Annotated in this window: 43 protein-coding genes (2 of these 43 cut by a window edge); 8 read left to right on the top strand and 35 right to left on the bottom strand. The window is 48.6% G+C overall.

All coding sequences use genetic code 11. The annotated features are described in order from the left end of the window. The 8 genes from BMW71_RS08985 to BMW71_RS08950 form a co-directional block, all read right to left on the bottom strand. Window positions 1-557, bottom strand: the 5' end (the start) of a protein-coding gene (locus BMW71_RS08985) for an MFS transporter (protein ID WP_092172369.1). The gene continues 670 nt to the left of window position 1, outside the view; 557 of the gene's 1,227 nt are visible here — the first part of the coding sequence; the start codon lies at window positions 555-557; its stop codon lies beyond the left edge, outside the window. Window positions 558-563: 6 nt separating this feature from the next. Continuing rightward, window positions 564-2,345 carry a tetratricopeptide repeat protein gene (locus BMW71_RS08980; RefSeq protein ID WP_092172366.1) on the bottom strand — a complete coding sequence of 594 codons (1,782 nt, stop codon included), beginning with the start codon at window positions 2,343-2,345 and terminating at the stop codon, window positions 564-566. 268 nt (window positions 2,346-2,613) lie between these two features. Continuing rightward, on the bottom strand, window positions 2,614-4,314 hold the full coding sequence (locus BMW71_RS08975; RefSeq protein ID WP_317041135.1) for a RagB/SusD family nutrient uptake outer membrane protein: 1,701 nt from the start codon (window positions 4,312-4,314) through the stop codon (window positions 2,614-2,616). 89 nt (window positions 4,315-4,403) lie between these two features. Then, entirely contained in the window at window positions 4,404-7,484 is a 3,081-nt protein-coding gene (locus tag BMW71_RS08970; RefSeq protein WP_092172360.1) for a SusC/RagA family TonB-linked outer membrane protein, read from the bottom strand. 492 nt (window positions 7,485-7,976) lie between these two features. Beyond that, window positions 7,977-9,581, bottom strand: coding sequence for a purple acid phosphatase family protein (locus BMW71_RS08965; RefSeq protein WP_177179595.1), 1,605 nt, complete (start codon window positions 9,579-9,581; stop codon window positions 7,977-7,979). A 322-nt stretch (window positions 9,582-9,903) separates the two neighbouring features. Continuing rightward, window positions 9,904-12,672 (bottom strand): TonB-dependent receptor, encoded by a 2,769-nt coding sequence (locus BMW71_RS08960; protein ID WP_092172354.1) that lies wholly within the window; start codon window positions 12,670-12,672, stop codon window positions 9,904-9,906. Window positions 12,673-12,678: 6 nt separating this feature from the next. Then, window positions 12,679-13,767, bottom strand: coding sequence for a phytase (locus BMW71_RS08955; protein ID WP_092172351.1), 1,089 nt, complete (start codon window positions 13,765-13,767; stop codon window positions 12,679-12,681). Window positions 13,768-13,959: 192 nt separating this feature from the next. Then, entirely contained in the window at window positions 13,960-15,606 is a 1,647-nt protein-coding gene (locus tag BMW71_RS08950) for a tetratricopeptide repeat protein (RefSeq protein ID WP_092172349.1), read from the bottom strand. Window positions 15,607-15,847: 241 nt separating this feature from the next. On the opposite strand from BMW71_RS08950, the gene BMW71_RS08945 reads away from it, so the two are divergent. Then, a complete protein-coding gene (locus BMW71_RS08945) occupies window positions 15,848-18,142 on the top strand; it encodes an alpha-L-fucosidase (RefSeq protein ID WP_177179594.1) in 2,295 nt (764 codons plus the stop codon). A gap of 21 nt (window positions 18,143-18,163) precedes the next feature. On the opposite strand, the gene BMW71_RS08940 is transcribed toward BMW71_RS08945, so the two are convergent. Together BMW71_RS08940 and pdhA are read right to left on the bottom strand one after the other, a co-directional pair. Beyond that, the gene (locus BMW71_RS08940) at window positions 18,164-18,553 is read right to left on the bottom strand and encodes a globin domain-containing protein (protein ID WP_092172343.1); all 390 of its coding nucleotides are present in this window, start codon (window positions 18,551-18,553) and stop codon (window positions 18,164-18,166) included. A gap of 136 nt (window positions 18,554-18,689) precedes the next feature. Continuing rightward, a complete protein-coding gene (gene pdhA / locus BMW71_RS08935; RefSeq protein WP_092172824.1) occupies window positions 18,690-19,712 on the bottom strand; it encodes a pyruvate dehydrogenase (acetyl-transferring) E1 component subunit alpha in 1,023 nt (340 codons plus the stop codon). Between the two features lie 104 nt (window positions 19,713-19,816). Between pdhA and recF the strand changes: the two genes are divergently transcribed. Next, window positions 19,817-20,929 (top strand): DNA replication/repair protein RecF, encoded by a 1,113-nt coding sequence (gene recF, locus BMW71_RS08930; RefSeq protein WP_092172340.1) that lies wholly within the window; start codon window positions 19,817-19,819, stop codon window positions 20,927-20,929. Here the strand turns inward: recF and BMW71_RS08925 are convergent. Together BMW71_RS08925 and BMW71_RS08920 are read right to left on the bottom strand one after the other, a co-directional pair. Next, complete coding sequence (locus BMW71_RS08925; protein WP_092172337.1) at window positions 20,926-21,342, bottom strand: DoxX family protein; 417 nt, start codon at window positions 21,340-21,342, stop codon at window positions 20,926-20,928. The two genes, recF and BMW71_RS08925, sit on opposite strands and share 4 nt — an antisense overlap. 297 nt (window positions 21,343-21,639) lie before the next feature. Next, on the bottom strand, window positions 21,640-22,539 hold the full coding sequence (locus tag BMW71_RS08920) for a nucleotidyltransferase family protein (protein ID WP_092172334.1): 900 nt from the start codon (window positions 22,537-22,539) through the stop codon (window positions 21,640-21,642). Window positions 22,540-22,919: 380 nt separating this feature from the next. Between BMW71_RS08920 and BMW71_RS08915 the strand changes: the two genes are divergently transcribed. Then, a complete protein-coding gene (locus BMW71_RS08915) occupies window positions 22,920-23,258 on the top strand; it encodes a P-II family nitrogen regulator (RefSeq protein WP_092172331.1) in 339 nt (112 codons plus the stop codon). Between the two features lie 58 nt (window positions 23,259-23,316). Further along, complete coding sequence (locus BMW71_RS08910) at window positions 23,317-24,549, top strand: ammonium transporter (protein WP_092172328.1); 1,233 nt, start codon at window positions 23,317-23,319, stop codon at window positions 24,547-24,549. Between the two features lie 421 nt (window positions 24,550-24,970). Here BMW71_RS08910 and BMW71_RS08905 read toward each other — a convergent pair whose 3' ends face one another. Both BMW71_RS08905 and BMW71_RS08900 read right to left on the bottom strand, forming a co-directional pair. Beyond that, window positions 24,971-27,292 (bottom strand): M1 family metallopeptidase, encoded by a 2,322-nt coding sequence (locus BMW71_RS08905; protein ID WP_092172326.1) that lies wholly within the window; start codon window positions 27,290-27,292, stop codon window positions 24,971-24,973. Window positions 27,293-27,407: 115 nt separating this feature from the next. Continuing rightward, window positions 27,408-27,989, bottom strand: coding sequence for a HupE/UreJ family protein (locus BMW71_RS08900; RefSeq protein WP_092172323.1), 582 nt, complete (start codon window positions 27,987-27,989; stop codon window positions 27,408-27,410). Window positions 27,990-28,077: 88 nt separating this feature from the next. Between BMW71_RS08900 and BMW71_RS08895 the strand changes: the two genes are divergently transcribed. Then, on the top strand, window positions 28,078-28,572 hold the full coding sequence (locus tag BMW71_RS08895) for a DUF6702 family protein (RefSeq protein WP_092172320.1): 495 nt from the start codon (window positions 28,078-28,080) through the stop codon (window positions 28,570-28,572). A 78-nt stretch (window positions 28,573-28,650) separates the two neighbouring features. On the opposite strand, the gene BMW71_RS08890 is transcribed toward BMW71_RS08895, so the two are convergent. The 3 genes from BMW71_RS08890 to BMW71_RS08880 form a co-directional block, all read right to left on the bottom strand. Continuing rightward, window positions 28,651-30,069, bottom strand: coding sequence for a RagB/SusD family nutrient uptake outer membrane protein (locus BMW71_RS08890; protein WP_092172317.1), 1,419 nt, complete (start codon window positions 30,067-30,069; stop codon window positions 28,651-28,653). Between the two features lie 13 nt (window positions 30,070-30,082). Next, complete coding sequence (locus tag BMW71_RS08885) at window positions 30,083-33,058, bottom strand: SusC/RagA family TonB-linked outer membrane protein (protein WP_244891123.1); 2,976 nt, start codon at window positions 33,056-33,058, stop codon at window positions 30,083-30,085. A gap of 523 nt (window positions 33,059-33,581) precedes the next feature. Continuing rightward, window positions 33,582-34,133, bottom strand: coding sequence for a 2'-5' RNA ligase family protein (locus BMW71_RS08880; protein ID WP_092172312.1), 552 nt, complete (start codon window positions 34,131-34,133; stop codon window positions 33,582-33,584). Window positions 34,134-34,298: 165 nt separating this feature from the next. On the opposite strand from BMW71_RS08880, the gene BMW71_RS08875 reads away from it, so the two are divergent. Then, on the top strand, window positions 34,299-35,210 hold the full coding sequence (locus BMW71_RS08875; protein WP_092172309.1) for a universal stress protein: 912 nt from the start codon (window positions 34,299-34,301) through the stop codon (window positions 35,208-35,210). Window positions 35,211-35,222: 12 nt separating this feature from the next. Here BMW71_RS08875 and BMW71_RS08870 read toward each other — a convergent pair whose 3' ends face one another. Together BMW71_RS08870 and BMW71_RS08865 are read right to left on the bottom strand one after the other, a co-directional pair. Then, window positions 35,223-36,146 (bottom strand): class I SAM-dependent methyltransferase, encoded by a 924-nt coding sequence (locus tag BMW71_RS08870; RefSeq protein ID WP_092172306.1) that lies wholly within the window; start codon window positions 36,144-36,146, stop codon window positions 35,223-35,225. Next, window positions 36,146-37,516, bottom strand: coding sequence for an exopolysaccharide biosynthesis polyprenyl glycosylphosphotransferase (locus BMW71_RS08865; RefSeq protein WP_092172304.1), 1,371 nt, complete (start codon window positions 37,514-37,516; stop codon window positions 36,146-36,148). Before BMW71_RS08865 ends, BMW71_RS08870 begins: the two co-directional genes overlap by 1 nt. A 266-nt stretch (window positions 37,517-37,782) precedes the next feature. On the opposite strand from BMW71_RS08865, the gene BMW71_RS08860 reads away from it, so the two are divergent. Next, on the top strand, window positions 37,783-38,496 hold the full coding sequence (locus BMW71_RS08860; protein WP_092172301.1) for a methyltransferase domain-containing protein: 714 nt from the start codon (window positions 37,783-37,785) through the stop codon (window positions 38,494-38,496). Here BMW71_RS08860 and BMW71_RS08855 read toward each other — a convergent pair. The 11 genes from BMW71_RS08855 to BMW71_RS08805 all read right to left on the bottom strand — a co-directional run bounded on the left by BMW71_RS08855 (window position 38,486) and on the right by BMW71_RS08805 (window position 52,374). Beyond that, complete coding sequence (locus tag BMW71_RS08855; protein WP_092172298.1) at window positions 38,486-39,643, bottom strand: DUF1972 domain-containing protein; 1,158 nt, start codon at window positions 39,641-39,643, stop codon at window positions 38,486-38,488. The genes BMW71_RS08860 and BMW71_RS08855 overlap by 11 nt on opposite strands. A gap of 20 nt (window positions 39,644-39,663) precedes the next feature. Then, a complete protein-coding gene (locus tag BMW71_RS08850; protein ID WP_092172295.1) occupies window positions 39,664-40,809 on the bottom strand; it encodes a glycosyltransferase family 4 protein in 1,146 nt (381 codons plus the stop codon). Between the two features lie 10 nt (window positions 40,810-40,819). After that, entirely contained in the window at window positions 40,820-41,584 is a 765-nt protein-coding gene (locus BMW71_RS08845) for a class I SAM-dependent methyltransferase (RefSeq protein ID WP_092172292.1), read from the bottom strand. After that, window positions 41,581-42,291, bottom strand: coding sequence for an acyltransferase (locus BMW71_RS08840; RefSeq protein ID WP_092172289.1), 711 nt, complete (start codon window positions 42,289-42,291; stop codon window positions 41,581-41,583). The genes BMW71_RS08845 and BMW71_RS08840 overlap by 4 nt, the downstream gene beginning before the upstream one ends. After that, the gene (locus BMW71_RS08835) at window positions 42,281-43,414 is read right to left on the bottom strand and encodes a glycosyltransferase family 4 protein (RefSeq protein ID WP_092172286.1); all 1,134 of its coding nucleotides are present in this window, start codon (window positions 43,412-43,414) and stop codon (window positions 42,281-42,283) included. The genes BMW71_RS08840 and BMW71_RS08835 overlap by 11 nt, the downstream gene beginning before the upstream one ends. After that, the gene (locus tag BMW71_RS08830) at window positions 43,411-44,829 is read right to left on the bottom strand and encodes a hypothetical protein (RefSeq protein ID WP_092172282.1); all 1,419 of its coding nucleotides are present in this window, start codon (window positions 44,827-44,829) and stop codon (window positions 43,411-43,413) included. Before BMW71_RS08830 ends, BMW71_RS08835 begins: the two co-directional genes overlap by 4 nt. After that, window positions 44,826-45,731, bottom strand: a complete 906-nt coding sequence (locus BMW71_RS08825) for a glycosyltransferase family 2 protein (RefSeq protein WP_092172279.1) — start codon at window positions 45,729-45,731, stop codon at window positions 44,826-44,828. The genes BMW71_RS08830 and BMW71_RS08825 overlap by 4 nt, the downstream gene beginning before the upstream one ends. Further along, window positions 45,700-47,016, bottom strand: a complete 1,317-nt coding sequence (locus BMW71_RS08820) for an oligosaccharide flippase family protein (protein ID WP_092172276.1) — start codon at window positions 47,014-47,016, stop codon at window positions 45,700-45,702. The genes BMW71_RS08825 and BMW71_RS08820 overlap by 32 nt, the downstream gene beginning before the upstream one ends. A 15-nt stretch (window positions 47,017-47,031) precedes the next feature. Then, window positions 47,032-48,108, bottom strand: a complete 1,077-nt coding sequence (locus BMW71_RS08815; RefSeq protein WP_092172273.1) for a GumC domain-containing protein — start codon at window positions 48,106-48,108, stop codon at window positions 47,032-47,034. Further along, window positions 48,108-50,672 carry an SLBB domain-containing protein gene (locus BMW71_RS08810; RefSeq protein WP_244891122.1) on the bottom strand — a complete coding sequence of 855 codons (2,565 nt, stop codon included), beginning with the start codon at window positions 50,670-50,672 and terminating at the stop codon, window positions 48,108-48,110. The genes BMW71_RS08815 and BMW71_RS08810 overlap by 1 nt, the downstream gene beginning before the upstream one ends. A gap of 343 nt (window positions 50,673-51,015) precedes the next feature. Then, window positions 51,016-52,374 (bottom strand): fasciclin domain-containing protein, encoded by a 1,359-nt coding sequence (locus BMW71_RS08805; protein WP_092172270.1) that lies wholly within the window; start codon window positions 52,372-52,374, stop codon window positions 51,016-51,018. A 254-nt stretch (window positions 52,375-52,628) separates the two neighbouring features. Between BMW71_RS08805 and gldB the strand changes: the two genes are divergently transcribed. Continuing rightward, entirely contained in the window at window positions 52,629-53,630 is a 1,002-nt protein-coding gene (gldB, locus tag BMW71_RS08800) for a gliding motility lipoprotein GldB (protein WP_092172267.1), read from the top strand. On the opposite strand, the gene BMW71_RS08795 is transcribed toward gldB, so the two are convergent. From BMW71_RS08795 to BMW71_RS08775, 5 genes are all read right to left on the bottom strand, one after another. Continuing rightward, the gene (locus BMW71_RS08795; protein WP_092172264.1) at window positions 53,607-54,821 is read right to left on the bottom strand and encodes a glycosyltransferase family 4 protein; all 1,215 of its coding nucleotides are present in this window, start codon (window positions 54,819-54,821) and stop codon (window positions 53,607-53,609) included. The genes gldB and BMW71_RS08795 overlap by 24 nt on opposite strands. Next, window positions 54,818-56,617, bottom strand: a complete 1,800-nt coding sequence (gene asnB / locus BMW71_RS08790) for an asparagine synthase (glutamine-hydrolyzing) (protein ID WP_092172262.1) — start codon at window positions 56,615-56,617, stop codon at window positions 54,818-54,820. Before asnB ends, BMW71_RS08795 begins: the two co-directional genes overlap by 4 nt. A 1-nt stretch (window position 56,618) precedes the next feature. Further along, complete coding sequence (gene nth, locus BMW71_RS08785; protein ID WP_092172259.1) at window positions 56,619-57,308, bottom strand: endonuclease III; 690 nt, start codon at window positions 57,306-57,308, stop codon at window positions 56,619-56,621. 125 nt (window positions 57,309-57,433) lie between these two features. Next, a complete protein-coding gene (locus BMW71_RS08780; protein WP_092172257.1) occupies window positions 57,434-57,667 on the bottom strand; it encodes an anti-sigma factor in 234 nt (77 codons plus the stop codon). Beyond that, window positions 57,642-57,671, bottom strand: partial view of an RNA polymerase sigma factor gene (locus BMW71_RS08775; RefSeq protein WP_092172254.1) — the end only. The gene runs 573 nt beyond the window's last position; 30 of the gene's 603 nt are visible here — the last part of the coding sequence; its start codon lies beyond the right edge, outside the window; its stop codon occupies window positions 57,642-57,644. The genes BMW71_RS08780 and BMW71_RS08775 overlap by 26 nt, the downstream gene beginning before the upstream one ends.

Below are 57,671 nucleotides of genomic sequence, written 5' to 3'. Positions count from 1 at the left end.
AAGACGACTAGTAAAAGTGCAATAACTCCTATGCCGGCTATCATTCCATACGCCATTTGCCAGGAAAAAGAAATTGCAATGAACAGGGACAAAGGAAGGCCAATCACCAGACTGGCAGCAAAAGCCATTTGAATCCATCCCACGGCCCGCCCCCGTTGGGCAAGGGAAAACAAATCGGCCACCATTGCGTAGCAAATCGAAGCCATCACCCCTCCGAAGGCACCTGTAATGACTCTGGCTACCAGAAGTGCGGAAAAGCCAGGTGCCAAAGCGCAAAGCAAGATCCCCAGCAAAAACCCGGTATAAAAAACTAAAAGAATGGATTTTCGGTCAAATCGATCGGCATACCCGGAGGCGAGGAGGGCAGAAATTCCGGCACTTACTGCGTAGGCAGAGGCAATCAGACCAAATTCCTGTGTACTGAGGTGGAGTTGGTCGAGTAAAGTGCTGCTCAAGGCAGGAAGCAACATGTAATCCAGCACGACGGTAAAAAGTAGGCCCGCTATTCCCAGAATGACAAAGGATTGGTACGAAGAAAAAGCTTCCTTTTTGGCCATGAAAACTCAGTTTCGATGGGTTTTTACCCAGGCTTTGGGCGTTAACCCCGTGGATTTTTTAAAAAACTCATTGAAAACGGATTTGGAGGTGAATCCACTTTCATAAGCCAATCCCAGCAAGGTGATGTGGGCGTTTTTAGTCTCCAGGGCTTTGGTTTGAAATACTTTTAGGCGATGGGAGTTAACAAAATCGTTGAAGTTTTGGCCCAGCTTCATGTTGATTAGCCAGGAAAGCTTGTTGGGATGCAGCGCTATCTGCTCAGCCAAAGAGCGAAGCGTAAGGTTGGTATCCGTTACCACTTCCTCCAGGGTCATTTTTTCTCGCAGGGATTGAAGGAAATGCGCGCATTCTTCTTCCCCCATTTGACTGGATTGGGTGATGACGAGTTGTTGATTGGAGGGATGCTGTCGATGGGCCTTATGATCCTGAAAATTCATCTGACGGTAAATCTCCTGAAAGCGCTCGTCCTCTCTGATATTGTCCCAAACCCACCAATATTTCAGGCTGACCATCATACTTGATTTTTCCTCCAGGCCTTTTTGAAGAAAATGAATGGCTTCATCGGGTCGATTCATCAGGCTGTACAAGGCCGCTGGATCGCAGGGATCAATGTAGTGACTGTTTTCCAATTCCTCAAGCACCCCATCAATCTCTCCACTGAGTACTTTTACCGTCATCACATCCAGCTTGACCAAGCCTTCCCCGTTCGTCAATGCGATCGCCCTATCAAGGGTCTCAAAGGCTTCTTCAAACCTCCCCAGATACCCCAATACCAACCCTTTCCAGCGAAGGGCCTCGCTGAAATTGGGCTCGATGCGAAGGCTTTCTTCAAAAGCCGGCAGGGCATCCTCAAACCTTCCGGACAGGTAATAGCAGAGTCCCAGCCACCAGTAGCTAATGATGTGGAGGGGATCCCGGGATTGATTTTCTTTGGCGACGGCAATGGCCAGATCGTAATCCTTCTGGATAAAAATGTAATAGTTGGTAATAAAATCGATCTCATTGCTCAATCCCGCGGCTACCGCCTCGTTATAGGATTGAATGGCTGCCTCCCAATTCCAGTCGTGAAAGAGGTGTACGTAGGCCATAACCTTGTGCGCGCGCATGTCGTTTGGGTGGATCGCCAGGGCTTTCTGGGCATATTCCCGTGATTTTTGAAAGCCTTCTTTTGCAGAGATCAGATTGAAGCCCGCATGGTGTAGATAGGTTTCACCGATATAGGCATATGCCTCTGTGAAATTGGGGTCCAGCTCCGTGGCCCTGGTGAACAAAACCAAGGCTTCTTTCACATCGACAAGATCCTTTCGCTTGAAGTGATGGCTTGCTTTCAGAAAAAGATCGTATGCCTCCGGGTTGCTGGTTTTGGTAGAAACCAGGCTGTCCCTGATCTCCATGTGTCCAAAATTTTCCCGCATTCGATCTGCTACCAGGATGCTGATTTCATCCTGCAGTTCGAAAATATCCTTCAACGTACGGTCAAAGGTTTCGGACCAGATTTGAAATCCGTTGTCCGTTCGGATCAGTTGCACCGCAATCCGCACACGATCTCCGGATTTTCGGATGCTCCCTTCGATGACCGTCGCGACGCCCAGTTTGTTTCCAATGATTCGTACATCCTCTTTTTGCCCCTTGAATGCAAAAGAAGAAGTACGGGCGATTACTTTAAGTCCGTTGATTTTGCTGAGGGCATAGATAATTTCCTCGGCCATGCCGTCGGAAAAGTATTCGTTTTCCGGGTCTGGGCTAAGGTTGTCAAAGGGAAGTACGGCTATGGAGCGCTGATTCATCAATTTTTTGTTGCACCGAAACAAGTTTTGGCAAATAAAACTTGGCCAAATACCAGCACTAAGATAAGACTTCCCCGATAAATGGGAATACTCTTACCCCGCTAATTACAACAGTGGAGAAAAAAGCAGGCCATCATTTCAAAGGAATAAGCGGAGGATCGCCGCTTTTCCAAGGAGTGGGTGGTGAGTCGGTTAGAAAAATGCTGATGGAAAAAAGCCGGTGAGGAATCCCCCACCGGCTTTTGCTAGCTATCAAACCGAAATGCGATCAATACCCCGGGTTTTGAACCAGGAATCCTTCTTCATTGGAAGCTCCGTCAATGGCGCGTTGGGGGATGGGAAACAGGCGTTTGTTCGGGTCGCTGTCGGTTTTTTCCGTCCAGCTGTCCTCGTATTTTCCATACCGGATCTGATAGACCCGTCGAAGCCCTTCCCAATAAAGTTCAAAGCCCGACTCCCGGAAGAGGATATCCAGATCAATCGCGCTCAGGGGAGCAGGTGTCTGAGCAGGGCGGGCATTTCTGGAAGTTCGCAAGGTATTCACATCGGCGAGAGCGGCGGTATTGTCTCCCTTGCGCAATTTGGCCTCGGCTCGCATCAGGTAGATTTCTCCCAGTCGGATCAACACAATGTCCACGCTACTGTTGGTACAGCAATTGGGTGCGGTTCGGCTGAATTGGTATTTGGAGAAGCGGTGACCAGTATTGTGAAGGCTGCCTTCGTTGGTAAAATCTACCTGGAAGGTATGGTCCACATACCGGATATTTGCTCCGCTGCTTCTTCGGTTGATTACCGGGTAAACCCGTATCTTTCCGTCTTCACAGGTCAGGATGTTTCCACTTTCATCTTTTCTCGGACCCCAAATGACCCCTCTAAGAAACCCGCGATTAATTTCAAATTCTTCTGCGTCCACACAATAGTAGTGGTCAGCATCATTCGTTGGGTTTACGCCGGTCAAATCCCTTAGGTTTTCTGGGATAAGCGTGTTTTCCTGGAAAAACCGAGCATCCGCTTCTGCGGGGTCTACGTCCCCATAAGCATCCACCCACGTTTGAATAAAATCAGGAGTGGCTGCGACGGCGTCGGTACCCCGGGTATTTGGGAATTCCGGTCGGGGAGTAAGGTCTCCTGAGATCGACCAATACTGCCATCTGCTATGTTCTGTTTGAAGTACTCCCCGCTGGTCCAGAGAAAATATAATCTCTGGATTGGTATTGTTATCGTCGTTAAACAAGGCAAAATACTCCGGTGATAGGGAGTAAGGCCCGTTGATGATATTGGTGGTGTACTGGATAACTTTGTCCATATCCTCCGATCTAAAATCCGGCGTACCGTACGGATCGCGGTACACCGCCGCATTCAGATACAAGCGAGCCAACAAGGCCTCCACGGCAAACTTATTCATCCGACCGGGACCGCTGCTGTTACCGATCACATTGACTACGGATAGGAGTTCGGATTCGAGGTAATCAAAAGCCTCTTGTCTCCTAAGGATGATCGACTGTTGATCAGAGGCATCCTTTCGGAACACAAGGCCCCAATTGTCCATCGCCAGCATGTTCAGATAGGCCTTCATGGCAATCATTTCGTACAAAGGATTTTGAGCGTTGTTGTTGCCATTTTCCACTTCCAGGCGCAATTGCTCTTCTGCGGCTACTGCCCGTGACAAGGTAAGGGTAATAAACCTCCAGGCATCCCCCACCAGGCTATTGCTCGGTGTCATCAGGTGCTGGTGGACGGCTATGAATTTGCCACCGTCGAACCAGTCTGTCCCGCCCCGGTAGGGAAGAATCCCCTCGTCGGAAGCGACCTCCTGAAGTCCAAAATTGACTGTATGCAGCCAAACCTGACGCAGCATGCCGTATACCGGAGCGATGGAACCGCTGACAATCTCCGCCTGTCCGGTGCCGGTCAGGGATTCATCGAGGATTTGTTCATCCAGGTTGGTGCAGCTTAGAAATGCTAGCAAAAAAGCTGCGGTTGGTACTAAAATTCTTAAACGTATCGTCTTCATCTGATGCTTAATTTTTGAGATTTAACTACCTGTTTCCAGGTGTTTTAAAAGGTTAGGTTGAGGTTAACCATAAACGTTCGCGCCCTGGGATAGGTAAATCGGTCGATCCCGAAGGTTTGAATTCCGGCGGTGGTCGCCCCTGTATTGACCTCCGGGTCAAATCCTGTATAATCCGTAATAACAAACAGGTTCTGGCCAGTCAGGGAAAGCCGGATGGCCTGGAAAGCATTGCCTATTCCCAGTCGGGTTGGGTTCACCGTGTACCCTAACGAGGCGTTGTTTAGCCTGAAAAAGGCACCGTTTTCCAGAAAACGGGTCGATACCGTATTCGAGTTATTGAAGGACTCTTCCGGAAACTGTACCGCAAAATCGGTTGTGTTATTGGAGCGGGAAAGCTGGGCCTTGGTGAAAAGGGACATCGTCGTGTGATTGTAGATCTTGTTTCCAGCTGCTCCGTTGAAGTTCAAACCAAGATCAAAATTTCGGTATCGGAGATTGGTGTTGAATCCATAGATGATCTTTGGAATCGCACTTCCTACTACCACTCGGTCGTTGTCCAGGATTTCTCCGTCTCCGTTGGTATCCACAAACCGGTTTAGCCCGTCTTCCCCGATCCCGTCAAACTGCAGCATGTAAAATGCACCAATAGGCTGGTTGTTGATGTAGCCGTTGATGGTCGCGCCTGTCTGTCCGGCGCCTTGAGCCGCTCCTGTGGTCAAGACCGAATACGGAGAGTCCCGGACTTCGTTTTGGATAAAGGTAACGTTGCCTCCGATGTCGTAAGAAAAGCCCTGACCCGCCCCACTGCTGTAATTTAAGGCCAATTCTACGCCGCTGTTCGCGATTTTCATGTTGTCGATATTGTCCCAAAACGTGGAAGTAGGCTGTATCGGATCCGCAGGAACGACTTCCAGCAAGATATTGGAAGACACCTTGTTGAAATAATCCACCGTACCGCTTAGGCGATTATCGAGAAGTGCAAAGTCAAACCCGATATCAAACTGGGTGGATACTTCCCACTGTAGGTTTGGGTTAGCCAATCGGGTGAAGACAATCCCATACGGATAGCTATCCAGGGTAGTACCGTCGGTGTCAATTGGGTAGGTACTGAGACTACCTGCACCAGTAGCCAGTCGGTCTTCGGAAAAACTAGCTTTGGTGATCTTGGAAGGAATCTCCTGGTTGCCTGTTTGACCCCAGCTTGTGCGGAGTTTCAAGTTGTCGAAACCCGAGTTGGCCATAAAATCCTCCCGACTCAAATTCCATCCCAGGGCGAACGAAGGGAAGTAGCCGTATTTGTTGTTATCCCCGAATTTGGAAGAACCGTCCGCACGGAAGGTGGCTGTAAAGAGGTACTTATCATCGAAGGTATAATTCACCCGGCCAAAAAAGGATTGCAATTCATTTTCGGTAGCCGCAGCGTTGACCGTCGTTGGAAACTCGCTGGTACTGTTGTGGTCCTGATAGCGCGGGTCAATGTTGTTTGCAGCAAAGCCCCTGGAGGAAGTTCTCCTGAATTCATCTAAAAAAATCTGGTAGGAATGTCCGGCCAGTACCGTGAAATTGTGCTGGTAATCGTTCCAGTTGTAGGTCAGCGTATTCTCTATAAGGCTGTTGGTGTTGGCGGTGATCAGTTCGTCCAGGGTACCATCCGAGACATTGGATTCGTTTACCACCTCTGTGAAGGGCCGGTATTGGATGTACCGGGCCGTATTGGAATAATCCACCCCCAGATTCATCTTGTAGGTAAGTCCGTCTAAGATTTCGAAAGAGGGAGCTATTGTACCCAAAATTCGGTTGTTTGCCGCGTCATCGCTGTAGAGCTCGTTTCGCTTCAGGGGGTTGAGGGCATTGGTATTCAGCAGTGTGGGTTCCCCATTCGTGTAGGCAGGGATGGTGGGATTCAAATACAGCATGTCGCTGGAAATGGAACCGATAGCCGGCCGTAGGTTTTCGGTAAAGGAGGCCGTCAGGTTGTAGTCTACGATCAACCGTCCCTCAAAAGCCTTTTGATTCATGTTCAGCTTCCCCGAATAACGCGTAAGCTCACTGTTCTTTAATATACCTTCCTGTTTCTGGTAGCCTAATGAGGCAAAATAAGAGAATCGCTCGGTATTGGCTCCACTCATGGACAGGTTATAGTCCTGCGAAAGGCCCACCTGAGTCAGTTCATCCTGCCAGTTGGTATTTCCTCCAAAATCCTCCAAGGCGCCCCCAACGGCCTGCACTTGTCGACGAAATTCATCCGCACCGAAAACATCGATTTGCCTGGCCATAGACGACCAGGCGGTTGAGGCAGACAGGTTTACCTGAGACGATCCGGACTTGCCTTTTTTGGTGGTGATGACCACTACCCCATTTGAAGCCCGAGAGCCGTACATTGCCGTGGCACTTGCATCCTTCAAGACATCGATGCTTTCAATATCGTTTGGATTTAGGAAATTAAGCGGATTAGAAGCGATGCCGGTATCGGAATTATCGAGAAGAAATCCATCCAACACATACAGCGGTTGCGTGCCGGACCGCAAACTCCCGATGCCCCGGATGATCACGTTTTGGTTGGCACCCGGCTCCCCACTGGTTGAGGTGATGTTTACCCCTGCGATCTTCCCTTGTAGCAAATCCACCGGATTGGTGATCACGCCCCGGTTAAAGTCCTCACTTTTCACGGAACCAATGGCACCGGTCACATCCGAACGCTTCTGTGTACCATAGCCTACCACGACCAGTTCTTCCAGCTGAGTAGCGTCCGGCTCTAATTGAATTTCCAGGATGGACTGCCCATCGACGGCAACTTCCTTTTGCAGGTAGCCCACGTAGGAAACCTGGAGAATAGCGTCCTCGGGTACATCCAGGGAAAATTTACCGTCCAGATCCGTGACGGTTCCGGTGTTGGCGCCTTTTATCAAAATGGTGGCTCCCGGTAATGGCATACCGGTTTCGTCGGTCACTGTTCCGCTAATTGACTGGAGCAGGATTTCCTGGTCAACTTTGGACCTCTTTGTTTCTATTTCGGTCCCTAAAGCTGCTGCTTTGAGTGGGACAGGGCTGGTAGCTAAACCCGCCCAGAGGATAGAACATGCGGCGGCATAGCGGAGTTTTGATACGTGTACTCGTAAATCCATAAAACGTTGGTGTTGGTTGATTAATAGACTGTTACCTAGCTGATTTAAAAGGTAATGGGCACTGGTACGTTTGTTACCCAGCGGCAAAAGTAGGCCAAACGATGATGCGGTGTGGCATGGGTTAGCCTTCAGAAATACGAATTAAACAAAACATAATAGTCGGCAGAAAAGTATAATCGAAACGTAAAAAAATGATCACCTTACCGTTATAAAAAAATGGTACTATCAGGTGCGTTCGACCTTCGGCTCGGCCCGCATGTAGGAAAAAGGCAACGTCTGGGAATACCTATTCCAGCCAGGGTAATTTAACCTTTCAGCTTGTGTGATCAACCATCATTTGATCCGGTTGGGAACGGTTTCACCGCCGGGCAAAGTACCAATTAGCTGTGGAAAAAGTTGGCGGTGTCCAATTAGTAAAACATGCGGCGTTTTACTCTTATTTTAGAAAGTGGAATAAAAGAGAGGGAGGGGGAAGCTAATCAAGATTTCCCGTTAGTTGCGCTTTCGGATTTCAAGCAGATCAACCAATTTTCCATCTGCTGCATGCATGCGAAGTTCGAGCCTACCGTCGGTGATAGCAAGGGTACCGTAGTGAAACCCACGGAAGGTTTTAGCAGAAAACGGCACCCGATTCGGCGCAAAATCTTCCAGATTACCCCCCATTCCACCTACCTGTACGTAGGTAATTCCCCTCTCTACATCTACTTGATCCAGGTAAAGCGGAAAGCTGCGCATGTAGGTATGTAAATGCCCAAAAAACACCATATCTACCTCAAAATCCTCCAACAACCTCAAGAGCGGCTGAAAACGCCTATCCCCGTAGGTTCCTTTTCCCTGCCAGGTATTCCCGTAGTCATCCTCATCCATGGAATAGGGAGCATGGTGCATCATTACAAATTTCCAGGGGCTATTCGAACGGGAAAGTCCCTCTTTCAGCCATTCGTATTGGGCACCTCCTTTTTTGAGTTCATCGGGTTGGTTGGAGTTGAGTACAAAAAATGTCGCCGACCCGTATTCGGTGCTGTAACAGCCTAACGCATTCGCTTGCGGATGATAGGCGGTATACCAAAAAAGGTCACCTTCCCCATTTCCCGCTGCCGGGATGTTCGGAATTCTCGAGAAGAGCGCCGAGGTGCCTGGAAAAAATTCCTGGGTCCATTGCCATTTCTCCGGTTCGTTACCTCCATCGGTCATGTCCCCCAGATGCACCACCGCGTCTACCCGTTCCTCCCAAAGCTGCAGGCCAATTTGCTCGTTGATTTGGGGGCGGGATTCGGTATCGGACACCAGTCCTACCAGAATCGGTGAGTTCTTCTCCGGAGCCGTTCGAAACGTCAACGGTCCACTTTTCAGGACGTTTCCTTGGTCATCGGCTGCCTGGATCTCGTAAAAATACGGAGTATTGGGTTTCAGATCATTCAATTGCACATGGTAGCGATTCTCCTGTTCGGGGGATAGCTCGAAGGCCTCCAATGACCGGATGGCTTCACCAAGGAACAATTTCACGGCTGCTTTTCGATCCAATTCAAAAGTGATTTGCATTTGGCTCGGGCCGGGGACGTAGAGGTAGGGTTCTGCCAGGAAATGAAATTTACCGGGGACGCGAACGCCTTCTCTTTTCCAGAACTGGTGCCGCGCAAATCGCTCGCTTGCCCAGTTTTCAGGCATCTGCCCGGAGAAAATTGCCAGGTGTTTTACCCAGTGGTCCAACTTCATATAGGGCTCTTCCTGTAAGTAGGAACGCAGCAATAAGGATTCACCCCTGGCTTTTTCTCCTTGAAAGAGTAGGTTTCCATTTTCGTAGATCTTCAGATCATTTTCCCCAGTCGCCAAAACGAGGTGGGTAAAGTACTTGTCCCAAAACCGCTGTGGCTCCTCGAAACCGGGCAACAGCCATTTTTTGTTCCAATTGGCGAGAAGGGGGCGCTGGTCCAAAAACACTTCAAAACCGATGGGCTGATTGACGTGATTAAGCAACCAAAACTCGATGATCCAGGGCTGCTCCGTATCCAGGAATCCGTGTAAATCAATGCTATACGCCGCACTGGCCGGTTGGTTCACCAGGGGAAAAACCTGAGGTTCGTGAAACAGCTTCAAAGGCCGCAGGCTAAGAGAGTCTTGAAATAGGGGGCTATTGGCATTTCGAGGCAGCCCCCTATTTGGCCAAAACCACCTTTCCCACCTGATTTCCTGGGCGGTTGCGCTCGTAAAACAAAGAAAAACAAATATTAAATAAAGGAGATTTTTCATTGGTGTGATCCTTGGCACTGGTTTCTCACGTTCGCGTTCCCTGAATATAAATAAAAAATGAATACCCTTACTGGTTTTATGGTTTGGCGGCTGGCAAAAAGGCCAGCATCCAAAAAAAAGGCCGCCCTACTTGACTGGGCGGCCCCTCTCATTTGGATCCAATGTTCACTTATTCAAACAGGTCAAACTTCAGCCCGAAATTAAACCGGGCGTTGTAGTATTCCATTTGCATCGTGCGTGATCGGATTCCCTGGTAGTAGCGTAAAGGCTGGTTGGTGAGGTTGTTCCCCTCGGCAAAGAGTCGCCATTTTGGTGTGATGGCATAGGAAGCGTTCGCATCCAGAAAAACCTGTCGATCGTAATACCGGTCTTCAAAGCCTTCCCCGCCCAATTCATCCAGGTAATCGGAGGCGTAGTTAAGCGCCAGTCGCAGTACCAATTTGTCCGTTTCGTAGGATAGCGAAGCGTTGAACATGTTCTCAGCCGTACCTGGCAACACCAGGTCATCGTTGTCTCTTCCCTCTATTCCTGTGGTGGACGACCGGGTATACGTATAGTTCAGGTAAATCCCCAGGCCTCTCCATATTTGTCGCTGAAAGGATGCTTCAAGTCCGTATACACTGGCCGTACCGCCGTTTTCTGGTCTGGAGTATTCTAGATTTGAGCCAAAAACAGGATCATTGTATCCTTGGGTAGTAATCGTGTAAATAAAATCATCAATGTCCTTATAAAAGGCACCCGCAGATAGGATACCGACACTGGAATAATACCGCTCCGCCATAAAATCAAAATTCATAGACGTGGTTGCCCGCAAGTTTGGATTTCCCCGGGCCAATTCCTCGTCATCCGGGCTAAACTCTGCGTAGGGCACCAGGTCAAAATAATTAGGCCGGGCAATTGTATTGGTCCAGGCAAACCGGAGAACGGTATTGGCATCGGCATCGTATTTCAAATGAAGGCCTGGCAACACGTTGGTGTAGTTCTGTTCGCCAGCGGTGGGACTGATGGTTTCTTCATCGATATTAAAGCTATTTCCCCGGTAGTCAATGGCCGTATTTTCTACCCGAAGACCTGCAATAGCCGAAAACCTTTCCGAAAACTGATGGTCAGCCATCGCATAGGCCGCCGTGATGTTTTCATTAGCGGTGTAGTTTCCGGGTGCATACTCCTCTGGCAAGTCGGTGCCATCAAAAAGGCTGGAATTCCCCAGATTTAATCCACCAAGAAATTCAGGTGTCGCAAAGTATCCTGCCTGATATTGGGATCCAGCCAGGTAGTTGGGATCCGAGTAGTCTCTGTTTGGGACGGATCCGATGCTTGCTCCAAAGCTGTCTTCATCCACTGGCTCAAATTCAAAGAAGTCATTCTGACGCTCCTTTCGTTTGCCCCTGTAGCGCAAGCCGAATTGTAAGATTCCTTTGTCGGTGTAGGGCAATTTAAAGTCCAATCTGGCATTCAAATCCCGGTCAAAGGTAAACTGGTTTTCCTCCGAAATCTCTTGAAATCCTATACCTAAATTATCCTGAGGATTGGATAAATTAACGTTCGGGAATTCGGGATTGGTTAAATCTACGAATACGTCCTGGTTGGAGGACCTGTAGGAGATGTAACGCTCATTCGGACGCTCTTCGGATGCGCGGGCATAGGTGGCGCTCCAGTCCATTTTAAGTCTGTTAAATAAATGATTTCCTCCCAGGCTCATGTTATAAACCCGCTGATCTTCAAGTCTTCGGTTACCGACTCTCCCACCGTCTATGCCTCCTTTGGTCTGGTATTGCACCCTCCCTTTGGTCTGGAATACATTGGGAGCACTCTCGGTAAAATCTCCGTCATCAAAGGAATCATCTAACCTTCCAACGCGCATTCGGAATCGGTTTTCCCAATCATCCCGGTGGTTATACATCCCGGATAGAAACAGTTGGTTGTTGTCATTGATTCTAAAATCGGTTGCAAGGTTTATGGATCTTCGGACACGCTGCACCAGGTATTTTCGGATGTCAAATTCTTCCAGTGCCACGCCGTTATCTGAATTGTACCAAACAGCCTCGACATTGTCTGAGCCAAAGTTGTGGTTGTTGTAGGAGCCAGAAAGGATCATGCCCAATTTGTCATCCAGGAAGCGGTCTCCCAAAACCAATCCCCCGGTCCAAATGGGCTTATTGGAAAGCAAGTTGATTCCGCTTGCAGCGGTACCAGATATTCTCAAATTATTCGGTGCCTGACGGGTTACCAAATTGACCGAACCTCCGATGGCATCGGCATCCATGCTCGGCAATACCGCCTTATTAACTTCGATCGTTTGGATCATATCCGAAGGAATCAGGTCCATTTGAATATTTCGGTTGTCACCTTCCGCGGACGGGATTCGCTCCCCGTTTAGCGTCACGGAGTTTAACTGCGGAGCCATTCCACGAATGATGATATCGCGCGCCTCTCCCTGATCATTTTGCATGGTAATGCCCGGAATACGCTTCAGTGCATCGCCAACGTTGGCATCGGGAAAGCGCCCGATCTGGTCAGAAGAGACGATATTGGTGATATTGGCATTGTTTTTTTGCTGATTCAGTGCCTTGGCCTGCCCCTTCAGCCGGTCACCAAATACAATAAATTCTGCTGCATCCAGCGCCGTCTGATCCATTCTGAAATTCAGCGTGGTTGTACGCCCTGTTTGAATTTCCACAGGTTGGGAAAGCTGTCCGTACCCCAGGTAGGATACACTGACTTCATACGACCCTTCCGGCAGGTTGGATATGGAAAAGTCCCCTTTCTGGTCCGAAATGGTCCCGTAATTGGTGCCGGTCAATACCACATTGGCTCCTGGCAGCGAAAGATTCTCCGCATCGATCACTCGTCCTTTCAAGACTCCTTGTGCCCATGCATTTCCTGCCAGCAGGAAAAAGAGCAAAAGGGAAGAAAATAAACGTAGGTGTTTTTTCATGATTGCTTATTGTTGTTGGTTGATAAACTTTTCGAGTTGTTCCCAGGAATAAATCTGGAAGGTCTTGTCATCCGACATGGCGACAAACAGTCCTTTTGAAAAATCTCCTCCCATGTTTACGGCCGTGACATCGTTGCCATCACTGGAAAGGGTACTCAAAGGGATTTTAACCAGGAGAGGATGATCGTGCGGCCCCTTATCACTTCCTTCTCGTGGAAATGCGTGAAAGAGATTGGCTCCCTGGTCGGAAACCAACAGGTAGCCTTCCGTAGCAGAGGATTTGTAAATGGAGATTCCCTCGTGATCATCCGTAAATCCTTCGGTAGCAAAAAGGGCCAACTCCTCGTTTCCCATCTGTGGCTCCGCATGGTACTTTCTTACTCCTGCACCCTCATCGGAATAATAGATATAGCCCAGCTCCTGATCCACGGCAATGGCTTCGATTTCTTTCTTTCCGGAAAAATTCCCGAATTTTCGCACCAGCTCAAGCGATACCTCGCCCTCCGCTCCCTGCACTTCGTATTGCCAGAGGTACGTCCCATCTGTCGGTCCGTTTTTTCGGCCTGCGATGATATAGGTTTTGCCGGATTTGGGGCTTTGGTACACAGCAATCCCCATCAGGTCGCGGTATTCTTCGCCAGTTTCTCCCGCATAGACCTCCAATCCTCCGGGGTTGATTTCCTGCATGTCGGGAAGCGAGTAAAAGCGAACGCGTGAGGTCAAGCGTTCGCCCGTGATGGCAAAATCCACCGTATCCCTACCCAGCGGCAACCCGTAACCCACATCCACATTGTTGGGGCGTTGAATACCGCGCCTGACCAGACTGTCGATGACTTTTCCCCTCAGATCAAACACGTATAAGGCACCGATGGAATCTTTGTCGGTCCCGATGATGAGACTTTGATCCGGATTTGATGAATTGATCCATATAGCGGGATCGTCGGTATCGTGGATGACCGGGTCACTCACGTAAAGCGGTTGGATGATTTCGGTAGTAGTTTCCGCTGATTCATCGCCTTTCTGGGTAGTCCCTTCACAAGCAACGAGTCCCGACAGAATAAAAAATGAGAAATAGTACGTACGTTTTTTAAGCATGATTCACCTTTTTTTTGACCCTACAAGATTCGGAAAAGCGGCGAATAAAAAAGGAAATTAACGGTTAAGAATGCAGCGCCGCTACCCAATGAAAACCGTTAACAAAACCGAAACAGTTTTAAAAAAAAATAGTGCAATGCATTGATTTTTAAACTGTTAAAAAGTATTACCCTAAGATTAAGAAATCTTGAATCATAAACAGTGAAGGTAATGCTGCAGGTCCCTGCCCTCTGAAAGCTGCAAACGCTTTCGGAGCCTGTACCTGGAAATCCGCAGGCTTTCCATGGAGATTCCCAGCGTTGCGGCGATTTCCCTGCTGCTCAAGTTCATCTTCATCAGGCAGGCAAGTTTGACATCTCCCGTGGTGAGCGCTGGGTTCCGGCAGTTGAGGTTTTTTAAGAAATCCTGATGCACGTTTTCGAAGGTATGCTTGAAGCTTTCCCAGTCGCTGTCTTGTCCCAGGTTCGCGTCGATTTGTTTCATGAGGTTTCGAAGTTTCTTTCGTTGGTCCTTGGGATCTTGCTCCAGGGCAACCTTCAATTTCGATTGGATTTCTTTGAGTATTTCATTTTTCTCGATCACGTGAAGGGTTTGGGCAGACAACGCCTTCTGCTGGGCTCCCACCTCGGCAGCCATTCTTGCCTCCAGGAGATTGATGTTTTCCTTCTCGGTCTGAATCAAGCGTTCGTTGATTTCCAGGAGTTCCTCTTGCTTTCTGAGGGTACTCTTTGTGGCGCGTATTTTCAGCCGCTGCCGGGAGATCAGGCCCCATCCAAGTCCCAATAGCGTCAAAATTAGCATCATTAAAAGCCAACGAATTCGGGTTTCGAAAACATGAATACCTTCCAAATGGGCTATTTTCTGCTGTTTTTCTTTGATTTCATAGTGAAACTCCTGTGTGGCCAGCTGCCGTGCAGCTTCTTCAGAAAAAATCGTTTCACTCAACTTGCGGGCTTTGGCCAACTGTTCATAAGCCTTCTCAAAATCCCCCAATGCCGCATACGCCTTACCCAGGTCCACCGTAGCACTTCGTTCCAAATAGTTGTTTCCAAGCTCCTGACTTATCCGGATAGCCTCCTCGTAATACGAAAGTGATTCCCCGGCCCGATTGGTTTTTCTCCGCGTATCCCCCAGGTTATTGATATTCCCCGGCATGTTCAACTTGTTTCCCATGGCGATGTTTAGCGCATAGGCCAACTGGAAATAACGCTCTGCTGAATCGTATTTTTCCAGATCCTCGTAGATGCTCCCAACGTTTTCGAACAGAGTGCTCAAGTCAGTCGAATCACCGCTACCTCGAATCAGCTTGATGGCATCGTTTTGATAAATCAGTGCCTGCGTGTAGTCGCCCGACTTCTCATACATCGATCCGATTAGCCCTTTGGACCGGGCCATTCCCTGTATATCCTGCTCCTCCTCGTACAAGTGAAGCGCGGCTTTGTGCCGCTGTAGCGCTTCTGAAAGGCTTTTCGTTTTGTAATACAGCTTCCCAATTTGGTTGTAGACGTTCGCCAGACAAGCGGTGCAAGCCATCATTTTAAAAAGCCTTTCCGCTTCGTAAAACTTCGTCGTTGCTTCGTTGTACAAGCCAAATTCCATCAAGAGTTGCCCCTCCAAAAAAGTGGCTTCGGCTTGTTCGGCTAAGCTAAGGGGCGGATTTTGCCCCAGGAAATCCGAAAGCTCCTGATAGGCTTTCCTGGGATTGGTCTCGAAAAGCCGTTGTAGCCGATCCAAACCATCGGCCGGATTTTGTCCAAACACGCTTCCCAATGGGATGAAGCAAGCAATGAGACAGCATACTTTCACAAAACGAACCATCTTACAAGATACTTCGCTCATGTAACGTTATTGTGACCGGAGTTTTGTCTTTTTGTAAAGTAACGTTCTCCAACTGGAAGGTAAACCGAAGACCGGGCTTTGCGCGCCAGTTCAACGCCGGGAAGTTTAAATTTTCCGATAAAAACAGTAAATGTTGTATATTGATCCCTGGTTACCGTTGACCTAAAATTGCATCATCCATACCATGCCTTCTTTTCAACGCATTGCCTGCATTGTATTTTTTCTTTATTGCCACCAACCAATGGCCCAAACCACCTGGCAAAACCCTATCCAAAAGCAGGGGCGGCTGGGATCTCCACTGGTGGAAACCTCGCCCTTCGTATTCAAGGAAAAGCTCTACCTGCTGGAAAACAACCAACGCTTTTGGGACATCCCCGGGGCCAAACCGGGAGACCACTTTCAGGAAGACGAGGTACGCATCCGGGATCTTGCCACCAACGAAATCGTTTCCGTGCCTCTGAAAAACCATGCCTTCGGGACCGTGCTGACCTGGGAGGACCGGGTGTACGTGTTTGCCGGCTACTATGGAGAAGGCAAACCCTGGCGGAAAATCACGGAAATCGTCGTCACCAGTTCAGCCGACCTGAACGAATGGACCAAACCCGAGACCATCCTTCGGGCAAATCCGGAGGAATATTTTTTCAATACGGCCGTCTGCCGGGGCAAGAACGACTTCATCCTCCTCTACGAAACCAGCGATCCCCAATGGACTCCCTTTACCTTTCGCTATGTCAGGTCCGCAGACCTGAAAAACTGGCAGGAAATTCCGGAAGCCATTTATGGCACAGATAAGTACGTAGGCGGGCCTGCCCTGTACTACGAAAACGGATGGTACTATACGCTATACCTGAAATCCCTGAAACCTGGCTACGAAACGCACATTACCCGCTCCCAGGACCTGATTCATTGGGAAGATGCACCGGAAGACCGGCCCTTTGTTACCTTTGATCCTGGCCACAAAAACATTCCCTTAATCGATCCCTCCATCGCGGAAAGCAATGCCTCTGATGTGGAATTGTGCTATTTCAAGGGGCAGACTGTTCTGTATTTCACGGGTAGCGACCAGACCACTGCGGGCGATTTACAGTGGGCCACCTTTCCTGGCACACCCGAAGAACTATTTGTGCATTTTTTTGATGAGGCCGGCACAATCGACGCAGAGCCCCCGAAACCGCAGGGCAACTGGCTGCCTGTCTTACTGGCACCGAAAAAACCAGCGAAAGGCATCGATTCCTCTTCCGAGAACCTTCAAGTCCTACCCACTCCCCAGCAATTGGCCTATCAGGAAAGGCAATTGGGCGCCTTTATTCATTTCGGTCTCGCCACCTACGCGGAAGCAGACATGATGATCGTACCGGAGGCCATGCGCTTCAATCCGGCACAACTGAACGCCGAACAATGGGTAAAAACAGCCCAATCCTTTGGTGCCAAACATATCGTACTTACCGCCAAACACCACAATGGCTTTTGCCTTTGGCCAACTAAAACCACGGACTATTCGGTGAAAAACAGCCCCTGGAAAGGGGGTAGCGGCGATGTGGTCGCAGAATTCGTGAATGCTTGCAGAAAATACGGTATGAAAGTCGGACTGTACCTCTCAGGAGGGGACACCCATTTCGGTTGCACCAGTAGCCCGGATCCCCAAGGTGAACGAGTGATCCGGGGGGATGTTCACCGCTATTTCCCGGTTTTCCTGGAGCAATTGCGCGAACTTTTGACTGGGTACGGGGAAATTTCTTACCTCTGGTTTGATGGTGCCTACGATCCGTTCGGGTGGGATGTAACGAACCCGGTTACCGGGATTCCCCTGGGCACTTCCTATGGCGATGCCATTCAGGCAATGGTCCGGCATCTGCAACCCAAGGCCGTCATCATGGGAGGCACCAAACCGGATGTGCGCTGGTCCGGAAGCGAACAAGGCTGGGCACCCTACCCCTTGGATAATGTTGTAAAACCGGGAGAAGGGCTGGCAAAATGGGTAGGGCCGCAAAATGCCGGCTACATTCCAGCAGAAGCCAACCTGCACACCCGCTCTACCTGGTTTTGGAGAGCCAATTCGGACCATACCCTAAAAGATTCCTCCTACCTGATGAAGGCCTATCTGGAGTCAATCGGCAGAGGGGCCAATCTGCTCGTAAACATGACCCCGAACGACAGCGGCCGCATCCCCGAGGCAGAGGTAAAACTTCTGGAAAAATTTGGTACGTCCATCCTAAGCACGTTCGCCAATCCGCTTGCGGTGACTTCTTCCAAAATGCACCCCACCTCCGAGATAACCTTATCCTTGACCCAACGCACAGCGGTTGACCTGCTGGAACTGGAAGAAGTGTTGGAAAAAGGACAGCATATCCGGCAATATACCCTGGAAGCCTGGCTCGATGGGCATTGGCAGCCTGTTGCCAGCGGAGAGACCATTGGACGAAAGCGTATCCAGTATTTCGCTCCGGTCACCACCGACCGGCTGCGGCTCCGTGTATCGGGTGACAGCCCTAATTTAGCGTTGGAACGTTTTGCGGTGTATGGCCCGGATTTTTAAGCAGGCTGGGCAGGGCACCGCTTAGCCACCTTCCGGCGGATGCCGGTTTACCATATGTTGTGCGGCCCGATAGAAATAAGTAGACATGGCTTCTCGTGCTTCCGCTTCCATTGGGATCTGATCCAAAGCCTTCCCCATGCAGCCTAGCCATCGATCACGCATTTCCGGGTCAATGGCCCATTGAAAATGCCTTCTACGCAACATGGGGTGCCCCCTTTTTTCCAAATAGGTAGCCGGCCCTCCAAAGACATGAAGCAAAAACCAATACAAGCGCTGCCGGGCAGGTTCCAGGTCTTTTGGATACAATTTTCTCAGGTCGGGTGTACGCTCCACCTCCTCGTAAAAATGGTCCACGAGTTGGTGAATTTTTTCTTCACCCAGTAGGGTATAGACGGAAAGCGGGGCTGACATGGGGCAAAGATAGAAAAAACGGCGCTTCTACCGAAGAAAAGTACTTCGAGCAGGGATTGAACTGGTCTGCACCCAGGTAAACAAAAAGCCACCCGCGTATACGAGTGGCCTTAGTAATCGGTGGAATGCAAGACGTCTAATCTCGAACAAATGGATAGTCGTCTTCGACGTACACGTCTTTGAAGGCGTCCTCTCCTTTCGGCCAGGGGGATTCTTCGGCAAATTTCACCGCATCGGCTACCTGCTTCTTCACCTTGGCTTCTATTTCTTTGATCTCGTCTTCCGATAGAATTTTGTTGTCGAGGATGGTGGCTTTCACCTGCTCCACCGGGTCGCGCTGCTTGTACTCCTCCACCTCTTCTTTGGTCCGGTATTTTTGCGGATCGGACATGGAGTGTCCTTTGTAACGGTAGGTACGGAATTCCAACAAGGTTGGGCCATCTCCTTTTCTGGCGCGATCGGCTGCTTCTTTCACCGCTTCGTGCACTTCCTCCACATTCATGGCGTCTACCGGAAAGGAGGGGATATCATACGATTCACCCAGGGTGTATAACTCGTCCACATTGGAGGAGCGTTTTACCGAGGTACCCATGGCATACCCGTTGTTTTCGATTGCGAATATCACCGGAGATTTAAACAGCATGGCCAGATTCAATGCCTCGTGAAAGGCTCCCTGACGCACCGCACCGTCCCCCATATAGCAAATGCAAACATTTTTTGTACCCTTGTACTTTTCGGCAAATGCGATACCCAATCCCATGGGAATCTGTGCACCAACGATGGCGTGCCCTCCGGCAAAATTCTTCGATTTATCGAATATGTGCATGGATCCACCTTTGCCTTTGGTGGTGCCGGTTTCCTTTCCAAAAAGCTCAGCCATTACCGCACCGGGATCCGTTCCCAGCCCCAACGGCTGCGCGTGACAGCGGTAGGCCGTGATCCATTTATCGTCTTTCTCAAGAGCCGTGATGGCTCCAGCGGCGCAGGCTTCCTGGCCTATGTAAAGGTGACAAAATCCACGGATTTTCTGCTGTCCATACAATTGTCCGGCTTTCTCTTCAAAACGCCTCATGAGCAACATGCTTTCGAACCAATAAGTGTAGGTTTCCTTGGAATATTTTGCTTTAGATTTACTCGTAGTTGAACTCTTCTTTGCCATACCGTATTCTATAAAATATGCTAACTTTGGCCTCAAATATAATGAAATCAACGCAATTTTGCGCCCGTTTGCGAAAATAGTAAAAAACATCCGTTGAATCCCTCATGCACCTGAAAAACTTAGAACTGATCCAATTTAAGAATTACGAACGGGAACAATTGGAATTCAATGCGGAAGTCAATTGCTTTTTTGGGGAAAACGGCGCTGGAAAAACCAATCTGCTTGATGCCATCCACTACCTTTGCCTAACCAAAAGTGCCTTTTTACCCCTGGATAGCCACCATATCCGGCACCAAGGCAGTTTCTTTACGCTAAAAGCAGTCTTCGAGCGGGAAAATAAAACCCTGTCGGTGACTTGTGCTTTTGAAAGCAATAAAAAAAAACGACTGGAGGTAAACGGAAAACCCCACGATCGCCTGAGCGAACACATCGGCTTGCTCCCATTGGTCATGATCGCGCCGGACGATACACAGATCATCACCGGAGGCAGCGAAGAACGAAGAAAGTTTTTTGACGGCATGATTTGCCAGACCGACAGCCATTACCTGCAGCTGCTAATCCGGTACCAACACTACTTAAAACAACGAAACGCTTTATTGAAGCGATTGGCCGAAGAAAAACGGCCCGACCGGTTGCAGCTGAGCCCCTATAATCACCGGTTGATTCAACTATCCTCCGAAATTCACGCCCTACGCCAACGCTTTCTCGAAGCGTTCAATCCCTACTTTCTGGATCACTACGCGGCTATATCCGGAGCCCGGGAAACGGTGGGAATTGGCTACAAAAGTCAGGTCGGTGAACCGGATTTTGACACAAGGTTCGAGGCCTCCATTAATCAGGACCTGACCCTTAAGCGAACAAGCATGGGCATTCATAAGGATGACTTTGTCTTTCAGCTGAACAACTATCCCATCAAAAAATACGGCTCACAAGGGCAAAAAAAGTCGTTTTTGATCAGTCTCAAACTGGCGCAATTCTTTATCTTTAAGGACCTTAAAGGGACCAAGCCTATTCTGCTACTGGATGATATCTTCGATAAACTCGACGATCAGCGGATTTTCCATCTTATGGCAAGGGTTGCAAAAAAAGAATTCGGACAGCTTTTTATTACCGACGCACGGCCGGAACGATCCAAAGAAATCCTTCAGACGATTCAGCCAGCCGCCACATTTTTTACCATCAAGTCGGGGACCATAGCGAATCGGGAAATGGGCTAATACCGGCGTCGCTTCAAAATCTGCCCGTCCAGGGAAAACTTACCTGGGCCGGTTAGCATCAGCACCACAAATACCAGCAAATACATCAAGGCCTTTTCCTGCTGACCAAACGGGTCGCTTCCGTGTACCACGAAAGCGATAACGGCCATGTTAATAATCATGGGGACAAGAAAAATCCGGCTCATAAATCCCAGTATCAGAAAGATGGCACAAAAAAATTCGGCAAAGATGACCAGTTGCAAGGATACCGCCGAACCCAACCCAATCGGATCGGCAAAACTGTTTAGCCGATCGCTGAAGTTGGTTATCTTGGACCATCCGTGGGTCAGTAGCATCACGGAAGTACCTACCCGCAATAACAATAATGCAAGGTCTGCGCCTATTGGTGTATGAAAAAAAACAATTCGCTTCATCTGTTTTTAAGTTGTTTTTTATGGCCACTTAGCCAGCCCCAATCAGAATTGCGAGATTCCTGCCTACCGGAAGGCGGGTCGCATGGTTGAATGGCATTCCTCTGTATGCCGCTTGCATCCTGTCGCCTACAGGCAGCATCGATTTCATTGGGAGATAGGTTATTTATAACGCTTTACCGAAATAAAGTTACGCAAAATTCTTTCCCCTCAACAAAATTTTCTCAATTGTTTTCTCCTGCTGCAAGAGGGGCTTTGTCTGAGAAAAACGCGACAATGACACCCCTGCCCGGGAAGATCCTACCAGAGCTTTTCGGGATAAACTCCCGCTGCGTGGAGCTTCTGAAGCGCATTCACCACATACTCCCGGTCCTGCCCGTAGGTCACGCCGAACCATATTTTGCCCCCCTCCAGTATTTTTATTCGGGCAATTCCTTCTTGAATCAGGGAATTGACCACTTTTGGGATATAGAATTCGGACTTGAGGTTTCCCTGATTTTCTGCCAGAAAAGAAGTCCACAATTTTTCCGTTTGTGCAAAAACTGCCGGATGAAATCCCCAGCAATTCATGGAAACCGGGTTGTCCGGAGCAATTTCGAGTTTTTCTGCCCCGTCCTTATGAAAAATTCCATCGGCAGTACGTGCAATTGCCGTGCGCTCGACCATGCCAGTCAAAAACCCTTCGGGCGTAGACTCGCAAACGCCCCGACTTACCGTTCCGTAGTCCGACAGCACATTTTTGATCGCGTAGCCTACCATGCAGTGTAGCTGAGGACCGACTTCGTTGCGCAAAAACGCGGAAAGCATTTGAAACGCCTCTTCTCCGTAAAAATCATCCGCGTTGATTACCGCAAAGGGTTCGTTGATGACGTCCTTCGCACATAATAGCGCATGCGCCGTCCCATAGGGCTTTTTCCGCTCGGGATCAACGTAACGATCCGGCACCATGCTATCCAACGATTGAATGACAAACTCTACCGCGACTTTACTGCCAAATTTCGGCACAAAAATCGCCTTCGCCACATCCAATATTTCCTTTCTGACAATAAATACGACTTTACCGAAACCTGATCGGATGGCGTCGTAAACGGAGTACTCCAGAATCGTCTCCTGATTCGGACCAAATCCATCGATCTGTTTGTCCCCCCCGTACCGGCTGCCCATACCGGCCGCTAAAATTAAAAGTGTTGGTGTATGCATACTTGATTAAAGATGGCTGATGAATTCCTGTTACAGGAATAATTTTATCTTCCAAAGGTACTTTTTTTGGGCTTTCCCGCAGATCTATCCCCTGTTTTTTTATTCACCTAGGCTCAATAAAATGAGGGAAATAGGGATATTAATACGAACTAATAATCTATCGATTAACATTTTTTTTACAAGCATAGGCTCTTTTAAAAGGTATTGTTATTTATAATCTCACTTTTTCTGCTAGTTTACGTCTTATTTGATCCCATTTTCTAGTTTTTTTACATTTTTTAGCTAGATTTAATTGCGAAATCCGTTTTGGTTTTTAATTTTGTAAAAAACAAAATTTTTAATCATAGATTTAGCAACAAAACGTTAACCCTGTTGAAAAAATGAAAAAAATTGAAGCATTAATTAGGACTTCGAAATTTGATGAAATTCACCAATGCCTGTCTGGACTTGGTGTAAAATTTTTGACCTTCTACGAGGTCAAAGGAATGGGGCTGCAACATGCCCGCACCCAGACGTACCGGGGAGTGGCCTACGAACCCACCTTTATTCCCCGAACAAAACTGGAAATCATTGTTCCCGATGAGTTGGAAGAAGATGTAATCAGCTGCATCCTCAGAGAAGGAAGAACCGGCGAAGTAGGAGATGGTAAAATCTTCGTCTATGATGTGGGAAAAGCATTTCGAATCCGAAATGACGACGCTGGAGAAGCAGCGCTATAAGCAGCAGCTGCCCGTATTGCTAACCATATTTTATTCCAACTTATAAAAAAATCGAAAAATGAATCAGGAATTATTTACCGTTAACAACCTTTGGATCATGGTGGCCACCATATTGGTGTTTATCATGCACCTGGGATTTGCTGCCCTGGAAGCTGGCCTTACCCGGGCAAAAAATACCGTCAATATCCTTTTTAAAAATACAATCATCCCTGCACTTGGATTAATAACCTACGCATTTATTGGGTTCAACCTGATGTATCCCGGGGAGGCCTTTTCTGGTGGGTTCTTTGGGCTTTCCGGCCTGGGGTTGAGCCTTCCCGAGGGATGGGACAGTGCTGCTTACAATGAAGGATACACCTTTTTTACTGATTTTATTTTCCAGGCCATGTTTGCCGCTACTGCTGCTACCATCGTCTCAGGTGCAGTAGCCGAGCGAATCAAGTTGGGCCCGTTTATTTTCTTCTCGTTGCTCTACGTAGGTATTTGTTACCCCATCGTCGGTATGTGGAAATGGGGTGGCGGATTCTTGGATGCGATGGCCACTCCCTTTTACGATTTTGCCGGGTCCACTATCGTCCACTCTGTTGGTGGATGGGGTGCGGTCATCGGTGCCTACCTGCTCGGTCCACGAATCGGCAAGTATAAGGATGGAAAAATGAATGCGATCCCCGGACACAACATTCCCCTGGCGACCTTCGGTGTTTTTTTACTTTGGTTTGGCTGGTTTGGATTCAATGGGGGTTCGGTACTCTCTGCCGACCCTGGCGCCGTCTCCCTGGTATTTGTCACCACTGCATTGGCAGCGGCTGCCGGAGCGTTTGGAGCATTGCTTGCCTCCTACCTAAAATTCAAAGCCTACGATATAACCATGGTTCTAAACGGTATTTTGGCTGGATTGGTTAGTATCACGGCAGGGGCAGATCTAATGTCTCCGACAGAATCGGTTATTATTGGTTTCATCGGCGGAACACTGGTCGTTTTTGGTGTGGTATTCTTCGACAAAATCAAAATTGATGATCCTGTTGGTGCCATCTCCGTACACTTGGTTTGCGGTATATGGGGTACACTGGCCGTCGGTATTTTTGGGGATCTCGCCGGTGGAGCGCAGATTTTGTCGCAGCTGATCGGTATTGGCGCCATCGGTGCATTCTGTGTGCTTTTTAGTTTCCTTGTGTTCTTTATCTTGAAAAAGACTACCGGCATCCGGGTGGACGAGCAGGAAGAAGTGGAAGGACTCGATATCAACGAACACGGCATGCATGCCTATCCTGATTTTGCTACAAAAGAATAAGTTTTTGACTACAGCTATATTTACGGTTTAAAAGAGGCAGGTAATCCTGCCTCTTTTTTTGTCCGCGATGATAGGTATTCCTCCCTACGCGATGGATACTTCTCCATTTTGTAATCCTGTTGAAACGCGCAGGTCAAGTACCGTGCCGCTCCAACGTAGACACAAATTCCTTGCTGAATACCGGGCAGCGCCATACCCACCCAATCTCCCTACACATGAATTTACTGAAGGGGCCTACAAATATACGGGGTGCTTGGGGTCAGAATAGATAAAGACCGGGGAACCGCAGCGTTAGCACAGCAGGCAGTATACGGGAGTAGGGACTTGGAAGGATCGGTGAATATGCAAAAAAAAGAAAGGTACGTTCCCTGCCTGGAGGAGAGAACGTACCGTATGGATCAAAGCCGAAGTCAATTCTCGGCTATTTTTTCTTTTTCATGGGATTGGGGCCGGTGGAAGTTCCCCGGGCTGGCTGCTGCTGTTTGAATAACTCGAACTTTGACGGCAAAAATTGCCTTGGCCAGTAGTTATTGGATTCGTCAATATCGGCCGTTTCCCGATAAGGGTCAAGCACAATTTGTTTCACCACTTTCTCTTTTGCGAAGACCTTGCTTACCTGGTATTCATCCATTCGCCAGATCTGTGCGGGGATATGCTCGATTTCGGAAGTACCGTCCTCGTAATGGAACTCGAGAATGATCGGCATCACCAATCCACCGATATTTTCGAATTTGATTTCATAAAAGTTTAGCCCACTCTCCAACATGGCACGCTCTTCCGAACTAAGGCTGGCAAGAAAATCTCGATACGCTTTTTCATCATCCGGCCCCACACTGAAGCGGTTGTAACTGTTGTAAAAGTCGGCTGCTTTCGGGTCCCTTTCTACCACCGTTTCCGGAATATCCTTCGCATTCCGTAACCGGGAGATGTACGTTTCTTCCCGCTCGTATACTTCCCGCTCGTCGGCTTTCACCTCCGCAGGTTTTTTGCTATCAATTTTATACCAAGTGACGTCCTGTATGGCAATATCGACCGGATCGGTGCCAAAAAACCAGCCCCTCCAAAACCAATCCAAATCCACGGCGGAAGCATCTTCCAAGGTTCGAAACAAATCGTCCGGAGTCGGGTGTTTGAACATCCAGCGCTGCGCATAGGTTTTAAACGCAAAATCAAACAATTCTCTTCCCATAACGGTCTCCCGCAGGATGTTTAGGGCAGTTGCAGGTTTGGCATAGGCATTTGGTCCAAACTGAATAATGTTCTCGGAATTGGTCATGATTGGTTCGAGCAGGTGCTTTTCGCTGCGCATGTAGGGAGCTATTTTATGAGCGGGTCCCCTTCGAGAAGGGTATTCGCGCTCCCACTCCTGCTCCGCCAAAAATTGCAAAAAGGTATTTAGTCCTTCGTCCATCCAAGTCCACTGTCGCTCATCGGAATTGACGATCATCGGGAAAAAATTATGACCAACTTCGTGGATGATTACCGAAATCATGCCGTACTTAATGGCCTCCGAATAGGTGCCATCGGTATCGGGCCTGCCGTAATTAAAGCAAATCATGGGGTATTCCATACCATTGGTCGCTTCTACGGAAATGGCCACTGGATAGGGATAGTCAAAGGTGCGGGCAGAGTAGGACTTCAGCGTGTGCGCGACGACCCGGGTAGAGTACTGTTCCCAGAGTGGATTCGCTTCTTTGGCGTAATACGACATGGCCATGACCTCTTTGCCTCCCAAGGATACGGCCATCGCATCCCAAATAAATTTTCGGGAGGAAGTCCAGGCAAAGTCTCTCACATTCTCGGCCTGATAAATCCATGTTTTGGTTCCTTCGGCTTTCCCTTTCTCCAACTTTTCTGCTTCGGCCTGGGTTCGGATAATGACCGGGGCATCAAAGGTCTTTTTGGCTAGTTCCCAGCGCTCCATTTCTGTTGCGCTCAGCACTTCCTCCGGATTTTGCAATACCCCGGTGGCGCCTACCATGTGGTCAGCCGGTACGGTAATGGCTACCTTATAATCCCCAAAGACCAGCGCAAATTCACCTCTTCCGGCAAATTGCTTGTTTTGCCACCCTTCAAAGTCGGAATACACCGCCATGCGTGGAAACCATTCTGCCATGGTATACAGGTAATTACCATCGCCTTCAAAATACTCATAACCTGGTCTGCCGCCAATAAAACTCATCCGATCGTGAATGGAAAAACTCCAGTCGATGTGAAAGGAAACGCTTTCTCCGGGCAATAAGGGCGAAGACAGGTCCAAACGCATCATGGTATGGTTGACCGTGGCAGGGATTTCATTTCCCGCTGCATCGGTAACCGAATAAATCTTCAACCCCAGGTCCTGATCGTGCCAAAGGATACCTTGTAGCTGCCGCAGACCCATTTTGGGTTGGATGCTGCTGCTGCTCATTTTAGGGGTTTCCGAATCGCTGGCCCGTTGGTTCTGATCTAACTGCACCCATAGGTAATCGAGTGGATCGGGAGATTGGTTGTAATAGGTCACCTTTTCCTTGCCTCGAATGGATTGATTCGCATCATTCAATTCGACCTCGATTTCGTAATCGGCCTTTTGTTGCCAATACTCGTGGCCGGGAGCACCAGAGGCTGTCCGGTAAACATTGGGAGAACGAAGCATTGTACCCAATTGCTCGAAGCGGTTGCCGTGTCGCTGTTCATCCACCTGAGCAAAGGCGGCCACTTGAATGGCCATTCCTACCAGAAATGAGGAGAAGATACGTTTCATAAATACGATTAATTTTTAGATGGGGATAACATGGAACCCAAAAGTTAAACTATGGTCGGAATTTACGCAATTAACCCCATTTATTTTTCTTATGGTAAGCAAAAGTGCATCTTTTTTACCAATACTTGCTTTCCAACAACATCATGATCGCCATTCCAAGGACAACGGAGGAAACCACCAAAACCCATTCCTTACGGTTTACACCAAATATTCCTACTGCCAGGGAAGAAACAACCAAAAAGACGATCACGATGACTAACTGTCCCACTTCCAGTCCGAGATTAAATGCAAGCAGGGGCTGAAAGATGGATTGTTCCCTTCCGAGTAAAGAGCGCAGGTAGTTGGAAAAACCCAGGCCATGAATCAATCCAAAAAACAGGGCAAATATATAGTTGATTTGTAGTCCCCTTCCACTGGAAGGACGGGGTTTGAGCAGGTTGGCAAAGGCAGTGATCGCGATGGTCACCGGAATCAAAAACTCCACCAGATCGGTATCGATGCGGACGACTTGCAAGGTGGCCAATGCCAGGGTAAGGGAATGCCCGATCGTAAATGCAGTCACCAAAATCACAATTCTCCCCCAATCCCGCATGAGGTAAACGACCGCCAGTGCAATGACAAAAAGAATGTGATCAAAACCCTTCAGATCAAGAATGTGTTGGATTCCCAGATTAAAATATAACTGAAATTGGCTCATACAACGGGTGATTTATTACTTTTGATACGAAAATTTTGTCGTAATATTAATGCATATTTCACAGATAAAACAAAAATCCTTTCTATAAATGCCTGGAATCAACCCCCTACCTGTCTTCCTCATTTTTTGGTCCCTGCTACACCCCTTTTACATAAGCCTGACAGACATGGTGTACAACGAAGGGAATCAGACGATTGAAATCGCCCAAAAAATATTTTGGGACGATTTGGAAGTAGCCCTTTCCCACGCAAACCAGGCGCCAGTAGACTTTCTTGCTCCAGCCGACCCGGCAGCACTGGATAGTATGGTTGCCAGCTACCTGCTCGCGCACAACCGCATTCTGATCGATGGAGATACCATTCGGCTTCATTACCTGGGACATGAGGTGGAGGCCGACGCCGCCTGGTTTTACCTGGAATCGGAACGAATTTCACCACCAACGCAGGTAACCGTTTTCAATTCCCTGCTGATCGATGTTTTTCCGGAACAACAAAACATTGTCAATTTTTACAAAAACCGAAAGCCAAAAAGCCTGCTTACCCGAAAAGACAAGTTAGAAGGCCTGTTGATCCTGGAAGACTAATCCACCCCATGGGTTGTATCGAAAAAGCCACCCCGGTTTTTTTCCAGGGTGGCTTTGCCTGTTTAGCGAGACGTTGTTTTAATTGTACCCGTCATTCTGAACCAATTCCGGGTTTATGTCCAACTCGCGTTGTGGAATGGGCAAAATGGTTTTATTCTGGCCTGCCTGAGAGGCTTCAAATTGCTCGTCACCGACTGGACGCAACGCCCTGCCATAGCGTAGCAAATCCATTCTCCGGTGCCCCTCAAACGCAAGCTCTTTGCGTCGTTCTTCGAGGATGAAATCAACGAAATCCGTTTTTCCGGAAAAATCAGCCGCGGCTACCGCAGACAGTCCGGCCCTTTCCCTGAGTAAATTGATCAAATCCAGTGATTCCTGATTCACCCCGTCAAGTTGAGCCAATGCTTCTGCTCGGTTCAGCACGACTTCGGTGGTTCGGATGATGGGCGAATTATCCGAATGGTTTACCGGATCTGGAAATTTTGTCGTATACATTCGTTCATTTTCCCCTTCTTTGGAGAGTTCGGTCAAGCGTCGATCGGTGGGATCGTATGACTCCAGCAAGTATTCCGAAAAGGGCGCATCCCCTCTCGCGCCATCTTCTGCTGGGTTGTAATACGAAGCCCATCCGCCGGAACCGGTCCGTCCATTGTCTATCTCCGAATTCTGGATGGAGAACACGTATTCTGCGTTGTTTTCACCCCAGAAATCGTAATTGGAAGCCAACCCATAGAGCGCTTCGTTTTCCAAAACATCTTCCGCACGATCGGCGGCCAATTGCCAGTCCTCGCGGTACAGGTGAACGCGAGAAAGCAGCGCATTGGCGGCTCCCTGCGTGGCCCTTCCCCGTGTGAAGCTCGACGACTCGTAGGATACTGGCAAATCATCCAGGGCATTCGTTAAATCACTTAGAATGAATGCGTGTACTTCCCCTACAGTACTTCGGGGATACCCGATGATTTCGCCAGTGAATGCCTCTGAAACGATGGGAATGCCTGTGGCACCTTCACCGCCAACCTGCACAGGTTGCGCGAAAAGATTGACCATTTGGAACATCAACAAGGCCCGCATAAACCTGGCTTCGGCCACAAACTGCGCCCTTTCTTCCGCTGTCAGGGATTCATCCGGAGATTCCGGGGTGAATTGAATGACGGCATTCGCTGCCAGGATGGCGCGGTAGTGCCTTCTCCAAAGATCCCGGATCGTGGCATTATCCGATTGCGTGGCGTACAGGCGAATGTCCTGTAAGGTCGGAAAGGACCCGATAAAATCCACGTTATCGGATTGGAAATCAGCAATCACGTGGGGCAGGGATCCGAAAACTTCAAATTCCTGACTAAGCGAGTACACACCCAATAGCGAGCCTTCGACGGCTTGTTTGTCGGCAAAGGCCAATTCAGTTGAAAGAGATTGCTGCGGATCGATGTCTAAGTCTTCACAGGAAAACAAACTTCCTCCGAGCAAGCCTATATAAACGATTGTTTTTAAATTTTTCATGGCGATACTTGTTTTAAAATTCCAAAGACACACCCAGGGTAATGGATTTCGCCTGGGCGGGAGTAAAGAAGGACTCTCCCTGCCGTTGATTGTTTCCTCCACCATCGTTCACTTCAGGTTCCAAACCCGCTTCGAGGTTAGACAAGGTGAAGAAATTTTGGAGCATCCCATATACCCGGGCGCTTCGGATGATCTTGGTACGTTCTATAATCCCGGTTGGAATGGTGTACGTTAGCGATAAATTCCGCAATCGGATATGATCCCCCTTTCTCAGGTGCTGGGTGGATCGCTGCGCAAAGGAAGACTGGGTATCCCCGTTAAGTTTGGGAGCAAAACTGTTCCTGTTATCGTCTGTCCAATAATTCAGCAATTGCGGATCCAGGTTAAACGAATTCAGGTTGTTTGGATTGTTTAGGAATCTCAAATCATCGTACATGATATGATTTCCCTCGACGAAGGTGATCAGTGCTGACAATACCAGGCCTTTGTAGGTAAAGGTATTTGTCAAACCGCCGGAAAGCCTGGGGATCGCCGAACCCACAATCACCCGATCGTTGGCGCTGTATGTATTCGTGGTTTCTCCGTCCTTGGTCAACCATTCCGCTTCACCCGTTTCCGGATTAATCCCTTGGTATCGCACCAGGTAAAACGTATTCACCGGGTGTCCCTCGATGGCACGCTGACTGGAAGACCCTTCCACAAAACGGCGGTCTTCGTTGTCTTTGGAAGCGCCTGGCAGGTCCAAAACTTCGTTTTGCAGGAACCCTGCGTTTAGGATCGTTCTCCATTCAAACGAGGGCGTTTGGATATTGGTGGACTGGATCATCAGATCGACCCCCCTGTTTCGCATGGATCCTGCATTTTGAGTCAGGCTGGCATAACCCGTGGTGTAGGGAATGGGCACATCCAGCAAAAGGCCCTCTGTGTCTTTGTTCCAAACCGATGCTTCAATGTCCAATCGGTTGGATAACAGGCTGGCGTTGACGGTTAGGTCAAACTGTGCCGACTCCTCCCAACCCAATAGTGGGTTTGCTGGCTGGCTGGGATAAATACCCGGGCTGCCGGCATAATCTCCCAGCGTACCTGCCTGGTAGAGTCCCAGCGATTCAAAATTACTGATCCGGTCGTTACCGGAGGTACCGTAACTAACGTTTAATTTAAGGAAATCCAGCCAGCTGTTGTTTTGCAAAAAACCCTCTTCAGAAAGGATCCATCCGCCCGACAATGCCCAAAAGGTACCGTACCGATTATTTGCGCCAAACCGGGAAGATCCATCTCTTCTTGCACTTCCTTCGAATAAAAATTTGTCGTCGTACCGGTAATTCAAACGGGTAAAATAGGAAGCCAACCGCCAATTGGTACCCGTGGCACTGGTAATGGTAGGCGTGGCTGCAGAGGCAACGTTGGGCAGTCTATCGCTGACAAAACCAGAGCCCTCTACCGTGATGCTGGAAAAATCGGACTGTTCGTAGGAATAACCCAAGAGTCCTCCCACATAATGGTCTCCAAAATATTTCTGGTAATTCAGGGTATTGGTAGACAACCACTTATAGTCCTGTATGATGCGTTTGTAGCCACTTCCGGTGGGTTCTACGATATCCGGATAGCGAAACGTCTCCTCGGTCTGAATCTGATCAATCCCCCAGTCGGTCCGAAATGTCAGATCGGGGAGTACGTCTACCTCAAAAAACGTATTGGCAGTGGTCCGCCGCGTGATGTAATCCGTGATAGCCAGATCTTCAATGGCCAACAAGTTGGGGACAAATCCAAGACGGGTATAATTTCCATTCTCGTCGTAGGGACGATTGTAGGGCAAGTGCAGAAACGCTGAGGTAAGTGGCGCGTACGTACTGTTATCCGAATTGATCCGGTCGTTATAGGTTTTGGCCAACCCGATGTTGGCACCAAAACGGGCCTTGTCGGAAAACTCGTGGGTCATGTTCAGACGACCGTTAAATCGGTCGAGCTCGTTTCCGATCGCATACGTATCCTGTTTGAAATAGGTTCCGGAAATGAAATACGTAGTCCGATCGCTCCCTCCCGACGCACTCAGGTTCAGGTTAGAGATGGCTCCCTGCTGTATTACCGCATCTGGCCAATCGAATCCCTGCTGCGGCAGGTCCGTGATCGGCGTGCCCGTACGAAGAGAGCGGTATTCGTTGTATTGTTGCAAGGACATATAGGGACGTACGGTCGTGGGATTTTGGATCCCCTGGTAGTAATCCACGTTGATTTTGGACTGCCCGCTTTTTCCCTTCTTTGTTTCAATCAAGATGATACCGTTTGCACCCCGGGAACCGTAAATGGCAACTGCCGATGCATCCTTCAACACCGAGATGGACTCGATTTCGTTTGGATTCAGTTCCATCAGTGGATTCAAAGCCACCGCTCCGGACGTATTGGAATAGTCGTCGCTACTTCCGTCATTCAGGGGCACGCCGTCTACCACGAACAACGGCGAACCACCCGCTGTGAGCGAGGCCACGCCACGAATTCGGATGTTTTGCTGCGAACCGCCCACTCCGGAAGTACCGGTAAGCTGCACGCCGGCTGCCTGGCCTTGCAAGGCTTCCTGTGCAGTAAACACGGGCATACGCTCGATCTGCGAATTGTCGAGGGTAGAAATGCTTTGCAGGGATAATTTGCTCGACTGCGTACCATAGCCCACAACGACCACTTCTCCCAAGGTCTTCACATCTGGCTCCAGAAACACATCCAGCTGATTTTGATTCCCAATGGTTTTCTTCTGGGTTAAAAAACCCACAAAACTGTATACCAACACATCGGACCCTTCGGGTACCGTCAATGAATAGGAACCATCAATATCTGTGATTGTCCCTACCATGGTACCTTTTACGCTCACATTCACACCGGGTATCCCCTGTGGCTCTTCTTCGGAAGTGACCGTACCGGTCACCGTCCTACTTTGAGCCTTAAGGGAGATTACCGCCACTAGCACGAATGCCAAGCTAAGTAAAACTCGCTTCATTTGAATAAATAGATTTAGGTTTTTTAACAATAATTAAAGTGCAATATTCCATTAATTTATTTATAAACACAAAATGATTGCTAAATCATAGTGCAAACCTCAATCAAAAATATTTTGTATTCTAGAAGAAAAATAAAATGGGGATGTTGAAGAATTTTCGTTTTACTTGAATAATTATAGATAAATTGATTATTATTGTTATTTTTTAGAAAATATTATTTTATTTGATGATCTTATATGTCTTTTAAATGATTTTTTCGAACCATAGACGATACTCCCTGATTGATTTTATTTGATTAGTCACCATTTTACCAGTGAAAATTTGTTAAATATGCCTACAACGCGAATTTACTTAACAGTATGTTAACAGTATCTTCCCGATAAAAACATGAAAAACCAAACTTAATATAGGTAGTGATCTTTTTTACAGAATAATCATAATTTTTAAAAAAAGTATAATTTCTATAAATCCAATCCGGTAGCTGCCGGTTCCGGCCCCGTGTGCCTCCTAATAAACCAAACCCTAGCCCTTTAATTCAAACCAGTCCAGCACTTCCCACACGGATCCTGCTTTTTTTAATAAAGCTACTCGCTGCACGTCCATTTGCCGTGTTTCAAATCGCTGCCGAAGAAAATTCATCAAGGCTTCAAACCGCTCCTTTTTTATATCCCGAAACGCAACGGTAAGATGGGGTTGGTAATTCAAATCGCTCAACTCAATCTGTTGGCCCAGTTGCCGCTTTCCTAACCGGACCAGGCGCGCTTGCAGGTCTGGTAAATCCGGTGGCCCATCTACACGCAGGTAGGCTACTCGCATGCCGAAATGCCCGACGCCTGACAACCCCAACGAGAAAGGCTTTTCCGCTTCAAAAAACCGCCTCAACCGGTTGGCGAGGTGCTGCTCTTTGTTCTCGTTGTGAGAAAACGGCATTTTAAGGGTAATATGCGGAGGTGACTTCAGAGCAAATTTGAAACCAAACCGATCGTTAATCGCTTGTTTCAAGGCCGAAATTTCCTCCCGCAGCGGATCTTCGGGAACGATGGCAATAAAATATTTCCGAATTGGTTTTGGCATTGGCTGACTATTCTGCACAAAGAAACGGACCTGTCTGCGACCGGTGCTCTCTTATTTTTCGAAATTTGAATAAAAAAAACGTGAAAAGAAGTACTCAAAAGGTTAAATTCCTAATTTTAAGACCTATTCACACGTCATAAAAACGACCAATAAAGGGAAATACCAATGAGTCAATTCAAAAAAGCAATGGTAGGCTTGGACCTGTCACCGATGGATGAGACCCTGATCAATCAGATCAAATCGCTAGCACCGATTTTTCGCATGGAAAAAGTGTATTTTGTTCATGTCGCAAAAAATCTGATTTTGCCTGAGGAAGTAAGCCAGTCCTATCCGGATCTGATCGCTCCGGTGGACGAGACCATTGCTTCGGAAATCGAACACGAATTGGAAAAGGTGCAACCTGCCCTTGAGATTCCGTATGAAATCATTGTCAAAGAAGGAAATGCCCAGGAAACCATGTTGCGATGGGGAAAAATCAAGGACATTGACTTGCTGGTGATGGGAAGAAAGAAAGGGAAATCCCCTTCCGATTCGCTGGTAAACAATCTATCCCAAAAGTATCCGCACCCGGTACTGTTGCTTCCTGCCGCATACAGCCGAGGCAGTTTTCAAAAGATCCTCTTACCTATCGACTTTTCACGGCACTCCGTGGTTAGTATTTCCCTGGCTACCGGAATTGCAGCAAAGACAGGGGCTGAAATCCAATGTTGCCATTTATACGAGGTGCCGCGTGGCTACAGCAAGACCGGGAAATCGTTTGAGGAATTTTCTGCGATCATGTTGGAAAACGCTAAAAAAGACTACAAAAAGTTTCTAGCGGAAAACAACTTGCCTGATTTTCCTTGTGAATTTATCCTGCGTCATGCCAAAGACGAAGCCGATAACATCATGCAGCATGCCCGGGAGGTCGGCGTGGATCTTTTGATCATTGGTAGCCGGGGAAGAACCAAATCAGCCGCGGTATTGCTGGGTAGTGTAGCCGAAAAACTGGTCAACACCAACCACGAAATACCCATGCTGGTCATGAAAGAACCGGGTGAAAACATGAGCTTTTTCGAAGCATTGTTTCGCTTGTGACGGAAGCGGTTGCTAGATGGGTTTCCGAAAATAAAAAGCAGCCTGATCTCCCTTTTGCGTTTGGTTCAAAAGTTTCGCTCTTTGTTCGTAGTCCCGCATCTGTTCGGCAGAAGGAATTTTCGAAGGATTCCTGTCGGATAGCGAAGCGCCGTCCCGGTACCGCTGACTTCCCCAAAATTGAAAGGAGGTGCTGTCGAATTCGGTACGAAAAAGTTCCAAACCGTATCGCCGGGCGAGCCGTTCCATGCCGGTGACGCTGGGTATGAAATAATGCCTCGGGGCATCTAGCTGCACCCAGTGTTCACGAAAGATAGACCAGGCTTCTCCGTCCGAAACGGGTACACGAATCAGCAGCCTTCCTCCAGGTTGTAGCAAGCTGGCAAGTTTGGCAAAGGAGGCATCGGGGTCCCGCATGTGTTCAAACGCATGATGCAACATGATCACCTGAAAGGTTCCCAGAATCTGGTGCAGCTCTAGTTTAAACAATTCCAAGCCGCTGGCAACGCGCAGGGGCTCCGCCAAAAAGGGGTCAAACCCCGACAAGTGTTTGTATCCACTGGCATGCATTTCGTACAACAGCTGACCATTTCCACAGCCTATGTCTGCAATTTGATCGCTTTCCCGGGCAGCCAGGTGGTGCAGCCAGTTTTCGTAAACCGGTCGGAACAGGGAAAGTCCAGAAGCACGGTACAAGACAAGCCTGATCTTCTTCATCCAGCGCACGGGTACAGTGGAACGGGACAACCCGGTAAAGGAATAATATGCCGCCGGATAGTAGCTACCCATATTCGTAGGGGGAGAAAGCTGTTGGATGGTTCCGCACTCGGGGCATTGGGTGTACGCAAAGCGTTCACCCGAACCAAACATCATCTCGCTTACCTGGTAAACCGGACCTTGCATAGCACTAAAGCAGATCAGGCATTTGTATGCATCCATCAATAGATTTCGTCTCTTCGGGCAATTAATTCGCCCATGGTTTTGTAAACAATGCGCACATCCAGAAAAAAGGACCAATTGCGTATGTAAAAATGATCGAGCCGAACCCTTGAACGTATCTGCCAAAGGTTCGCTATTTCACCCCGGTACCCCAGCACCTGCGCCAATCCGGTGATTCCCGGCTTTATCCGGTGCCGGTTGTCGTAATAGTCCAGTCGTTTTTTAAATTCTTGGTTCATTGGCACCGTATGGGGTCTGGGGCCTACCACCGACATATCGCCTTTTACTACATTGAAAAACTGCGGGAGCTCATCCAGGGAAAAGCGCCGCAAAAATCTTCCAACCCGGGTTACACGGGGATCGTTTCTGGTCGCCTGAAGGGTATCGGCCCATGGATTGTCCAACATGGTCCGGAATTTTATGCAATAAAACTCCCGGTTGTTGAGCCCGGTTCGTTTTTGAAGAAAAAATACCGGCCCTTTGGATTCCCACCTGATCAACACTGCCACCAGTGGAATGAGCCAGCTCAACACCGAAACCAATACAATCAGGGAAAAAACAAGGTCAAAAACACGTTTAAAAACCCGATTCATCAAGCGATCCAGTGGTATTTCATTGACATTGACCACCAAAAATGACCCGTACCTGCTGAAGGACATCTCTTTGTTCCATTGCAAATGAGGACCAGGGATGATTTTAACTTTTATATGGTTTTCATCTGCATGTGCCACGATTTTTCGCACCAACTCCGGGGAAATTTCCTGGCTTAAGTACACCAGATCGAGCGCTTCTGTTGCTTCCGGTAAAAAAAAATGCGCTACATCCCCCAGACTTTCCTCTCCCCCCCACTTGGTATCGTAAAACCCCAGGAATTTGATACCCAAGGCTTTGTTGGTCTGCAAGGTATGGGCCAGCCGGATACTCAATTGATCCCTTCCCAAAATAACCGCTTTCAGGTAATTTCTTCCGCTCCGTCGGTACCGCCGAAGTGCTGCGTGTACCGATACCCGGAAAAATGCCAAAAAAGAGAGGCTCAGTGGATACACATAAAACCCGAATGCCTTTCCATAACCAACCGCTAGCTGCTCGCGTAGCAAAAAGAAAACAAGCAGCCCCCAGGCGAAGGATAGAAAAAACTGATTGAGGGTGTCCCAGTAGTGGGACGTGCGACCGATTTTGTAGTCCTTTCTAAAAAGCAAAACCAGCACCCAGACCAAGCCAAACAAACCGAACTCCCAGAGGGCCGAAGGAAGTGTGGATTCCGTACGTTCAGCAAGCAAAAACGTGATCAGGCCCAACGTTATCCAGAGAACGATCAACTCCGCCGCTACAAATAGAAAAGGGAAATACCTATAAAAACGTTTTGCCATGAATCAATTTCAACTACGATGGTTGGGCACAGCAGGCAAAAAACCTGATCAATCTCTGGCTACAATTCCCCGTTTCTTTTAACGCACTACCTGCAATATCGAATTATCTGCAACCAATTTTTTGATATTCACTTCAAAGTACACAACTTTGTTGTAAAATTAGGAATTAATTACCATTCAGCCATGGATAGCGGGGAAAATGCCATTGACCTGATCGCCCCCATTGCCTGAACCGACTCCAGGTACACTGGTTGGAAATTTAATCAATGAAACAACAAATAAAACGACTTTTTGCTCCCTCAGACGAGCCAAAATCAATCGGTGGAAGATTCAGGCAGCGCAGATTTCGCTTTTTTGAAACCTGCTTTCGGGAAACGTTCGGGAATCAGGAAAAAATCAAAATTCTGGATGTCGGAGGAACGGAGAGCTTTTGGGCAAACCATACGTTTATTCAACCCGAGCGGATCAGCATCACATTACTGAATCTGGAAAAAGAAACTACCCGACTTCCTCATGTACAAAGTTTGGCAGGAAATGCTACGGATCTCTCGCAGTTCGGGGACCAATCGTTTGACCTGGTCTTTTCAAACTCGGTCATTGAGCACCTGTATACCTTCACCAATCAGAAAAAAATGGCCCGGGAAATTCGTCGGGTAGGTAAAAATTACTTTGTACAAACCCCGAACAAATATTTTTTCCTGGAACCGCACTACGCGCTTCCCTTTTTTCAATTTTTCCCGAACTCCCTTGCCTTTTTTATTTTAACACGTACCAAATTCAGCCGCATGCAGAAATGGGACCCTGCATTTGCCAAGGGCTACCTGGAGGAAATCCGCCTACTGTCCCTGGAAGAAATGAAGAAGCTTTTCCCGGAATCCAGCATCTATTTTGAAAAGGTACTGGGACTAAATAAGTCCTTCGTCTTCCACACATTGGGCAAAAAAAAGCCCGGCATAGCCAGGCGTTTTATCAGTAGTTAATTTCTACCAGATTTTCTTTAAGCTTTCGTTTACATAGCACCTTAAATAAGGTTTCGTATTCATCGGTGACCGCATCCCAATTGTATTTCTGCGTCAGCCCTTCCCGGGAGTGGTTGCGCAAAGACTCCATTTTTTCCGGAGAAGCCTCGGCCCTATCAATAATCTGAACCACCGATTGGGTATTTTTGTCAAAATACCATCCGTATTTTCCTTTTTGCAGCATCTCCTGGTTAAACCGGGTGTCCATCGCCAGGATTGCGCAGCCGTATCCCAGCGCTTTAAGCATGGCCGGGTTGGTGCCCCCATACTCGTGCCCGTGGAAATAAGCGTAGCAGTTGTGGTACAAGGCAGCCAGTTGTTCCTGATCCCGTACGTAACCGGTAAATACCAGCCGCTTGTCCGGAATGCTTTTCATTTTCTGCGCAAATCGGTCGTGGTACGGCACATCGCCGACGATGACCAGCTTGCGCTTGGAGTTGGACCGCACAAAACCGTCCACGATCAGGTCCGCATTGTTGTCGGGTATCAGCCGGCCCACAATCAAATAATAGGACTCCTTCTGCAGACCCCAGGTCTCGATTGTCGTGCTATCGGAAGATGCCCGGGGATTGGCGCCGTAAGCAATCATTTTGGAGGGTGCGTTGAATTTTTCCAGGTAGATTTTCTCCATCTCGTCGGAGTCGGTAATCAGCTGATCGTAGAGTTTAGTGGCGAGACGGGAAGCAAACAGGTAGTACCGGGCGCCGAGACCTTTCCACTTCGGGCGGAGCCATTCCAGCCCATCCACGTTGATGGCCGAGGGTTTCCCGAAAATCTTCGTAAGAATACCGAATGGGCCATTGGCACTATTGACAACAAAGACCACGTCTACCTTCGAAAAGCAGACGTGAATCATGGACAACAGGGAATTGGTAAGCTGACTCAGGGATTTGGTTTCCACACAGGGCATGTAAACCAAATTAATTCCATTGACTTTTTTGGGCTTTTCTTCAAACAACGGGGCATGGCAATAGACCGTCACCGCAATCCCTCGTTGGACCAGTCGTTCTCCCATTTCTTTTACAAACGTCTCGTATCCTCCGTATACGTACGGATATCCCCTTGTTCCTACAATCGCCACATGCAACGGCTTGCTGTTTTTTGACATACTGCTTTTATTTACTAAAATCAAGAAAAAATTTCCACTATCTTCTTGCTATAAGCTGGCAATGAAAAATTTTCCAAAACACACTTCCTCGCATTTAAACCTATTTTTTCAATTAGGTTTTTGTTTTCTATAAGCTTTTCGATGGTATCCGCAGCCCGTACAGGATCGTCCCAGGGAATATGAAAGCCGGTTTTCCCATTAGCAATCATCTCCAACGCACCCCCATGCCCCGTCGCCACTACCGGCTTTGCAGCCGCCATCGCCTCTAAAATCACGGTAGGAAAGGGATCCGGCAAAATGGAGGGAAGAATAAAAATATCCATGGTAGCCAGGGCCTGCGAAATATCCCTTCTAAACCCTAGATTGTGTATTCTATGTCTGTACTCCTTTTCCAATATTTTTCGCTCTAACCCTTCGAACAGGTATTCTTCACCTGGAAACGCATCTCCCACCAAAACAAAATGTAAATTTAAAAACTTTTTAGCTAATTCTTCCGAAATAGCCAAAAAGTATGATTGTCCTTTCCAGCTGTTGACCCTTCCCACCATGCCAATCACGTAAGCCTCCTCCGGAATAGCCAACTGTTCCCTCAAATCAGTCGTGGGGTAAAGATACGGATTATAATCTATCCCATTATACACCAAATGGAGTTTATTCGTCGCTATGTACTTTTCCCAATGCGCTTTTACTGCTCCGGAGACCACGATCACTTTATCCGCGGCCCGTTGTACCAGTATCCCCATCAGCCTGGCAAACCATCCAGGTCTGCCAATGATCTCGTGCAGGTGCCAAATGTGGCAATACCCCTTTTGCCTCGCCAGGATCGCCCCCACCCATACGGCCGCCGTATTGGAATAAATGTGGGTAACACCCATTTCTTCTGCCATGGCAGCAAGTCGGTGATAGGCTGCGAATAAAACCTTCACCCGATTTATCAGGCCCCTTGCATTGAAATATTTCCTCCGGATAATGCCCAGCTTAACGAACACAACCCGGACCCCCTCCCGCCTGAGTTCGCTGGCCAGGGGACCGTCTTCGGACAATACCACCACTACCGCGGCTCCGTTTTTCTTCAACAAGCTTGCTGTCAGTAAAAATATCTTACTGGCACCGTACAAATCCGAAGATCCATGAAGCATCAATACCTTCGTGTTTTCTAATGACATGGACAGGGCATTACGGAGATTGTTTTTTTTTGAGTGTATAAAAGGCCCCAAGGTGGCCGCCATGGTTGGTAAACTCCACGTGCACCTCGTCCGAATACGCGGCAAACAAGGCAAACAATTTCTCGGGTGAATAGTGGTTCATTTGCATGACTGGCTCCCGACAAAACCTGCGGTGCTTTAGGGAAGAATACAAATAATTATACAGGGGAAATCGGGTTCTGAGATAAAAATGAGCATATACCCGTCGAGGCAAACAATGCCCATAGGTTACCTGCACCTGAAAAACCCCTCCATGCCGGGTGTGCTCCAGCAAATCCCGCATCAACTTCATGCCTTGCTTCGGTTCAATGTGTTGGAAGACGATGTAGGCGTTCACAAAATCAACTACCGGAATGTTGGCGATACGCGCACCATCGTAGGCGGAAAAGTGAAGATGCTCCAGACCCTGGGCCGCTGCGTGCGCCTTTGCCCTGACAATGATGTCCTCCGAAATATCCAAGCCCCACACCTCCTTTTGCGTGATGCGGGCAAAGGGAATGGCCAGCCTTCCCACACCGCATCCAAAGTCCAGAATGCTTCCCTTCGCAATATCCAGCCCAAATCGGTCCTGAATTCTTTTTCTGCTTTGTGCGACAAACGCTTCTCCCGTTTCAAAAAACTCCGTTAATGCCTGTTCGGAAAGGTGCTGCATGCGAAATTTTTCCTCCGATAATACACCGTAGTAGGGGTCTTTTTTTCCCCACTCCTTCCAATTTTTGAGCGATGCGGATTTCATTCCTCTTTCCTGCTTTTAAGAATCCTTGCCGGATTTCCCCCAACTACACTGTATGGGGGAACATCCTTGGTGACGATGCTGCCTGCAGCTACTACGGACCCCTTTCCTACCGTCACTCCCGCCAATATCACCGCATGCGAGGCGATCCAACAATCGTCCTCAATCGTGACAAACGAACGCCGCACCCCCTGATCGATCATGGGTAGGCTCGTGGATTCGAAGACATGGTTTTCGGAATAGATACTAACCCGTGGGGATATCATGACGTTGGCGCCGATTTCGATGTACCCGGAACAACCAATGTAGGCATAGGGACCAATGCTGGAATTGTCCCCCACACGCAGCCCCTCGCCCGGCTCGCCCCCGTACAAATTGGTCGGCCGGATGAGGGCAAAACTACCCACGGTCACCTTATCACCAAAGACGATGCCCCTACGCGAAAGACAATTGATCTCGCATTGATCCTGTGCCACAAAATTCTTCCCTACACGAAAATAACTCGCCTGCCGGATGGTAACACCTTTGCCGATGAGTAACATTCCCTGAGCCGATTTCATCCGCCATCGGAGCCCCAAACCGCGGAGCCACCAAATACCCATTCTGGCCAAAACCGAAAAAGCAGACAAGTGGTCCCACCCGGGCCCAAACCGGTCCGAAAAATCCATTCCGGAAATGGTCGAAATCAACTTTCCTAACCTAGTCGCCATGCAAGAGTTTAGTAAAATACGCCTGTAAAGATAGAAAAAACTTTTCCCCGGTAAACGCCTGAAGTCGTTCTCTCCCAATCGAGGCCAGCTTCGACCTCATTGCCGGGTCGTTTGCCAACCGTCCCATGGCCGCTGCGAAGTCCTCCGGGGCATAGCTGTCACTGACCAGGACTCCGGAGCCACCCACTTCCTTAAGCGCTCCCTGAGGACCGATGATTACGGGCAAGTCAACGGAAAATGCCTCCAATACAGGTAACCCAAATCCTTCATTTTTTGATGGAAATACGTAGGCCAATGCAAACCGAAAATACCTGTTCAGATCGCTTTTACTCAGGTAGCCCGGTAACAGCACCTTCCCCGCCAGGTCCAGGCGGTCGATTTCCTGAAGTACCCCGTCGTAGGCATCCAACGTAGGCCTTGGCCCGCGTGCTCCCACCAGCACCAATCTAAAATGTTGCCCGTAATCCCGGACGAAAACCGCAAACGCCTGTACCAGTGTCACGAGGTTTTTTCGGTGCTCCATCACACCTACATGTAAAAAATACGGGGAATCAACCGGAGAAATCTCAGTTCCGGACTCCTGCCGGGGACCGGCATCCAGACCGGTGGGGATGGCCGTTATGGGTTCGGGTGTTTTTAGAAAGAATTCAATGCGGTTTCTTGCATATTCACTGACAGTAAGTACCCGAGCTCCACGCTGAATTCCCGCTTCTAAAAAACAAAGGTAAATTTTCCGCCATAGGGGATGATAGTGCTCCGGGCTTTCCCAGAAAAATGCATCGTGTATCACCACCACGCGCCGCCCCTTCGACCAAAGCGGAGGAAGTATATCGGGACAAAAAACCAGATCGGCGCGAAAGCGAATGCTTTGCCAGGGCAGTATTACCAGTTTGTGAAGGAAATACCTTCCTTGAAACAACCAATTTTTCCAACGAGGCGTCTTACCTTTAAAAAAAGTGCCCTTTCTGATTTTCTCCGGAGAGGGGTACACGACAAAGTGAAAATCGGATCCCAGATACGAAGCAATCTGCCCAAGAAGGCTATCGGTATAGGTCTTTATTCCGGTCTGTGCCAGGTGAAGGTAAAACACATCCACGAGAACTATTTTTGGCCTGCTTTTCATGAAGGAGCAGAAAGGTAGGAGGAACGTTTAACGGAGGGCAAGAGCCTGTTGTATACCGAGAGACTGTACCCAATCGCCCACCAGGAAACAAGAGAAACGTAGGCATACAGTTCTGCATTCGCCGTAAACAAGGGGAGCAACAATCCGAATTTGGTACTGGCCGCCACAAATGCCACCCGCGCATCGGAGACATTTTCGGTGTGCCTAAACACCTGTAGGGATTTTACGATCCCCAGGGCCAATGCCCCGATGTACAGGAGCATTCCGAGAACACCCAATTGTACCCCGTAAATCAGAAACTGGTTTTCGCCACCCACCCGGACATCGTCCTCCACACTTCCGGTGTTGCCACTCATGGCAAGACCGATTCCCTCCGGATTTGCCACCATGGCATCCAATGCCAAAAACCACTCTACCGCGTGTCCAAGACTCGAGGCGTTCTGAAACGTCAGCGTATCGTACACAAAATAATAAAAATCCTCGGAGGCAAAATACACTACGTACACAACAAAGCCAAACAGCAGAAACACCCCCATAAGCAACAGGCGGTATAGTCTGAAAACCAGCGCAATAAAAAACAGCATGGCAAAAAAGGCCCCAAAAGCAGCGCGGGAGGCAGAAAAAAACAAACTCCCTACCGCAGCAAGCATTACAAACAGGTAAAAGCCACTTTCTTCTCGTTTTTTAGTGAGGAACCAAATCAAGCCCGTTGCAAAGGCCAGCAAGCTCGAACTGGCCATTTCCAGCGGATCGGAAAAAAACGAGGCCAGGCGCATTCCGGTGGTTTGGGTTTCAAAGGTCCAGGAAAGCCCATAATTTCCGGAAGGTTCGATGCCGTTTACCGCAAAATTAAACAGCGCATAGCCTGTCCATTGTTGAAAATGGACCCCCATTACTTTTTCCAGACAATTCAAAGCAAAGGCGCCGACGGCAATGAGCATTACCCATCCAAAAACCCGGTCCAGTTGTTCTCCCGCCAACCGGGTATTTCGGCCAAGAAAATAGAATGCACCGATCAGTAAGGTGTTTTTTAAGTAAAGCAACTTATTTAGAAACAAGGCCTCCCCCAGGGGCAAAAACAAATACAAAGTAGCCAATCCAAAAAAAGCCAGAAGCACCACATCCACGGTATTCAAGCGAAAAGGATAGTGCCAAAAATCTCTTTGGTAGAGGAAAAAACCAAGAAACGCCAGCAGCAAAAGCAGCTCTTTCAGGTATTGAAAAAGCCCCACAACGATCTCCGATCCAGTCGCCTGGTAGACAATGCTCAGGATCGAGATGTAAAACGGCAAATAAAGGATCATGAAAACGATGATAAATTCCCATTTTCCCTGAAACACGATCTTTCTGACGGTGATTACGACCAGCAGCAGCACGTAGAGGAGTACCAGAAGAAATAATATCGTACCGATCATTTCGCTTCGTTTACTGAAAATTTCAATCCATCGATTATGCCGGAAAGTACCGCCTTCCGCTTGGCTGTTCTGCCTCTCAAGGTGAAATACCCCATGAACAGGCCAAATTTAATCAGATGGAACGGCCAGGACAACCAGTTAACCGGATGCCTCCCATATTTTCTTAGGTGAAAGAGCTGGTTGCGTACATTCAAGTAATGAATCGTTGGATTCAAAAAGCCCTCCTTTCCCGGTTGTTTGGTTTTGGAGGCGGCACCAGCCTCGTGAAATATAACCGATTCCGGAACCACCTTCAATCTGTACCCCCGCTTTCTAATCCGAAGCGACCAATCTACGTCCTCAAAATACGCAAAATACCGCTCGTCCAATAGCCCAACTTCTTCCAATACCGCGGACCGGACCAGGAAGGCGCAGCCGGTAATCCAGTCGGTAGAATAGGGGGCCTTACCCGGCAGACTATAGCTGGTTTGGGAAATTCCCAGCCAGGATAGGTACCTACCGCCTGCATTCCAGATTTTGGTTTTGTCGTGAAGAAAATAGATCAGGGGCTGCACTGCTCCGGTATCCGGATACCTGTCCATTTCCTCGAGCAGTGGTTTCCAAAAACCCGCGCTGACTTCCGTGTCGTTGTTGAGTAGCAGCACAAACGCATAGCCTTGCGCAGAAGCGGCCTGTATGCCTGCATTATTGCCTCCGGTAAATCCCGTATTTATTGGATTCCGAATTAGCTGAACGGTTGGAAAGCTACGTTGAATCTCGTCCGCTGATCCGTCTTCTGAGCCATTATCGACCACAATAATATGCTCCATTGCAAATCCGGAAAGACGTAACGATTCCAGGCAAGGACGGGTAAATGCCCAACCATTCCAATTAAGAAGAACGATGGCGATTGAAGAATGCACGGTAATGATTGGTTAAAATCTGCGGCTGGTTTTTCCACAACAAAAACGTGGTCAGCAGGTACACCACCAGTTCGGTAGACAGCAAGGCTACGGCCAAGCCCGGGCTGCCAAAAAAGGTCGTCAGCAAAACCGAAGCACCCAGCATGTACAGCCCGAATCCCCAGGTTGCGTGGAAGAGTATTTTCTTTTGGTCGGTCACCAGTATGATCAGCATATTGCCAATATTAAGCCCCGCAAAAAAAGGCAAAAAAGCGAGTATTTTTAAAATGGCAACGGCTTCGCTGTGGCTTCTCCCTGCGACCAACTGAATAATCATCGGGGCGAAAACATGGACCAATACGCTTATTCCCCCGCCCAAAAGCAAGGAGGCCCACTGGACCTTCCGTATAAACGCATAAAAACCAGCTGCATCGGAATAGAAAAGAACACTTGCTCTCGGATAGGCTGCCTGGGTAATCAAGGTGGGCGCTATTCGCAGAACCATTGCCACCCGTTCTGCCATTCCGTACAGGCCCAATACCTGTGCAGTAGCGAAAAAACTCAGTACGATCACCCCTCCGTTAACGGCAAGATGGGCAGTCATCCCTGAGAAAAAAAGCAGCAGGTTATCTCTCCAGGATTGCCATATAACACCCACTCTAGGCCAGCGAAAGCGAATTTTCAATCCAAAATGGATGTAGAGCAGTAAGCCAATGTTTGTTAAAAAGGCCGTTCCACCCAGAAAAAAATTGGCCAGGTAACTTTGCGAGGGATCCTCTACCAGGCGAAGAATCAGACCAAGGTACATCAACTTTGCAAAAACATTTGCCAGGGAAGCCCAGTGGAGGCTCTCCTTTCCCTGAAAAAACCAAACCGTCGTGGTAGCCTCACTCAGCAACAATAGCGTAGACCAGGCCAAAATAACCCAGTAGTCGCTAAAAAAACCGAACCCCAGCCCCAAAACAAAAATACCTGCAAGCGCAATCAGTGCCAGCAGGCATTTACTTCCAATTACTTCGGAAAAAGCTTTGCTTACTTGCTCCGGATCTGCCTCGCCCAGGGCTATATTTCGTGGACCGCTCAAGTTGTACCCATAACTTACCAGCACATTAAAAGCCAGAATTACGGAAAAGGAAAGGTTTACCAGACCAAACTCTGCCACACCGATGGCCCGGATAAGAACGGGCATGGCCAGGAGGGAAACAAGGATGTTGGAGGATTGGATCAGGAAGAGAAAGCCAAAATTCCTGATGGACTTGTGTCGTAAAAGATTGAAAAATGGCAGCCGATGAATGATTTCGCGCATAAAAGACCGGGCAGGCTACTGCTTGAAATGCCGGTAAAACAAAGTCTGAAGGTATACGAATGCCAGTCCCAGGAGAAAGAAAATAATTGCCCCGAGCAGTATACCGGTTATCAATTTTATCTCAGAACGCTCGAGAGGGTATCGCGGCTGATCAATGATCTGGATTAGCGGTGTATTGTTCCGATGGTTGATTTTGGCAATTTCCAGATTGGTGACAATTTCCTGGTACACGGCGGCTGACGCCTGTATATCTATTTGCAGGCTTCTGGATGCCACCATGCCTTCCTGCAGCAGCGGGTTGGGATTTGGGTTCTTGTCCTGAAAACGCGCCAGTTGCTGGATCTTTTCATCCAGAACGGTACGCACACTATCTGCCTGCTGCTGCAATACGGAAAGATTTTCAGCCGTTTTTTTGGTTTTGGTTTTGAGGTAAAAGTCATTTACCGTCTCGACGAGCGTCTCATTGAAACGTTTCGCAAAGTCTTCGTCTTTTGACGCGACGGTGACCTTGATAATGTTAAGCTTTCGATCGGGCTTATCCACCAACAGGCTCACTTTTCGAATCTCCTTTACCACTTCCCGAAGCACACTGTCCTGTTGTACCGAAAAACGCTGCCTCGGAAGGCTAAAATTGAGGGATTCGAAATCGACCTTTCGTTTCCATTTTTCATCCAGTTCATGAAAACGGATGTACCGTTCCACCAAAAGCTGGCTTTCGCCTGCAGTGTCAAATGGAGCCAGTAGCGCCAGGGAGAGCATGGCATCCGATCGGTACAATTCCAAAATATTGTCTCCCTTAAACAAGCCGCTTTCGGAACCGACGGATCCCAGGTTTAGTCCCAACATGGAGGCAATCCCGGAGATGTTCCCCAAACCTCCCATCTCGGACTGTTCCAGCACAAAAGTAGTATCCGCATAGTAAACCGGCTTTTTTAGCAGCGCTACGGCTACTCCCAACAGCGCGCCTAGTAGCACCATTGCTGCCAGAAATCTCCATTTTCGAAGAAACACAAAAAGCCATTGATACAACCTTTCCACGAGTTCTCCGAAGGTTAGTTTGTCATCGAGAATATGTTGGTTTTGCTGTTGCATCAATTGAGTAGTTGGGTGATTACCAGGGCAAGGGTAGCCAGCCCAGTGGTGATACCGACCAAATCTCCGGGCCGAACGGGGAGTCTGGGACCCTTGGTAGGTACAATGATCTCCGATCCCGGTTCCACCTTGGGATACACATTAAATAAGACGAAATTTCTCGTGCGCGCTACCTGCCCATTCGCATAAACCACGTAGGTGCGCCCCTTTTTTGCACGCGTCGCAAAGCCTCCAGCGCGGTTGATGTAATAGGACATGGATCGGAAATCTTCGTGCCGGACAGTGGTGGGATAGATCACGTCGCCCCGCAACCGTACCGTTTGCAATTGACGCGGGACGCTTAAAATATCACCTTCCTCCACAATCAAATCGTACTTGGAACCTGGATTGGCCAGGATCGCTTCCAGGTCAATCGCAATCGCTTCCGTTTCCCTGATTTTAATCGGCGCCACGTTTTCGCGGGATTCTGAGATTTCATTCAGCAGGTTTTCCCTGGCCTGAATTACCCGCTCCTCCAAGTCGGTACGCGCAGAATCGGGGTTTTCAAACAGATAGTTGCTTATCCGCTCAATCAATTCCTGCTGCGATTCCGTCGGGTCCAGTTCCTCCCGATTGATCCGTTCCAAAAGGTTGAGGAGGCTTCGCTCGTTGCGCATGCCCTCTGATTCGGTTTTGTAGAATTCGGTACGCCGAATCAATCGGGCCCCTTTGGCATAGGCAAAGGCCGTCAGTCCGCCGGCGCGATTAATCAAGTCGGATATTCTTTCCTCGGCATGCTGAATGGCAAAGGTTCCCGGTGAATTCACCTGTCCTTCGATACTGGCCATTCGCTCCAGGCCAAAATTGGTTTTTCTTCGGACAGTCAGCTGATCAAAGGGACGCAGTTCAATGGGCTTTTCGGGCAAACTCAGGTCCCGGCTGATGGGGATTGGGATGATTTGTGAAAACTCCCTCCCTTCAACATCCGAGGCCCGTCTGGCGAGTTCCACACTGGCTTCGGACGCCGCTTCTTTCAACCCGCCTGCCATCAATATCAGGTCCTCCGGAGTCATCTCCTCGGAATAAGGATAGGTGCCCGGGTGAACTACTTCTCCGGCTATTTTTACATATTGTTCTTCCCGTAGCTCATAAATGGACGGTATCCGGATCAGGTCTTCCCGCTTTAGGAGAATATCCGGTTCGTTGCCATTCCGGATTTCTTCGAGGTTTACCTGCAACATGCGGGTACTTAGGTCTTCGTTGGTTCGCAAAATTTGTATGCGCTTGCTGTACGCTTCTCCCCGAAGGCCCTCTGCCTTTTCCAAGAGTTGGGTCAGGGTCAACCCCTCCTGATAGGCGTAATTTCCCGGCCTGAAAACAGCTCCTTTTATTTGAATACGGTTGGTGTACCGGTCCAGCACTTCCCCCACCTCGAAGCGGTCACCCCCCTTTACCAAAAACATGTGAAACTGGTCGTTGTAAATATCCGATACCGATCGCTGTTTATCGGTAATCCGCTCGACGTTTACCTTATCCCTGAATGCCTGATCGGTAAAGCCTCCGGCAAAGGACAACACATCGGCGAAAGTCTCGTCTTCTTTCACTTCAAATATTTTGGGCCGCTTGACGGCCCCTTCTACGGTAACCCTACCTAAATAGGGAGGAACCAAAATGATGTCCTGATCCTGCAGCATGTCGTTCATGCTGGGATCTCCATTTGTTAGGAAATCATAAATATCAATTTCCGCAATTTCTTTACCACTCCTTATCAACCGAACACGCCTCATACTCCCGTTTTGATTGGGACCCCCGGCCGCATACAGGGCATTAAAGACCGTGCTAAACGCACTGAGAGTAAACGTGCCGGGCAGCCGGACTTCACCGACCAAATTTACTTTAATGGTGCGTACATTGCCCAAGTTCAGTTGCAAGAAGGAGGTCGGCCTGCTTCCGCCAAGACCTGTGTAAAAGGCAGAAAGGCGGTTCTGCACAACCTGCGTGGCTTCTTCCAGGGTAAGTCCAGAGACAGAAATGGGTCCAATGTTTTCCAGAATTAGTTGGCCCTCTGGTGTGACCGATGCTTCGTAATACCGCTCCGATTGCCCGTAAATATCGATGTATACCTCATCCCCTGGACCCAAAATGTACGTTCTCGGTGTTGCCATATTGACGCTCGGTTCAAAAGTCAATCGCCGGTTTTTACTGTAAAAAAGATCCATCCCAAAAATCGGATGCTCTTCTGCCAGGTCTGTCCCGACATCTTCCGGAGAGGGAATAATTCCCCGGGTTATTTCATTGAAGTCCAGTTGCCTCCGGGGTTCCCGTTTTCCCTGACGTGCTCCGGAACTTTTCCCATCCGTAAGGCCAAAAACCATCCCCTCCAACCGTTCTTTCAGTTTCTCTATCTCAGCTGCCGGTACTCCCCTTACCTGAGCCATTTGTAACAACTCGGCCTCCGAAAGCCCCGCTTCCATGGCCCTGTTCATTAGTACCTGCAATTGTTGATCCGATAACTCATCAACGTCGAGGGACGAGATATCCTGAAGCGATTGTGCCTGCAGCAGGAAAGGCAGCAGAAGCATCATTCCAATAAAAAATAATCGGTACGGGTTTACATGCCTAAAACAAATCATGCGGCTGATTTTAACGTTGATACACAGCTTCGCCAGGTTACCCACAGGCAGTATTCCACGGGGTTATCCAGCATGGATTTAGAAAAATCCGAAAAGCACCCGTAAAGATACGTATTCCTTTCTTTTTGGAACGGATGTTTGGAGATTAAAGCGGAAGAGAAAAAGTACGCAGGTATTTTTTTAAATGAAAAATAAGGGAAGCGCAAATGCCAATGATCCGGCATGAAATCCGGGAATAAAAAAAACAGGCACCGACATGGCACCTGTTTTTCCACAAAAAAACCCAATATCCAATTTATGGTACCAATACTTCGTCGATGACGTGAATGACCCCATTGGTAGCGTGTACGTTCAACAAGTCCGGAACGAGCCCGGAAGTGTTGATTTCCAGATTTGCCAGATTAACAGACAACTCTTCTCCCTCAAGCAAGGTAGGCAAATTGGCTCCTTCCCGTAAGTCCTGAGAGAAAGCCCTTGCAGGAACCACGTGGTAAGTAAGAACTGCCGTTAACGTTTCCAGCGGAATGTCTTCGTATCCATCTACCTCCAAGGCCTCGTAGAGTGCTTCGAACGCGGCATCCGTAGGCGCAAATACAGTGAGGTTATCGTCCACTCCACCGCTGACCGCGTCTACCAAATTTGCCCTGGTCAGCGCACCGACCAATTGCGTAAATTCAGGTGTTTCTGCCTGTGAAAATCCTACCGCAATCTCAGCGATGGATTGTGTAGGAGGTGTAATGACATAGTCGATCACATGGATTATGCCATTGTCCGCCTCAATATCTGTGTTAACGACCTGGGTGTTGCCGTTTATCCAAACGTTATCATCGGGATCAATGCTCACATAAAACGGAACTCCCGAAAGACTGGGAACACTTCCAGCAACTACTGCAGATGCAGGCACTTCTCCATCTACCACATGGTAAGTCAATATGGAGGCCAAATCAGGCGACTGCAAAAGCTGCTCTGCTGTCAACCCATTGTCTGTAAGGTAAGCTTCCAAGGCCGCATTCGTAGGGGCAAATACGGTGAAAGGCCCCTGCTCCAATAGCGTTTCGTCCAGGTCAGCAGCCAAAACCGCTGCGAGCAGCGTGGAGAAATCCTCATCCCCCATCACAATATCAGCGATGGTGTTGCTTTCCTCTTCCGGCATAAGAATCCCATCAATCGCGTGTATGACACCATTGGATGCAGACAGATCTTGTGTGATAACGGTAATATCATCGTTGATGGTGATGGTGCCTCCATCGACAACAACGTTGAGGTTAAATCCTTCAAGCAGGGTAGGTACCTCTCCTGTGCTCACCTGACTGCCCATCACCCTTCCATTTAGTACATGGTACAATAGAATATCTCGGAGTTGTTCTACAGGAACAGCGTTAACATCGGTAATACCTGCGTCGGTGAATGCTTGATTGGTAGGAGCAAACACCGTAAATGGTCCGGCAGCATTTAGCGCATTTACCAGATCAGCCCGCTGAATGGCGGCTACCAAAGTTGAAAAGTTCGTGTTACCGGAAGCTATGTCAATGATGCTTTCCTCCTCGGGTGGCATCGGCGCCGGGTCGTCATCCGAACAACCGAATGAAAATAAAAGCGCTGCTGCGAGGAACAGGCTCATTAATTTCTGCGTTCTCTTTAGGTTTAGTTCCATAATAAATATTGGTTTAGTTAAAACGTAATACAGGTAACGAACAACTAAACAGGCAGATAGTTTGGCTGCAAAAAATAAAAGTCACTTATAAGTAAATAAAATACTATTTTATATAAACAAAAATCAATGTATAGACAGTTACCGGAACTTTTTTCGGATTTTATCAACCTCTTCTTAACCATATTCCTATAAAAACGAGGTCCTGTCCTTGTCAACTAGCCATTCCTTTGCAGCAATGTCTTATCTTTGCAGCTATGACAAGAAGTGCGTATGGACTATCCCTGGGATTCGTTTTCCTGGTTTTTTCTAGTTGCGGGAATTCGAACGAACCCTGCACCCTTCCAGATTCCTATTTGGAGATCCCGGTTGAGGTGCGCCTACACCGGATGGAACAACTGTTTTTTGAGGATTTAACGGAAGAAAAACTGACCGAACACCTCGAAAACTATCCCGAGTTTTCCTCGGCTATGTTTGGAAACATGGGCTTTGAAAACGAGGCACAACTGAAAACAGAGCTATTACTCATCCACAGCGATAGCGGCATGCAGGAATTGTACGAGGAAGTAGCCATTCATTTTGACACCGTTGCCGAGATTGAGGAGTCTTTGGAGGACGCCTTTCGAGGTATTTTGTTTCATTTCCCAGAATTCAAGGTTCCCGAGGTATATACGTTTGTGACCGGCTTTGGTACCGACTTGATTGTCGAGGAAGACATTATCATCATAGGACTCGACTATTTTCTACCGGAGGACCATCGCTTTCAGCCGCTAGAACTGCCGCAATACATTGTAAAGCGGTATACCGAGGAACACCTGATTCCTACGATTGTGACGGCAATTTCCTCCCAATTTAATCAGACCGATTTGGGGGATCGCACACTTCTGGCGGAAATGATATTTTACGGCAAAGCCTACCATTTCGCCAAAACCATCCTTCCCTGCACGCCAGACGAGTACATCATTGGCTATGAGAAAAAGGAAGTCATCGGAAGCTATGCCAATGAAGAAATGATTTGGGGCCATTTTATCGAAAACGAATTGTTGTATGAAACCAATGCCTTTGAAATCAGACGGTATGTTGGCGAGGCTCCCTTCACGGATGTCATAAGTCCGGATGCACCCGGGAGAATCGGCCGGTGGCTGGGATGGAATATCGTGGACGACTACCGGAACAATAATAACCTGAGCCTCTCCGAGTTGATGCAGCAGCAAGACGCCCGGGAAATCTTTAAATTATCGGGATACAAACCGCGCTAAGCCGGTTCGGTCCTTGTTTTGGCAAAATTCGACTACATCCAATAGCGAAGCGACGGCCCTGTCCTTCGCAAAAGAGCGCTCTGCCAGGGATCGGGCATTTTTCCCCTTCCGCGCCAATGCCTCCGGGCAATGTTCCAGCGCCTCCAAGGCCTCCAGCAGGGTTTCATATGGCTGCTCGCCCTGGTACCAGCCCAGGTCATGAGCGCTGACCAAATCGTTGATCCAACCCTTGAAATTGATCAGAACCGGCATACCCATGGCCAGGGCATCAAAAAATTTATTGGGACTGCTAACTTCCAAAACCCGGAGCCGAAGAAAGGAAATATAAGCTATGTCGGCAGCTTGCATCCGCTCTCGTACTTCCGCTTTATTTCCGAAAGGAATGAATTCCACGCGGCTCAATCCTCTTTTAGCTGCCTCCTCTTTTAGTGCAGGCAGCCATTTCCCTTTGCCCATGAGCTGAAACAACCAATTCTTTCCTTTCCTCTTTGCAGCTTCTGCCAAATCCAGGTACTGCAGCAGTCCATTTACTTCTCCTATTGCCCCGGCATACAAAAACGTCAGGGGCTGTTGGTCAAATTGCCTGTTCGGGTACCGATCCTTCTGGACCTGAAAAAAATCCAGGTCTGCAAAATTTGGAATAAGGACTACCGGTTGTTGCGAAACTTTCTGTTGAATGTACCGCTGCATCCCAGGAGAGAGGGCGACGATTTTCCAGGCCTTCCGGTAAATGGTTTCCTCCATCTTGTACAAGACCTTTTTCAACAGGGAATTGCGGATACTTTTGATCGCAATGGGAGCTTTGGGCCATAGATCCCGGACTTCAAAAACAAAAGGAATACCCCATTTTCGCCGGGCCCAGGTACCTATGAGCCCGGTTGAGAGCGGGGTGGATGTAATGTACAACAAGTCAGGCAAAGGCATGCGACCAAGCAACTTTTTTGCAGCGCGTACAAAGGCAGCAAACGCCCACAGCCGCCGAAAGGCAGAAAAGTTGTTGTCGTAAGGCACCGGTAAAAGGTGTACCTGAACTTTTCCGTCCCACCGGACTTCGTAATCCGGTCGGTTGTGCGCGGTGACCACAGTTACTTCTACCCCTGCAGCGGTTATGCCCTGGGCCAGGTGGTAAGAGCGGATGGCTCCACCCTCCTCGGGCTTAAGGTAATACTGATGGATGTAACAGAGCTTCATAGCTGATTTTCTTCGATCCAATCGTTCAAAAGAAATAGGTTGTACAAGAGCAAATAGTGGTTGCCCAGGTGTTTTTCCGGGTGACGCGTTAGCGGTTTCCATTCGCTCGGAAGAACCTCCTCAAATCGACGACCAAAATGGATGACGGAAGGCACAACGCGATTCCGAAATCCAGCATGGCCCTGCAGCCATTCTTTCAGTGGCAGGCCAAACCCAAATTTCGTTCGCCTGGCATGCGCCGCCAGCCCTTCCTGTCTTAACAAAGATTTGATCCAGTGTTTGGGGGCGGCATTCCGTCTATCCGCTTCGCTTCTCCGAAGGCTCCAGTCCACCACTTGCCAATCCAGAAAAGGGACCCTGCCTTCAATCCCATGTGCCATACAAGCGTTGTCATGAATTTTCAGCAAATCATGCACCAAATATACCTTTTTGTCCCATGCCAGGGCATTGGTAAACGGTCCATCCTCTTTCGGATACAAACCGCTAAGCTCAGTGGCCAGGCTATCCGGCAAGGGGTAAAGCCCCGCAAAATTCATAAAGGTTCTAATTGGATCGGGGTGAATTCCCCCCAAAAACTGCCGAAGCCTCCTTCCACCCACCGGGAACCTTTTGCCTACCGATGCGGCCCGGTTCCAGAAAACGGGGTTTGCCAGGTACCTCTTGTACGCTGCATGGCGATTGTATCCGGCAAATAACTCATCCGCTCCAGCCCCACTTAGTAGGATCTTCACCGTATTTCGGGCTTTTTTGGCCACCGCCCAGGTAAGGTAGCTCGCCGCATCGCCAACCGGCACATCCAATTCCCGGATGTAGTCGGGCCAGGTTTCCAGAAACCAATCCGGAGAAATGGTAATTTCCTGGTGAAACGCCCGCTTGCCTGCCACCAACCTCGCGGCAAAATCCGCGTCAGCAAAAGCCCGGCGGTAAGGCCGTTGAAATCCAACGGTAAATGTCGGCACCGCCCCTCCACCGTGTTTGTTCCAAAGGTGGTAAATCAGGGAGCTGTCTGCTCCTCCACTTAAAATCAATCCTGCTGGGACATCGGCGTGGACTTGCTTCAATACAGCATCCGTTAACAACTCTTCGGCGTTTTCACCGGTCTCTGCAGGCTTTGGACCCGCTGCTTTGAAGGGGATTTGTGTCGAACCCAGAGGCTTGCCCTGAAGGTCCCAGGTCCTCAGTTCTCCGGGGAGCAATTCCTGCACCCCCCTGAGGAAGGAATGGGAAGGCAAGGCATGGCGCAGATACATATAAGGTACTATCTGGGCTTCATTCAAGTGGCCAGGTACCAAGCCGGATCGTCGCAGGCATCGAAGTTCAGAAGAGCAAAGCAACACGCCCTTCTCCTGCGCGTAGTACAGCGATTTTACGCCCAGCGGGTCCCGGGCCACCAGGACCCGTTCGTTCTTCCCATCGACGAAGGCAAAGGCATACATTCCCTGTAGCCTACCGACTCCGGCTGCCCCTTTGCGAATCAGCCAGTGAAGCAATACTTCACCGTCCGAAGCAGTTTCAAAATGCACCCCTTCCTGGAGCAATTCATTTCTAAGATCCTGGTAATTGTAGAGGAAGCCATTCCAGGCCAAGTGGGCCTGGGCCGCCCTGTAAACCAGCGGCTGATTGGCCCGATCGTGTAGATCCAGTATTTTTAGCCGGTTAGCCCCGAGGTAGACTCCCGGCGCCACCTGCGACCAGGCCGTATGGTCCGGGCCCCGGTGCCGACAAGTTTGGGTCATGGCTTGTATGGCTTCCTTGTTCCGTTGAGGAAAGGTCAGCAGCAGGTGTACCCCACACATGCTATTTTTTTACGGATTTGGAAACGGAAGGCTTTCCCATTGCCAACGACCCCCCGTTTTTCTCGTAGTAGCGGCAAATAGACGTGATGCTACAGGCCTCACATTTGGGACTCCGGGCAACGCAGGTATACCGTCCGTGAAGGATTAGCCAATGATGTGCTTTATGAACCACTTTGCTGGGAAGGTGACGAATCAGGTGTTTTTCTACTTCAAGTGGAGTTTTGGCACTTTGGGGCACCAGGCCCAGTCGTTTGGAAACCCTAAAAACATGTGTATCCACCGCCATATTGGGTTGGTTCCAAATGACACTGGTGATGACATTGGCCGTTTTTCTACCTACTCCGGGTAGCTTAACCAACGCTTCGACCGTTTCAGGCACCTCTCCGTCGAATTCTTCCACAAGCATCTTTCCCAATCCAAGCAAATGGCGGGTTTTGTTATTGGGATAGGAAACCGACCGCAGGTAGGGAAATAATTGGTCAAAATCACTGGCTGCCAGGTGAGCCGGGGTGGGAAAATCCCGGAAAAGAGCCGGAGTAACCATGTTGATGCGCTTATCGGTACATTGGGCACTCAAAACGACTGCCAGCAGCAACTGATAGGGTGTCTCGTAGTGAAGTTCTGTTTCTGCCACGGGCATATTTTCCGTGAAATGTGCAACGAAGGCCCGATACCTTTCTTTTTTTAACATATCCGCTGTCGTTCAAGGTGATTTCTATATGCCCGAAACTACTACATCTTTTCGATTGAAACCACAGAAATAAAAAATCCTACCCACAGAAAGCCGTGGATAGGAAATAATCTTTTTTGTTGGTGTTACACTTTTTCCAGTCCTTGAGACCGGGCCTTTTTCTTAATGGCGTTTACGATGCTTTCGGAGGGTTCTACTACTAGGTGATTCAAGTTTTCCAGGGTGTCCAACAAGTCCATGTACTCTTGCATCAAAAATGGTTGGTGTCGCAGGGCTTGTACCACTTGTTCACTTTCCTCCTCCGTCATTTCCTGATAAAGATACCGTATCAGATCACTTTGGGTAAAAGATTTGGTCATAGGC

The sequence above is a fragment of the Cyclobacterium xiamenense genome (assembly GCF_900109255.1).
Lineage (GTDB): Bacteria > Bacteroidota > Bacteroidia > Cytophagales > Cyclobacteriaceae > Cyclobacterium > Cyclobacterium xiamenense.
The sequence above is the reverse complement of the archived record's forward strand: the minus strand, read 5'-3'. Positions and strand labels throughout refer to the sequence as shown.

What these genes read in the sequence shown, in the direction of transcription:
- BMW71_RS08980 (WP_092172366.1), bottom strand. Translation starts at nt 2,345, where the DNA reads ATGAATCAGCGCTCCATAGCCGTACTTCCCTTTGACAACCTTAGCCCA.
- BMW71_RS08970 (WP_092172360.1), bottom strand. Translation starts at nt 7,484, where the DNA reads ATGGATTTACGAGTACACGTATCAAAACTCCGCTATGCCGCCGCATGT.
- BMW71_RS08960 (WP_092172354.1), bottom strand. Translation starts at nt 12,672, where the DNA reads ATGAAAAAACACCTACGTTTATTTTCTTCCCTTTTGCTCTTTTTCCTG.
- BMW71_RS08955 (WP_092172351.1), bottom strand. Translation starts at nt 13,767, where the DNA reads ATGCTTAAAAAACGTACGTACTATTTCTCATTTTTTATTCTGTCGGGA.
- BMW71_RS08950 (WP_092172349.1), bottom strand. Translation starts at nt 15,606, where the DNA reads ATGAGCGAAGTATCTTGTAAGATGGTTCGTTTTGTGAAAGTATGCTGT.
- BMW71_RS08945 (WP_177179594.1), top strand. Translation starts at nt 15,848, where the DNA reads ATGGCCCAAACCACCTGGCAAAACCCTATCCAAAAGCAGGGGCGGCTG.
- BMW71_RS08940 (WP_092172343.1), bottom strand. Translation starts at nt 18,553, where the DNA reads ATGTCAGCCCCGCTTTCCGTCTATACCCTACTGGGTGAAGAAAAAATT.
- pdhA (WP_092172824.1), bottom strand. Translation starts at nt 19,712, where the DNA reads ATGGCAAAGAAGAGTTCAACTACGAGTAAATCTAAAGCAAAATATTCC.
- recF (WP_092172340.1), top strand. Translation starts at nt 19,817, where the DNA reads ATGCACCTGAAAAACTTAGAACTGATCCAATTTAAGAATTACGAACGG.
- BMW71_RS08925 (WP_092172337.1), bottom strand. Translation starts at nt 21,342, where the DNA reads ATGAAGCGAATTGTTTTTTTTCATACACCAATAGGCGCAGACCTTGCA.
- BMW71_RS08920 (WP_092172334.1), bottom strand. Translation starts at nt 22,539, where the DNA reads ATGCATACACCAACACTTTTAATTTTAGCGGCCGGTATGGGCAGCCGG.
- BMW71_RS08915 (WP_092172331.1), top strand. Translation starts at nt 22,920, where the DNA reads ATGAAAAAAATTGAAGCATTAATTAGGACTTCGAAATTTGATGAAATT.
- BMW71_RS08910 (WP_092172328.1), top strand. Translation starts at nt 23,317, where the DNA reads ATGAATCAGGAATTATTTACCGTTAACAACCTTTGGATCATGGTGGCC.
- BMW71_RS08905 (WP_092172326.1), bottom strand. Translation starts at nt 27,292, where the DNA reads ATGAAACGTATCTTCTCCTCATTTCTGGTAGGAATGGCCATTCAAGTG.
- BMW71_RS08900 (WP_092172323.1), bottom strand. Translation starts at nt 27,989, where the DNA reads ATGAGCCAATTTCAGTTATATTTTAATCTGGGAATCCAACACATTCTT.
- BMW71_RS08895 (WP_092172320.1), top strand. Translation starts at nt 28,078, where the DNA reads ATGCCTGGAATCAACCCCCTACCTGTCTTCCTCATTTTTTGGTCCCTG.
- BMW71_RS08890 (WP_092172317.1), bottom strand. Translation starts at nt 30,069, where the DNA reads ATGAAAAATTTAAAAACAATCGTTTATATAGGCTTGCTCGGAGGAAGT.
- BMW71_RS08885 (WP_244891123.1), bottom strand. Translation starts at nt 33,058, where the DNA reads ATGAAGCGAGTTTTACTTAGCTTGGCATTCGTGCTAGTGGCGGTAATC.
- BMW71_RS08880 (WP_092172312.1), bottom strand. Translation starts at nt 34,133, where the DNA reads ATGCCAAAACCAATTCGGAAATATTTTATTGCCATCGTTCCCGAAGAT.
- BMW71_RS08875 (WP_092172309.1), top strand. Translation starts at nt 34,299, where the DNA reads ATGAGTCAATTCAAAAAAGCAATGGTAGGCTTGGACCTGTCACCGATG.
- BMW71_RS08870 (WP_092172306.1), bottom strand. Translation starts at nt 36,146, where the DNA reads ATGGATGCATACAAATGCCTGATCTGCTTTAGTGCTATGCAAGGTCCG.
- BMW71_RS08865 (WP_092172304.1), bottom strand. Translation starts at nt 37,516, where the DNA reads ATGGCAAAACGTTTTTATAGGTATTTCCCTTTTCTATTTGTAGCGGCG.
- BMW71_RS08860 (WP_092172301.1), top strand. Translation starts at nt 37,783, where the DNA reads ATGAAACAACAAATAAAACGACTTTTTGCTCCCTCAGACGAGCCAAAA.
- BMW71_RS08855 (WP_092172298.1), bottom strand. Translation starts at nt 39,643, where the DNA reads ATGTCAAAAAACAGCAAGCCGTTGCATGTGGCGATTGTAGGAACAAGG.
- BMW71_RS08850 (WP_092172295.1), bottom strand. Translation starts at nt 40,809, where the DNA reads ATGTCATTAGAAAACACGAAGGTATTGATGCTTCATGGATCTTCGGAT.
- BMW71_RS08845 (WP_092172292.1), bottom strand. Translation starts at nt 41,584, where the DNA reads ATGAAATCCGCATCGCTCAAAAATTGGAAGGAGTGGGGAAAAAAAGAC.
- BMW71_RS08840 (WP_092172289.1), bottom strand. Translation starts at nt 42,291, where the DNA reads ATGGCGACTAGGTTAGGAAAGTTGATTTCGACCATTTCCGGAATGGAT.
- BMW71_RS08835 (WP_092172286.1), bottom strand. Translation starts at nt 43,414, where the DNA reads ATGAAAAGCAGGCCAAAAATAGTTCTCGTGGATGTGTTTTACCTTCAC.
- BMW71_RS08830 (WP_092172282.1), bottom strand. Translation starts at nt 44,829, where the DNA reads ATGATCGGTACGATATTATTTCTTCTGGTACTCCTCTACGTGCTGCTG.
- BMW71_RS08820 (WP_092172276.1), bottom strand. Translation starts at nt 47,016, where the DNA reads ATGCGCGAAATCATTCATCGGCTGCCATTTTTCAATCTTTTACGACAC.
- BMW71_RS08815 (WP_092172273.1), bottom strand. Translation starts at nt 48,108, where the DNA reads ATGCAACAGCAAAACCAACATATTCTCGATGACAAACTAACCTTCGGA.
- BMW71_RS08810 (WP_244891122.1), bottom strand. Translation starts at nt 50,672, where the DNA reads ATGATGCTTCTGCTGCCTTTCCTGCTGCAGGCACAATCGCTTCAGGAT.
- BMW71_RS08805 (WP_092172270.1), bottom strand. Translation starts at nt 52,374, where the DNA reads ATGGAACTAAACCTAAAGAGAACGCAGAAATTAATGAGCCTGTTCCTC.
- gldB (WP_092172267.1), top strand. Translation starts at nt 52,629, where the DNA reads ATGACAAGAAGTGCGTATGGACTATCCCTGGGATTCGTTTTCCTGGTT.
- BMW71_RS08795 (WP_092172264.1), bottom strand. Translation starts at nt 54,821, where the DNA reads ATGAAGCTCTGTTACATCCATCAGTATTACCTTAAGCCCGAGGAGGGT.
- asnB (WP_092172262.1), bottom strand. Translation starts at nt 56,617, where the DNA reads ATGTGTGGGGTACACCTGCTGCTGACCTTTCCTCAACGGAACAAGGAA.
- nth (WP_092172259.1), bottom strand. Translation starts at nt 57,308, where the DNA reads ATGTTAAAAAAAGAAAGGTATCGGGCCTTCGTTGCACATTTCACGGAA.
- BMW71_RS08780 (WP_092172257.1), bottom strand. Translation starts at nt 57,667, where the DNA reads ATGACCAAATCTTTTACCCAAAGTGATCTGATACGGTATCTTTATCAG.